The organism is Kangiella taiwanensis, assembly GCF_020005165.1.
GTDB classification, from domain to species: domain Bacteria; phylum Pseudomonadota; class Gammaproteobacteria; order Enterobacterales; family Kangiellaceae; genus Kangiella; species Kangiella taiwanensis.
The window spans coordinates 461,371-519,041 of the sequence record NZ_JAHCLT010000003.1 but is presented as its reverse complement, the minus strand read 5'-3'; the positions used below and the strand labels follow the sequence as shown (position 1 = coordinate 519,041).

Here is a 57,671-nt window from a genome sequence, read left to right as displayed (position 1 = left end):
ATAATCACGCCAACGCCCGCAGCGCCAGTCACGTCCTGAATCGCTTCAGCAATTTGTTTGGTTAAGTTTTCCTGAATTTGCAAACGGCGCGCAAACATGTCAACAATGCGAGCAATTTTCGATAAGCCGATCACTTTACCCGTCGGCAAATAACCAACGTGCGCTTTACCGATAAATGGCAACATGTGATGTTCGCACATAGAGTAAAGCTCGATATCCTTGACGATTACCATCGAGTCGTTATCGGAATCGAATATCGCACCATTGACCACGGTATTTAGGTCTTGCTCATAACCCTGAGTCAAAAACTGCATCGCTTTGGCGGCGCGTGTAGGCGTGTCTAGGATACCGTTGCGTGAAATATCTTCACCCAGCTCGACCAACACATCTTTGTATAAATTTGCTAACTTATCGGACATCTTGCCATTTCCCGTTTCAATTTCAGTCGTAATTCTAATGGATATCGCTACAATACCCAAATAATTATGCCAAATGTGTCAATACCCATGTGGAATATCGTCGCCGATGAAAATATGCCATTAGTCGAGGAGCTGTTTTCCAGCATTAACGGCAAGCCCGCTCAGATCCAGCGATTAGCAGGGCGTAGCATCACCTCAAGCGATCTCAAAAACACGGATATTTTGTTAGTGCGGTCAATTTCTCAGGTTAATGAAGAGTTGCTCGCAGACTCAAAAGTACAGTTTGTTGGCAGCGCGACTATTGGTACGGATCACGTTGATTTAGATTACCTAGAGAAACAAGGCATTGCATTTTCCAATGCTCCAGGCTGCAACGCACAAGGTGTGGCTGAATATGTGTTAACCAGTATTGCTTATTGGGCAGAACAGCGAGGTGTGGATCTAAACATCATTACAGTTGGTATTATTGGCGCTGGAAATGTCGGCAGTCGTGTCGCTAAAGTCTTTGATAGTCTTGGTATTGATTATGTACTTAATGATCCGCCATTAGCTGCAAAGGGCGACACTAGAAACTTTGTAAACCTCCAACAAATACAACAATGTGATGTAGTGACGTGCCACGTACCTTTTGAAAAAGAAGGACAGTTCGCGACTTATCACTTGGTCGATGATGCTTTTCTAGAAGGGATGTCTGAGCAAAGCTTGTTGATCAACAGTTCTAGAGGAGCTGTGGTCGATAACACTGCTGCGCTTGAGATTAAGCGCGCAGGTAAAGCGATTGATTATATTCTCGACGTCTGGGAAGGAGAGCCTGACGTAAACCTTGAGCTACTCGAGCAAACCTTAATTGCCACACCACATATTGCTGGGTATTCGCAAGAAGGCAAAATCCGCGGTACGTATCAGTTGTACCAAGCTTTTAATCAATGGAAAGGGCTAGAAAGCGACATTCTGATTAACGAGTTACTGCCTGAGGCACCGAAATGGCAATGGAGTGGCTCGCTAGAAGCCTTATATCAAAGCCTTAAACCCTATTACGATATTGAGGCCGATGACCAGCGTATGCGCCAAGTTAAGGACGAGATCCCTCAAAAATTTGATTTTTTGCGCAAAACCTACCCGCAACGCCTTGAATTTCTTGATACGCTATAACTTATGAATCCGTTAAATTATATTTTAAAAGCAAAAATCCAACGCGGTTGGAAAATTGTTATTTTCAGCTTTATTCTCGCCGCTTTTATTGGTTTACCGCTTATGTTTCTCGCTTCGTTTATTGCCGCGGGTGCTTTACAAACCACTTTAGGATTAGTTTCGATATTTGTGGTTGTAGTTGGGTTGGTGAGTATGATGGGTGGTTTTTTTATTGTTTTGTTTGATTTGTATCAGAGTTAGGCTTGTAGTTATATAATTTACCCTTTTCTTTGCTTGTCCAAAGAAAAGGGCGAAAAGAAAAGACACCCCAAACATTAGACCTAAAGGCTGCCCTCGTAATTTAAAAATTATAACGTGCCATCAAACGAAACTTCCTGTTTCGTTTTGATTAAATTAGGCTATCCCTGCCTAATTTACACTATAATTTTAAATCACATCGGCTAATGTTTATGGGTAATTGGTGTAGCCTGTTAGTCCAATATTTTGTCATCCCGCGGCTTGACCGCGGGATCCAGTGTCTTTTAGGTGTTTAAAACATTAATGGGATAGTTAGAAAAAAGGATAATATAATTAGGAGAATGACAAACCCAATCCACTGACTGGCTAAACTGTTTTGCTCAATATCTGGGAGTAATTTTTTGCAGAGCCAGTTGCCAATAAATTTGGGGCAGTCCACAAAAATGGCGTGAATGAGATCAATCATCCGTTCGCTTCATACCACCAAATTTTTTCTTTGGCTTAGTTCCTGTGCTTGATGATTTTTTGTCTTGTTTCTTGTCTTGCTTTTTAGCCAGGCGTTTTTTGTCGCGGGCGGTCATGCCTTTTTTGCCAGCGGGTTTGCGTTTTTTGGTGCCGGCTGCTTTGCCACTTTTTTTGAGTTTTTGTGGGCCTTGGTATTTGGCGACGAGGTTTTTGACGGTTTTGATGTCGAATCGTGCGCCGAGTTTGGTTTGAATGGTAACCATGAGGTTCCAGTCTTTGTGGGTTATCAAGGATATGGCGGCGCCTTCTGCGCCTGCGCGTCCGGTACGCCCGATACGGTGGATATAGTCTTCGAGGTTTTGTGCCATGTCGAAGTTGATGACGAGGTCGACGTCTTTGACATCGAGACCACGTGCAGCAACATCTGAGGCAATCAGTACGTCGAACTTTCCATCACGGAACTGCACCATGATGTGGTTTCTTGTGTCTTGCTTGATATCGCCGTGAATATGACCAACACGCAGTTTATGGTAACGGAGGAGTCCGCTGAGGCGCTCAACCTGAGTTTTGGTATTACAGAAAACCACGGCTTTACGGTATTTTTCGTTTTGCAGTAATTGGCCAGTGAGTTTTTCTTTGTGCTCTAAATTATCCGCCGTGATGATCGATTGATGGATATTGGCCTGCGCATCTTCGTAAGTGTTGAGCGTGATAGTTTCTGGGTTTTTGAGCAGAGTTTTGGTGATATGGCGAATCCCAGCGCCTTGCAAAGTTGCTGAGAACAACAAGCTTTGGCGATCTTGAGAGCAATAGTTGGCGATGGCAATAACATCGTCACTGAAACCCATATCCAGCATTTTATCTGCTTCATCCAACACTAAAAACTCTAAATCATCGAAGTCTGTCGCGCCTTGCTGGCTGTGATCCAGAATACGTCCCGGCGTACCGATAATAATTTCAGGGTTTTTGCGCATGGCCGCTCGTTGGACTTTAAATTCTTCGCCACCAGTGATTAATCCCGCTTGGATACCGGTGAACTTAGCCAAGTCCATGGTTTGTTTATGGATTTGACGTGCCAGTTCGCGCGTTGGCGCTAAAATTAAAACCCGTGTTCCTGAGTTTGGCGTTTTTTTAGCGAGTAACCGTTCCAGAATGGGCAAAACAAAGGCCGCTGTTTTACCAGAACCGGTTTCAGCGCTAGCCATCACATCCAAGCCGTCCAACACCGCAGGAATAGCCTCTTGTTGAATATCGGTAGGTTCGGTGATACTCAGCTTATCGAGAGCTTTGGTGAGTTTTGGGTTTAATTCTTGGAAGATGCTCATGTGCTTTGGGGTTCTCTACTCAATGTGAACGGCGAATCTGTGGGCAATTCTACCACTAACTCCAAGTGACTGTTACTCTTTCGGGCTATTCATACCGCTATTTCTTAAGCAAAGGCCGTAACATTCCCTCAAGCCCGTTAAGCTTCACTTCGTACATCAGCGCTAGCTGCTGGCCGAGTTTGCCTTCTGGGAAGCCGTTTTTGTGAAACCATACGAGGTAGGGCTCAGGCAGCTCAAGAAGCTTGCGGCCTTTATACTTACCAAAGGGCATGGTTTGGTTGATGGATTCGAGAAGGAGTTCTTGGTTCATGCTATTTAAGCCCCAGTCTTCTTTGCATTTACTGCTGATATCTTTATTATGCTATTAACTCAAATTATAACTGACAAGGCTTGTATCATGAAAAAGACCTTAATTGCTACTTTGATGGCGTCTTCTTTATTGGGGCTTGCTGCGTGCAGTAGCGTACCTTTCATGGATGAAGATGCTCCAGAGCCGGATTATGCGGCTCAAGCAGAAACTATTAGTAAAAAGTATATTATTGCCGACTTGCATATTGACGTGCCACATCGTTTGCATGATTCGAATGAAGACATCAGTGAAGCGACTGATGGTGGGGACTTTGACTATCCGCGTGCGGTTAAAGGTGGTTTAGACGCTCCGTTTATGTCGATTTATATTCCTGCGAACTTGGAGTTTGAGGCGGAAGGCGAGAGCTATAAGTTAGCGAACGAACTGATTGATAATGTTGAAGCCATTGTTGCGAACAACCCAGATAAGTTTGCGTTAGCAACGAGCCCTGCTGAGGTTCGTGAGAACCACAAAAAAGGACTGATTTCTCTGCCAATGGGTATGGAGAACGGTTCTCCAATCGAAGGTAAGCTGGATAATGTTCAGTACTTTTATGACCGTGGTATTCGCTATATCACTTTAGCTCATTCACGCAGTAACCATTTATCCGACTCGTCCTATGACGAAGCGCGCCCTAACGGTGGCTTAAGTGACTTTGGTAAAGACGTCGTTCGTGAAATGAATCGTCTTGGCATTATGGTGGATGTGTCGCACCTTTCAGACGAAGCGTTTTATGATGTCATGGAAGTGTCGAGTGCCCCTGTTATCGCCAGTCACTCATCTGCGCGAGACTTTACGCCAGGCTTTGAGCGTAATATGAACGATGACATGATCGAAGCAATGGCTGAGAAGGGTGGTGTTATTTTCATCAACTTTGGCTCAACCTTTATTTCACAGGACTCGATTGATAACAATAATGCCTATAAAGAAGCGGTGAAAAATTATATCGACTCGAATAACTTAGACCCTGAGGCAGATGCTGCATCAATTGAAAGTTTTAGAAAAAGCTACCGTCAGAGAAACCCTTTTGAATTTGCTGATCGTGAAGATGTGCTTGACCACATTGAGCATGTTATCGATTTAGTGGGCGTTGATTATGTTGGTCTGGGTTCGGATTATGACGGTGTGGGCGACAGCTTGCCGACGGGCTTAAAAGACGTATCAACGTATCCTAACTTGATTAAAGGTTTGCTAGAGAGAGGTTATTCGGAGCAAGATATTGCAAAAATGTTATCGGGTAACCTGATGCGAGTTTGGACCGAGGTTGAACGACGCGCAGCACAGTAAAACTACCGCGGCTCAATCATTAGCAAGAGTTTACTAACCAAAAAGAGGAAAAAAGATGAATAAGAAAATCATTGGAATTGTACTACTGGCAGTTGGTATCGCTGTATTTTTCTGGGGCTATAATATGACTCAGTCAGTAGGTGAGGAAATGAAGGAAGCTTTTACGGGTTCTTTCTCAGATAAAGCCACATGGTTAATGATTGGTGGTGGCGCAGTTGGCCTTATCGGCTTATTGCAGCTGGTCATTGGTAAGAAGTAATTTGCCAAAAAAGCCCGCATTTGCGGGCTTTTGACTTCCTAGTTACCTATTTAAATTTCGACTCTAAATTTTTTACCTGGATGTTGAGTACGCTATCCACGGCCTTGGCCATCATTTCAGACTCTTCGCCAACAAAGCCTTTGACTAAGTAGGTCATGGTTAAAGTTGTCAGCCCTGTAGTTTTTTCTTCGAAGCTCCAAGACATGTGACCATACACCCCCATGCTTTGTAATGGACCTAATCCACCAACCATCTGTACATTTTTGTTGGGCATGACCATGCTAACCGTCATGTGCAGAGCTTCTTTGTCGCCATTAACTTCACAAAAGCAGCCATTGGCTTTTGGTTCGATATACATTTTAGAGGCATCACCAAACCACGTATGACTGGATTCCCACCAGTCGCCGATATTGATAAATTGCTGATAAACTTCGTCGGCCGGTGCTTTAATCATGGTTTCGATTTTAACTGAAAAGTGCTGCTTGCTTTGAGCGCTGACAATGGCGTTGGCATTATGGCTCGCTAGTAGAGTAAGTACACCGAGCACTGTCATAATTAATCGTTTCATTCGATCTCCTTAAAAATACTTCTTTTTTGTATTGCTAACTTTCACTTTTGAGTAATTTAACCAGTTCTTGTGAGGCGTTGGAAAGGGTTTTATTAGTTCGATAGATAATACCCATATCACGATCAGATAGATACTGCTCAGAGGATAAGCTAGTAAGCGGCGGACTTAAGAGCCTTGTAGGCAGTAACGTCCAGCCCATTTTGCAGGCAACAAGTTTCGCAATCACTTCTAAATAATTAGCCGTTTTAACTTTACCCAGAGTGACGCCGGCATTTTCGAGCTGAACTTCAAAGAGTTCGCGAGGGAAGGTGTGGGCCGGAGGCAATATACAAGGGTAGTGTTCTAGTTGTTTCAAAGGTTCACTTTCTTGAGCTAACGCATAGTCTTGGTGGCAAACAATGGCTAAGTGCTCTTTCCAGATGAGCTCATGCACAAGGCGTGGGTCTTTTTGTTGTGGAAATGTTAACAGGGCTAACTCGAGATCACCGCTCAATACACGCTCGTAGGCGAGTTCAGAGTCAATAAACTCGATGTTAACGTCAACTTGGTTAAAGGTATCGACGTACTGCTCTAAGTAATTCGGGAGTAGATGAAGGCCGATGTAGTGGCTGGTGCCGATATGCAGCTGACCGCTGACTTTGCCGCTAAGATCACGGATGTTCTGCACCGCGTCTTCAATATCGCCAATAATTTGCGGGGCTTGTTGTTGCAGTAGTTGGCCAGCCTCTGTAACCACTACATGGTTGCCCACGCGGTCAAACAGTTGACTGTCGACCATAGCTTCTAAGCGCTTGATGCGTTTGCTTAGGGCAGGTTGCGTCAACTGTAACTCCTTCGCTGCAAGAGTAAAGGATTTAAGCCGAGCGACGGTCAAAAAAGTTTTGAGTAGATCGATATCCATGATGAGTCTTTTAAGCGGTCATTCCTGGTCGTTATGGGTTTTATAAAAATAATGAATTGGAGTTATTCTACAAGAAGGACTACACTTGTTCCACTTTGCTGCGAATGTGCGGCTATTTTATTACGTGAAGAGACCAAATGAGGCACAGTTAATGGCTGGAAAAACGCTTTACGACAAGCTTTGGGAAGACCATCTTGTCGCAGAAAATGATGATGGGTCAGCATTGATCTATATCGACCGTCAATTATTACATGAAGTAACATCACCGCAAGCATTCGAAGGATTGCGTATTGCTGGCCGTAAGCCGCGTCGCTTAGAAGCAAACCTAGCAACGCCGGATCATAACGTCCCAACAACTGACCGTACTAACGGTATCGCAGATCCTGTATCACGTATTCAGGTGCAAACCTTGGATGATAACTGTGATACTTATGGTGTGACAGAGTTTAAGATGGACGATATTCGTCAAGGCATCGTACACATCGTTGGCCCTGAGCAAGGCTATACGCTTCCGGGCTTGACCATGGTCTGTGGTGATTCGCACACAGCAACGCACGGCGCGTTTGGCGCGATGGCGTTTGGTGTGGGCACGTCAGAAGTTGAGCACGTTTTAGCGACTCAATGCTTACGCCAGAAGAAGATGAAGAATATGCTGGTTCGCGTTGATGGCGAGCTGGGCACAGGCGTTACAGCGAAAGACGTGGTTTTAGCGGTCATCGGTGAAATCGGTACGGCTGGTGGTAATGGTCACGCCATTGAATTTGCTGGTTCGGCTATCGAAAGCTTATCGATGGAAGGGCGCATGACGATTTGTAACATGGCAATCGAAGCGGGCGCTCGCGTTGGCTTGGTGGCTGTGGATGACAAGACTATAGAGTACGTCAAAGGCCGTCCTTTTGCGCCAAAAGGTGAGCAGTGGGACATGGCTGTTGAAGCATGGAAAGACTTGCACAGCGATGCTGATGCAGAGTTTGACCGAGTGGTTGAGTTGAAGGCTGAAGACATTATTCCTCAAGTCACTTGGGGCACCTCGCCAGAAATGGTGAAGCCTGTGAATGGCAATATTCCTAACCCTGAAAAAGAATCCAACCCTGTTAAAAAAGAGGGTATTGAGCGCGCACTTCAGTACATGGATCTAAAAGCGGACACGCCGATTACGTCAATTCCATTGGACAAAGTCTTCATTGGCTCTTGTACCAACGCTCGCATTGAAGATCTTCGTGAAGCTGCGGCGGTTGCAAAAGGTCGTAAAGTCTCACCAAGTATTAAGCAGGCGATGGTGGTTCCAGGTTCTGGCTTGGTGAAAGAGCAAGCCGAAGCTGAAGGCTTACACACCATCTTTACTGAAGCGGGTTTCGAGTGGCGCGAGCCGGGTTGTTCGATGTGTCTAGCGATGAATGCTGACCGTCTAGAATCAGGCGAGCACTGTGCATCAACCTCAAACCGGAACTTCGAAGGTCGTCAAGGTCAAGGTGGTCGTACACACCTAGTCAGCCCAGCGATGGCGGCGGCAGCAGCGGTTCATGGTCACTTTGTTGACGTGCGTGAGCTGGAATTAGATAAAGAATTAGCAAAAGTTTCGGAGGTGCACTAATGGAAGCCTTTACGCAACACACAGGTTTAGTCGTGCCTTTAGATCGTTCGAATGTCGATACGGACGCGATTATTCCTAAGCAATTTTTGAAGTCGATTAAACGTACTGGATTTGGCCCGAACTTATTCGATGAGTGGCGTTATTTGGATCACGGTGAGCCAGGTATGGACAACTCAAAGCGTCCGCTCAACCCTGACTTCGTGATGAATAAAGAACGCTATCAAGGAGCTTCGATTCTTTTAGCCCGAGAAAACTTTGGTTGTGGCTCAAGCCGTGAGCACGCTCCATGGGCGCTAGAAGACTATGGTATCAAAGCGGTTATCGCACCGAGCTTTGCTGACATTTTCTTCAACAACTGCTTTAAGAACGGTATTTTGCCGATCATTCTTGATCACACAACTATGGACACTTTGTTTGAGCAGACTGAAGCGAATGAAGGTTTTAAGTTGGATATCGACCTTGATAAGCAAACCATTACTATGCCAAACGGTGATGTGATCAGCTTTGACGTTGAACCAGACCGTAAACACAGCTTGTATAACGGCTTGGACGATATTGGCATTACGTTGCAGCAAGAAGATGCGATTGCGGAATATGAAGCTGAACGCTCTAAAAGAGCTCCCTGGTTATTTAGTAGTTAATGGTATTTGTTCCTTTTCTTGCATGGCCAAGAAAAGGAACCAAAAGAAGGCCACCCCAATATTGAGGTCATTCAAAGAATGACTCCCAAAAGACTCTAAAGTCACTTAACGCACCGTGACATACGTTCCGTCCATGGCCCGTATGTCACTATTCAAAACGTCCTGTTTTGAATTGCTATGACTTGCGAGTCTTTTAGCTCAATATTACGGGGAGAATAGTTTCTTGAGACCCTGTGCTACAGGATTTGAAACAGAACAATTTATTAGGATTAAATATGACTAAAAAAGTATTGGTATTACCGGGTGACGGTATTGGCCCAGAGATTGTAGGCCAGGCGACACGTGTGTTGGATGCGTTAATTGAGAATCATGGCTTAGACGTGACGTATGAGTCGGCGTTGGTGGGTGGTTCGTCTTTTGATGCGCATGAAACACCGTTAACGGATGAAGTATTAGCTCAAGCGAAAGAGGCTGACGCGATTCTTTTGGGCGCTGTTGGCGGTCCTAAGTGGGAACAGTACGATATTTCAGTGCGTCCTGAGAAGGCGTTGTTGAAATTACGTTCTGAGTTGGAGTTGTTTGGTAACTTACGTCCAGCAATTCTGTATAAGCAACTTGCAGATGCTTCGAGCTTAAAGCCTGAGCTTGTGGCTGATCTTGATGTGTTAATAGTACGCGAACTAACTGGGGGTATTTACTTCGGTCAGCCGCGTGGTATTCGTACGCTTGAGAATGGTGAGCGCCAAGGTTTTAACACTTACGTTTACTCGGAAAGCGAAGTTGAGCGTATTGCTCACGTGGCGTTTAAAGCAGCGATGTTACGCGATAAGCGCGTATGCTCAGTGGATAAGGCGAACGTGCTTGAAGCGACTGAGTTGTGGCGTGAAGTGATGGATCGTGTGAGCAAAGAGTACCCAGAAGTTGAGTTGACCCACATGTACGTCGATAACGCAGCGATGCAGCTAGTGCGTGCGCCTAAGCAGTTCGACGTCATGGTCACGGGCAATATGTTCGGTGATATTTTGTCGGATTGTGCGGCGATGCTAACGGGCTCAATTGGTATGTTGCCGTCTGCTAGCTTGGACGCGAATGGTAAAGGTATGTACGAGCCGATTCACGGTTCAGCGCCTGATATCGCGGGTCAGAACAAAGCCAACCCATTGGCGACGATTTTGTCGGTATCAATGATGTTACGTCATAGCTTTGGCGAAGGTGCGATGGCTGACAAAATTGATCAAGCGGTTTCTACGGTGCTGGATCAAGGCTACCGCACTGGGGATATTCATACAGAAGGCGACAAGCTGGTCTCGACGGTTGAGATGGGCGACGCTGTACTGAAAGCATTAGCATAAGCTGAGCTTAGGTAAATATACGTAAAATCATTGGCATAAGGCGCTAAGCCCACTATAATTCAGGGCAAAGCAACTTATGCCAAGCCGTAGCTCAAATGTCTCAATCCAAAGACATACAATTCGATGGACTTTATGCCCATGAGCTAACGGTTTCTCGATCGGAGCAGATACTTCTTGAAGATGCTGATCTGCATCTAGCTCCATCAACAATTACTTATCTTTATGGCGAAAACGGCGCAGGCAAAACCAGCTTGATGCGCTGCCTCGCGGGCTTGTTGCCTTCAGACCAGGGTTCTATCTATTGGAATAAACAGCCAATTAATCATCCTGATTCAAGCTACTTTCAAGATCTCATCTTCTTAGCACATAGTTTGTCGATGAAGAACGAGCTAACCATTGCCGAAAACCTATCTTTTTATGCTAACTTGCGCTTAAAAGGGGGTATCTCGCAGCAAAGTCTATCAAAACAGATTTCTGACGTGCTGTTGGAGTTAGGTATCGGAGGCCTTGAAAACCGTATGTTTGCGGAGTTGTCAGCAGGGCAGCAGCATAAAGTTGCGCTAGCTCGTTTAATACTAGAACCTGCGAAAATTTGGATACTGGACGAGCCTTTCGTTAACTTGGATCAAAAGACCCGCGGTTGGTTGGCAGCAAAAACCTTAGAGTTTAAGAATAATGGCGGGGTGGTGCTATTTACTTCGCATCACCACATTGATGAGTTACCTGTGGATCAAAAAGTTGGGGTAGAGCACGAATGATTCTGACTCTGCTCAAGCGTGAATTGAAAGTCGCTCGCCGCAATTGGATTGGGCTCGCGATACCGTTATTATTTTTTATTATTGTGGTTAGCCTGTTTCCTTTTGCAGTAAGTCCCGAGGCCCCGGTACTACAAAAGCTTGCCCCAGGCGTGATTTGGGTCGCTGCATTGTTAGCCATGTTATTGTCCCTAGAGCAGTTTTACCGCAGTGACTACCAAGATGGATCGTTGGAGCAGTTGCTTCTAATGAGCTCGCCAACCTCGGTTGCGTTGAGTAAGATTTTGGCTCACTGGCTGCTGACAGGGCTGCCTTTGGTCGTTTTGTCGCCATTGTTGGGTGTTTTGATGCAGATAAACCATGGCTTTGCACACGCCGATCACACATGGGTGCTGATGCTGACCTTGGTGCTGGGCACTCCGACCTTGTGCCTGCTGGGTGCCGTGGGTATGAGTCTAACTCTAGCAGCGAGTCGAAACGGTTTATTGGTCTCGATTTTAATTATTCCTTTGTACGTGCCGGTTTTGATTTTTGGGGCATCGACAGTTACAGCATCCTTAGAAAATATGCGTTATAATGGCGAACTCGCCATCTTGGGCGCTTTTTTATTGATAGCAATTGTTTTTGCGCCCTTCGCATCAGGCCGCGCACTTAAGATTTCAGTAGGTTAAACATTAATGGCAAAAGCTTGGCGCTGGTTTCACCAGCTGGGTTCTCCAAAATATTTATTCCAAAAAACAGGTCAATGGCTTCCATGGGTATGGGCGGCGACCTTGATTCTATTGGCCGTGGGTTTGTACTACTCACTGTGGGCATCGCCGATTGAAGTTCGTCAGGGGCAGGGGCATACAGTCCGCATCATGTACGTGCATGTACCAGCCGCCGCTTTATCTATGATCGCCTACATTGCAATGGCGATAGCGGCTACGGTAGGTTTAGTTTGGAAAATGAAGATGGCATTTGCCGTGGTGCGCTCTATTGCACCTGTTGGCGCTGCCATGACCTTTTTAGCGCTATTTACAGGCTCTGTATGGGGCAAGCCGACTTGGGGTACTTGGTGGGAGTGGGATGCTCGTATGACGTCTGAGCTTTTATTACTGTTCCTTTATCTTGGCTACATTGCTCTGCATGCTTCGTTCTCAGATCGCTCGAAAGCGGACAAAGCGGGAGCTATCCTGGCGATTGTTGGTGTGATTAATATTCCGATTATTTACTTCTCAGTGAAGTGGTGGAATACCTTGCACCAGGGCTACTCAGTGACAGAAAAAGGTGCGCTTGATCCTGCGTTCCAAACGCCGTTGTTTTTGATGTTAGGTGCCATCTATTTACTGTTCGCGGCTTTGGTCCTCATGCGCTTGCGCGCTGAAATTATTCTACGCAATCAAAAGTCACGTTGGGTCAAAGAGTGGGCGAGCGGTAGCGAGGTTAAGTCATGAGTAGTTGGCACGAATTTATTTTTATGGGTAAGCATGGTGCTTACGTTTGGTCGAGCTACATGATGAGCTTGATTGTATTAGTGGGCTTGTTTATTGGTTTTAGAATGATGCTGAAATCATTAAAAAAGCAGGTTCAAGCAGAGGCCGCTGCGCCTGAGTCGCAAAAGCCGAAAGCACGAAAGTTGAAAGTGTCTCAGCCTGATTAGGCCGTTGTTTGTATTTATTCAAAAAATTGTAGGTTTCATGAAAACACATCGTCGCAATAAATTACTCGCTATTATTGGTGGTTTATTATTACTGTCTGGCGCAGTTGCATTGATTTTGTATGCCTTGAGTTCAAACATTAATCATTTTTATCCACCAACAGAAGTTAGCCAAGGCAAAGCGCCGTTAGACAAAACCATCAGAGTAGGTGGGTTAGTCGCTTATAATTCGGTAAAGCGTGCTGCCGATGGACTTGATGTCGAGTTCACTGTAACAGACAACCAAAACTCGTTAACCGTGCAGTACCATGGTATTTTGCCTGATCTGTTTAAAGAGGGCCAAGGCGTGATCGCTGAAGGTCAGCTGGTTTCTAAGACAGAGTTTGTCGCATCGAAGGTCTTAGCCAAGCACGATGAAAAGTATATGCCACCAGAGGTTGAGCAGTCGCTGGAGAAATATGGCCACCCTGGTAAAAAGCAATCAACTGACTATTAGGTACGACTCTTGATTCCTGAACTCGGTAATTTTTTCTTAATCATGGCGTTTATTAACGCCATATTTTTAGGTGTTTTATCCTTCGTTGGCGCGCAAAAAGAACACAAAGGCTTGATGCGCTTTTCAAAGCGCGCATCCATCAGTAGTTTTGTTCTCATACTATTAAGCTACATTTGCTTGACGGTTTCGTTTATCACTAACGACTTTTCCGTCCAGTATGTGGCTAACCACTCCAATACTCAGTTACCAATTTATTACCGCATATCAGCAGTGTGGGGTGCGCATGAAGGTTCTTTGTTGCTGTGGGTGCTGATATTAACCGGCTGGATGGCTGCGGTTGCTCTATTTAGCAAGTCTCTGCCTAAGGTTCTTGTGACACGCGTCTTGGGTGTGATGGGTTTTATTGCCGTTGGTTTTATTGCTTTCACATTATTTACGTCAAACCCTTTTGAGCGGGTCTTTCCGTTTATCCCCATTGACGGCGCTGATCTAAATCCGTTATTGCAGGACTTTGGTCTAATCGTTCATCCGCCCATGCTCTATATGGGCTATGTAGGCTTTTCAGTGGTGTTCGCTTTTGCGATAGCGGGTTTATTGCAGGGTGATTTGGATCACCACTGGGCTCGCTGGAGTCGCCCTTGGACCACTGTAGCCTGGATCTTCATGTCGTTAGGCATCGCCCTAGGTAGTTGGTGGGCGTATTACGAACTCGGCTGGGGCGGCTGGTGGTTCTGGGATCCCGTTGAAAATGCATCCTTTATGCCTTGGCTCGCAGGTACTGCACTAATCCACTCCTTGGCGGCTACGGAAAAACGTGGCGTCTTTAAGTCTTGGACTGTCTTACTCGCTATTTTAACTTTCTCGTTGAGCTTGTTAGGAACCTTCTTAGTCCGCTCAGGTGTCCTGACCTCGGTGCATTCGTTTGCCAGTGACCCTGTTCGTGGACGTTTTATTTTAGTGTTCCTAGGCATTGTAGTAGGCGTTTCTTTACTGATTTACGCGATCCAATCCAGCAAAATACGATCTAAAGCCAACTTTGGATTATTCTCTCGTGAAACGGCTTTGTTGTTTAATAATGCGTTACTAGCGGTTGTCACTTTTATGGTCTTGTTGGGAACGCTTCACCCACTGATTCAGGAAGCTTTTACTGGCGGTAAGTCCTCCGTCGGCCCTCCGTATTTCAACTTGATGTTCTCTATCTTCATGATTCCGATCTTAATTTTGATGCCGATTGGGCAGCAAATTAATTGGAAACAGGAGCCAATTAAGCCTCTTCTAACCAAGTATTGGTTGTGGGCTATTAGCAGCATTATCGTCGGTCTAGCCATTGTCATTATCATGGGCGATTTACAACCTATGGCAATTGTCGGTACAACTTTAGGCCTTTGGGTGCTGGCTGGCTGCGCCAAATACGTATTGGCTCAGGCGTCAAAGAGTGACTCTTTTTCTGCTGGCTTGAAAAAAATCAGCCGCAGTTACTGGGGCATGTTAGTGGCGCACTTGGGTGTGGCTGTGACCGTATTAGGCGTTGTACTTACTTCATACTTCAGTATCGAAGAAAACATTAAAATTCGGCTGGGAGAAACGGTTGAGGTTGAAGATTTAAGTGTTGAGTTTTATGACTTTAAAAATACCGAAGGCCCTAACTACATCTCGTCGGGTGGTAGCTTTAAAGTGTCGTCAGACGGAGAGTTGATTACCAAGCTTCATCCTGAGAAACGTAAGTACAACGCGTCCAGAATGGTCATGACTGAAGCGGATATTGACGCCGGTTTATTTAGGGATATCTATATTGTAATGGGTGAGCCGCTAGATGATGGTGCTTGGGCCATCAGTGTGCATTATAAGCCTTTTGTACGATGGATTTGGTTAGGCACGATCTTTATGGCTTTAGGTGGCTTACTAGCGATTTCAGATAAACGTTATCGCCAAAGACGTCGCGAAAAGAAACAGGCAAAGAAAGATCAGGTGCAAAGCGCGGAGGTTTCTGGTGAATAAGAAGCTTGTTTTGGCCATTGCGCCTATTATCACTTTTATTATTTTAGTGTTCTTTTTTTGGTTTGCACTGGACAAGGATCCAACAAAGCTAAACTCTAACTTGATCGATAAACCAGTCCCTGAGTTTAAGTTGCCAGCCCTAGAGAACCCGGAAATTGTTTACACATCTGATTCGTTGCCGGATGAGCTGTTTCTGCTAAACGTCTGGGGGTCGTGGTGTGGTCCTTGCCATATCGAGCATCCATACTTAATGAAGTTTGCACAGCAGTATGAAGTACCCATCGTTGGCGTTAACTACAAAGATAAGACGTTGGATGGATTAGAGTTTATTGAATCAAAAGGTAATCCTTACTCGATGATCATCGCGGATCAAGAGGGGCAGTTTGGCATCGATCTCGGTGTTTATGGTGCTCCTGAGACGTTTATCGTTGATGCTGTAGGTAATATACGATTCCGGTACGTGGGAGTGATTGATGACCGAGTGTGGGAAACGAAAATTCAGCCGGCGGTTGAGGCTATTCAGGGCAAGCCATTAACGCAATTAGTCCAAGAGCAAACGCCTTAAATCAAATTAGGACATATGATGATGAAAACACTATTCACAGCTTTGATCGTAATGATGAGCTTTCAGTTACAAGCCGTCATAGAAACCTACGAGTTTGAAACGCCAGAACAAGAGCAACTTTACACTGAAATCATTAATGAGCTCCGCTGTCCAAAATGTCAGAATCAGACAATCGCTGAATCAAATGCGGGTTTGTCGGAAGACTTGCGCTATATCGTGTATCAAAAAGTTAGTCAGAACCAAACAAAGCGTGAAATTTTAGCTTATATGCAAGAGCGTTACGGCGACTTTGTTTTATATGATCCGCCTGTTAAACCGTCTAACTACTTTCTATGGTTTGCCCCTATTATTGTGTTCTTGATCATTCTAGCTGCTGTATTGACAAAAGTAGGGCGTCGCAGAGTTAAGGGCGAGCAATCTGAGTCTGGAGAAGAGTAACGCATGTTAGTCTGGGGCGTATTAATCTTAATTGCTTTAGTTTGGGCTGCTTGGTTGTTTGGGCAGGTATTTACAGGGAAAAATAGAATCGTTATTTACCTGTCGATGTTGCTAATCACTTGTTTCGGCTCGCTAGCGATTTACTATTTTGAAGGTGCTCATCAAGAACTGGAAAACACCGCAGCGTTACACCAGCGATTGAATGGACTTGATTTAAAAGAATTAGCGAATAAGGCGGATCAAAAAGAAATTACCATTCAAGAATTATTGGCGGAGCTTCGATTAAGAACGGAAAGTGATCCTGATAATTTCGACAAATGGAAAGAACTGGGTAATATCTTTTTGCGGTTTGGAGAAATCGCGCAAGCAGAGCAAGCCTTTAATCGGGCTGTTGCTGCAAAGCCTAGTGCTGAAACCCGAATTGAATTTGCACGTTCCTTTATGGAGCAGGGAAGTCCTGAAGCCTTTGAGAATGCGGAGCGTTATTTAAACCTTGTGTTGATGAATGAACCAAGCCATGAAGGCGCCTTACTGATGCAGGGTATAAATTACTTTAAGCAGCAAGACTATCAAGCCGCTATCGACTACTGGCAAGAGTTACTACAATACAGAGAAAAAGGCACGGATTCTTATCAGCTAATCAATGAGCAAATTGCACAAGCAAGGCGTTTGCTAAAACTCGCTGAACTGAATCACATCCGTATTGTAGTCGATAACGTCGACTCACTCCTTTTAACACGATACAAGAAAGCATTTATTCTTGTGCGCAATAAAAATGGCGGTCCTCCTTTGGCGGTTAAATCTGTTGATGTCTCAACATTGAGTCAGCCACAAAAGCTTACTCCGAGTCATGTTATGTTACCTGGCGTCGATTTATGGGAAGCGAAGGACGTGTATGTCGAGGTGCGATTATCGCAAAGTGGTCTAGCTCAGCCTGAGCTAGGAGATCGTTTTGGTAAGACCAGTTTACAGAAATCATTAACGCCAAGCGAAACCTTTCACATAGAAATCACGGAAGTGGTGGAATAGTGTTGCTTAAGTGCTTTTTTGCGTGACTTTTGTCTCAAAAAGCGCGAAATTTAGACTAAATAAAAAAAATCTGTAACAAATTCAGATATGGTAAGTCTAAGTTTCTGAATAACTTAACTAAAGTAAGCAACCTAGGAGTAAGTTCTATGTTAAATAAAGACAAGAAAAAGTTAGCCGTCATCGTTGGTGCATCAATCGCAGCTTCTGCTGCTATGGGCACAGCTGCTGCAAGCGACAATCCATTCGCATTAAACGATCTTCAAGCTGGCTACGATCTTGCTAAATTCGACGCAGGTGAAGGTAAATGTGGCGAAGGCAAGTGTGGTGAAGAGCACGCCAAAGAAAACGAAGGTAAGTGCGGCGAAGGCAAAGCCGAGAAAGAAGGTAAGTGCGGCGAAGGCAAATGCGGTGAAGGAAAAGCCGAGAAAGAAGGTAAGTGTGGCGAAGGTAAATGCGGTGAAGGAAAAGCCGAGAAAGAAGGTAAGTGCGGCGAAGGTAAATGCGGCGTAGCTTAATTTTCTGAGCTTTGACACCTAAGGGTGGTGGTTTCACCATCACCCTTAATTCCAACTTACATACTCTTCAAAGGTGATTTTTTGTACCCAGTAAGCGGAGCAGGACTAGGTTTAAGACGTGACTTCATGCGTGAGTTCGAAGCGCTAGACGCTTCAAACGTTGACTTCATGGAGGTAGCGCCTGAAAACTGGCTGCCATTTGGTGGTCACCTAGAACAGGTGTTTGCCCAGTACGCAGAACGATTTCCCTTTGTCATCCATGGACTATCATTATCAATTGGTGGGCCAACGCCTCTTGATACAACTTTTGTTAAAGAAGTCGCTGAGTTTATCAAGAAATATAGCATCCGCTGTTACAGCGAGCATTTAAGCTATTGCAGTGATGATGGTCATATGTACGACCTAATGCCAATACCTTTTACAGAAGAAGCGGTGCACTACGTGGCCGATCGCATCAAGCAAGTCCAAGATATTATAGGTCAGCGTTTGGCTATGGAGAATGTGTCATATTACGCTGCACCTGGACAAGAAATGTCCGAGCTTGAATTTTTTAAAGCTGTGGTTAAAGAGGCGGATTGCGATATCTTGCTAGATATCAACAATATCTACGTTAACAGCATTAACCATCGCTATGATCCAAAAGAGTTTTTATTAGAGCTACCGAAAGAACGAGTTGCCTATTCTCATATCGCGGGTCACTATGATGAGGCTGATGATTTAAAAGTAGATACCCATGGCGCTGATGTCAAAGATGATGTTTGGTCATTACTCGAAACGGCTTATCAGCACTTTGGTGTGTTCCCCACGTTACTTGAGCGTGATTTCAATATTCCTGAAATGCCTCAGTTACTATCGGAAGTCGATAGAATTAAAGCGTTACAAGATAAATACAGCGTGAAGCATGACAATCAGCCTGCAATCGCTTAGAGATGTCACCACATAGAGTCAGAGCCTATGGCTGAATCATTACCAAAATTTCAACAACTTCAGTATGAGTTTGCGAAGAACCTGAGAAACCCTGCCAAGTATCAATCCCCAACAGGTATTGAGTCACGCCGGATGAAGGTGTATCAGGATTTGTTTTATAACAATATCGAGAACTTCTGTAAAAACAGCTATCCAGTACTTCGTTCAATCACTTCTGATGATAAGTGGCACCGAATGGTGCGTGACTTTTTCACCGAATACCGCGCCGAATCACCTTATTTCATTGAGATTTCGAAAGAATTTTTTAACTACCTTTCGGAGCACCGTAAATCCGAGGCTGATGATTTCCCTTTTATGCTCGAGTTGGCACACTGGGAGTGGATGGAGGTCAAAACGGTTTCTGCGAAGGAAAATATTCTAACGATTCCGCATGAGCGAAACGGTGATTTGTTTAACGAACCTGTGGTTGTATCCCCATTGGCACACAGTCTAGTCTATGAATACCCTGTTCATCGAATTGGGAACAGTTTTATTCCCAATGAGCCACCTGAGACACCAACATTCTTGCTTATCAGCCGCAATCGTAAGCATGAGGTGGACTTCATGGAAGGTAATTCAATGACTTATCGTCTGCTGGATATATTCATTGAGCACTTGCACGAGGGGCGTCAAATTACTGGCAAACAAGCTTTAGAGCAGTTGATTAAAGAGACTGGCTTCCCAAACCCTGAACAATTACTGAATGGTGGTCAACAGATTTTAACGGGTTTACTAGAACGTGACATCATTCTAGGAACCGCCTAATTAAACCCCGCCAATCCGTGGTTTTGCACTGGTCATAACTGTTCCGGTGCTTTATGATTAGCGCATATTAAGAAGATCAAGGTTATTGAGGAATGAAAAGTAACCACATCATGATATTTTTGTCAGCGTTGCTGCTGACCGCTTGTGCCACAACAGGCGACAATCCCAAAGACCCCTATGAAGAACGCAATAGAGCGGTCTGGGACTTTAACCGTTCGATTGATAAAGCTGTTCTTAAACCTGTAGCAGAAGGTTATCAGTATATTACGCCCGATCCTGTTGAAGCTGGTGTCTCTAACTTTTTTGATAACTTAGGTGAAATTTCAAATATCGTAAACTCCCTGTTGCAAGCTAAATTTGGTGATGCAGGGAAAAGCACCGGACGCTTCCTTATTAACAGTACCATCGGCTTAGCAGGTTTGCTTGACCCTGCTACTGAGATGGGTATTAAAGAACAAGACGAAGACTTTGGTCAAACCCTTGCCGTATGGGGCTTTGAGTCTGGGCCATTTCTGATGTTGCCATTAATCGGGCCATCGAACCCAAGAGATGGTATTGGGTTTGCGGTCGATTCGTTTGGTGTCTACAGTCCTTACGATGCGTTAAATGATTCTCAAACGGAATGGACATTACGTTCTTTATGGTTGATTGATACTCGCGCTGAGTTGTTACCATTAGAAGAGCAACTGGAAGAGGCGTTAGATGAGTACTTGATGGTCCGCGATGCCTATCTTCAACGTAGAGAGTTTTTGATTTATGATGGTCGCCCACCGATTGAAGATGAGTGTGAGTTTGAGGAAGATTGCGAAGAGTGGTAAAACTAAACCATTATGCCCATCGAGTTTAACGACACCTTAGTTATCGCCATATCGTCAACGGCCCTGTTTGATCTGGCTGAAAGCCACCGTATTTATATGGAAAGCGGTGTTGATAGTTACGCCCAATATCAAATCGAGCATGAAGATGAGCTTTTAAAGCCAGGCGCAGCTTTTGGCTTGGTTAAGAAGCTTTTATCGCTTAACGATACTAAGAAAGATACGCCAAAAGTCGAAGTGATTCTATTATCGCGCAACAGTGCTGATACAGGCTTGCGCGTGTTTAACTCGATCGAGAATCACCGCCTCCAAATTACACGTGCAGCTTTTACATCGGGCAATAGTCCTTATCTGTATGCTGAAGCGTTTGGCGCGCACTTATTCTTATCGACCAACCCAAAAGATGTCCTGCAGGCAATAAATGCGGGTATCGCAGCTGCAACCATTGTTTCGCCGACACAGTCGAATAATGAAACCGATATTATCAAGTTTGCTTTCGATGGCGACGCGGTTCTTTTCTCTGATGAAGCTGAGCAAATTTTCCAGCAAGATGGCCTTGAAGAGTTCACTCGCTCCGAAAAGCAGTCAGCACAAAAACCTTTAGAGGGTGGGCCATTTAAAAACTTCCTGCAGGCTCTCCACAAACTGCAAAAAGAATACACCCAAGACAACTGTCCGATCCGTACAGCGCTTGTCACCGCGCGTTCGGCCCCCGCACATGAACGCGTGATTCGCACATTACGCTACTGGGATATTCGTATTGATGAAGCTCTGTTCCTTGGTGGTATGGACAAAACTAAATTCCTCAAAGCTTTCGGTGCCGACGTCTTCTTTGATGACCAAGAAGGGCATATCGACCGTGCAAAAAGCCACATCCCCAGCGGGCATGTTCCGAGTGGTGTGATTAATTCTTAAGTATTCTTTAGTCTAGCGAGTATCTATAGCAATCATCACTTGCAGATTCGCGATGCATATATGCATTGCCTGAAAGTCGTTTTTGCATTAAATGTAAAATATCACTTCTAAAAGTATGTTTTAAGCTTTAAATGTTCATTCTCAATTGACTTAAACTTACCTATCAATAAAATTTATTCGCTTAGTATTCCTATAAATAAAATATTAGGAAAAAATAAAAAATTGAGGGAGATTTTAAGGTGGGTAGACTATCTTTATTGTTCAAGATAATTTCATTTGCGCTTTTTACTTTAATACTGTCAGGAGAGGCTGCAGCTGTATGTTGGGAGCCATACAGTGTGGACGAGCCAACTGCTGATGACTCAAAAGGAAATAAAAAAAATAAAGAAAGGCGTGGTAATCGAGGAGGAAGCTCTTCTTCGGACTATACGACTAATTCAGGTGAGTGTGATACGGATGAGCCCACGCCAACCCCCGGTACTGTAGGTTCGCCTACAGTCTCAGTAACCAATAGTACGAGTGGCACATATACAGTTTCTTGGTCTGCAGCTTCTAATATGGATACTTCGGGTCCAGGACAGCAAGGATATGAGCTTCTAGAATACAAAAACGGTAGCTTTGTAAAAACATACCACACGTCTCCAACGACTCGTACTCAGTCGATTTCGAATAACCCCGATGGTAATTATAAGTACAAAGTTAGAGGTTGTAATACTAATTACAGAATGGGTGTCCCAGTATGTGGTAATTATAGCTCGTTAAGTTCAGTAAACTATGTAAGACATAAACCCTCTAAAGCACAGGCTCCGACGGTAGCAGATACATCAATAACTAATGGCAATATTTCTATTAGCTGGCAAAAGCCAACTGGAACTGTAACTGAGTATGATGTGATTGAATATAAATCTGGAGTTAGTGGCTATGATGTGGTTGCCAATAATACTACCGCAAAAAGTTTATCACTTTCTAACCGCAGCAATGGAGATTATAGTTACAGAGTTCGAGCTTGTAATGAGTTCAGTTGGGCTTGCGCTGCATACAGCTCTCATAGTGATACAGCTAAAGTACGTTATGTTCCTTCGAAACCATTAAATTTATTACCTACATCCGATATAAGTACAGGAAGCGTGGTATTAAACTGGGGCAGACCCTCTGGAACTATAAATCATTATAGAATTCAAAAAAGGAAAAATGGTGGAAGTTGGAGCAAGGTTAATTACAGCCATGCAAATACTAGTATAACTGTTTCAGGTTTATCTGATGGTAGTTGGGATTTTAGAGTCAAGTCATGTAACGACTATTATTGGGCTTGCTCAGGTTATAGCTATTCCTCTGATGTTACTGTCAGGTTAAAGCCTTCTACCCCATCAGCCCCTGATACCTCACCCTCAGAAAGTCTAGATGGTAGTATTGACGTAACTTGGAGTAAGCCTTCAGGGACGGTTACAAAATACGACGTTATTGAGTATTTATCTGGCTCACGAGTTGATGATGAAGCTGTTGGGGATACAGAATATACTTCAGCATCGTTAGTTGGCAGATTAGACGGTGACTATACATATCGAGTTCGCGCATGTAACGAATATGATTGGGCATGCTCAAGTTATAGTGGCCATAGTGCTGCTGTGACAGTTAACCATCCAATACCAGATACCCCGCCAAGCATTTCAGTTCCATCTTTAGTGACAAAAGATAATTATAGTATTAGCTGGGGAGCGAGCACTTCAAACTTTACGGACCAATATCAGGTATCTCAAAAGCATGAAGCAGGAAGTTGGTCTGGCTGGACATCGGTTTCAGGTACGAACACAATGGTGACAGTCGATGAGGGTGGCCTGTGGACTCATAAAGTTAGAGCTTGTAATGTGCTACCCGATGATAGTCGTAAGTGTAGTAACGCTAAAATTTCTAGTGAGGTTGATGTGAAGCTTCCTCCTGATTGGGGGCGCGTTGGCGGTGTTGTACCTGATGCAACCTATATTCCTAGTACGAGTCTCAATTCAGACCAGACAGTAGGGGCTTTGGAAGGTAGTGGCGGTGTTTCTGGCGGTGCAGCAACTTACTCTATCCCAATTGTTATTCCTCCTGGCCGTAAAGGAATGCAGCCTAGTGTTAGTTTAAATTACTCTTCACGCTCAGGAAATGGTATTGCTGGTGTAGGTTGGTCAGTATCGGCAGGCTCTAGTATTCACCGTTGCGGTGCAACGGCTGCCCAGGATGGCCGTACTAAAGCTGTCACATACGGAACAGAAGATAAGCTATGTCTTGATGGGCAGAGGTTAATAGCAGTTAATGGTAGTACTTATGGAGTGTCAGGCGCAGAGTACCGAACTGAGCTTGATAGCTTCGCTCGAATTACTCAGTCTGGAGATATTGATAGTGGTTATGGTTCGTTTACTGTTGAGTTTAAAAATGGACGTGTGAGTCGTTATGGCACACAAAACCAATCACGACATAAGGCAGGCGGTCGAGCAGAAGTATTAACTTGGGCTATTGAAAGCACGCAAGATCCTTCTGGTAATACAATCACTTACGATTATTACCACTATCCAAATGGTGAAAACTTGCTACAGGCAATTCACTATACTGGAGTTGATGGTTCTGACGGGAATCGACACGTTCGATTTATATATGAATCCCGTCCAGATCAGGCCCGCTCTTATCTGGCTGGAGGGTTAACAGTTAGCACTAAGCGCTTGCAAAAGATTCAGACGCAGTACCAGTCGCAAACAATTCGTGAATATAAACTGTTTTACACTAACAGCCAGCATACCAAGCGTTCATTATTATCGAGTGTTCAGGAGTGTGCATCTGGGGTTTGTTTAAAGCCGACAGTATTTGATGTTTACAACAATCTTCCTGACTGGGATAGCAACGACTCAAGTAATAGTGCTAATCAAGCTATATCCGAAGTAGGTGATATCAGTGGCGCAAACTGGGTTAAACCCATGGACTTGAATGGTGATGGGTTACCAGAAGTCTTATTCCAAACTCCTGCTTATGATGAGCAAAACAATTTTGTGGGTTACACCTCTAATATTTTCACTCGTGATAATCAAAGTGGTGATTTTGTTTCGGTGGGAGAGCCAGATAATGGTGCTTATCTTTTTGCACGAAATATTGGTGATTTAAACGGCGATGGTATCAAAGACCAGTTTGTAACTGACAGTTATAATCGCGCTTATTTACTGCAGTTTGACTCTTCTTTCAAATTGCAGACAGTGGGCACTACTAATATTACTATGCCAGAGAGCTTCGAGCCTCATAAAAACTGGGGTAAGAGTACACTTCAAATTCTGGATCTCAATGGTGACGGTTATCAGGATTTTTTATTTGTTGATGATAGTTATAAAGTCCAGGGATACTTTAACCGAGCCAATGGAGAACTTGAATTCGACGGTCCTTATAACTTAACCACATTGCAACAATACCACTATGATGGGTCTACAAAGCAGGAAACTCCTAGCTACCGTGATATTGATGGGGATGGTGTTATTGATGTTGTCAGAATAGGTCAGAATAATACAACCAGTAATATAATTACAGTCGACTTTGGAAAGGTTAGTAGCTATGGTCGCTGGGTAGTAGATGAAACAAGATCAGCAAATGGTTTAGGGTTGCCATCGAACCTTTATCATAACCAACATATCTTTGCTGACTTGAATGGCGATGGATTAAGTGACTTTGTGCGACCAGTGAAAACAACGAATGGTTTTGATTGGCGGATAAGAGAAAACAAAGGTAACAGAACCTTTGATACCGAACGTTCTTTGGGTACGGGGGCAGGGATCCATGAAGATAACTTCCTTAATGAAAATCTCCGCATTTCCAAGCGGGTACAGTCATTATGGGGGAATGGTTTACGTATAGCCGATATTGATAATGATGGAGCTGATGAACTGCTTGTTGCTACCGGCAGCGATGATCATGTGTGTGTTAATTTTACAGGTAACCCCAATGCAACGGGAGATTTTGAGCCTTATTCTATAAGAGCTTGCGGCGATGATCTACACGGGACACATGCATATGAGAACCACTTACCTGAGCAAGAAAACCCTAGAAAAATACAGATTGACTGGGCCCGTTATGATACTCGCCGTTTTAAGTGGAGTATTCTAGACTTTAAACAGTCTACGAATGGGCCTGCATTAGATCGAGAGATCCCTAATGTGGTGCAGGCACCTATATCTACAGGTAAAGTGCTGCCTGATGGACGATTAGTTACAGGTTCTGGTTTGGAGCTAGAAGATGTAGATAATAATGGTGTGCTCGACTTTAGTTATAGTATGTTGACTGCTTACCATATAGGAGCTAAGGCACCTAACTCAATAACTGTTGGTGGAAAGCCCTATTACAACGCGATTTTGTCAATGAACTATCAATCTGATAGCCCAGCGTATGCAGAAGGTTACTATCAACAAAAGAACCTCATGGGCCTTGAAACTGATCAAGGTAAGCTAGCCGACTCAGTATATCAAGTGACTGACGGTTTGGGGCGAGTCCAGGAGTGGGAATATACACCATTGTCGCGCTGGCTGACTGGTCGAGCTAGTACTCCTTTTTATGAGGTGCCAGAAAACCGTTACATTAACTGGGATGGTAACAAAGAACACTTTTATTTTACTTCGTCAATGTATGTCGTCTCGGAAAGTAAAAAGTCAACAGGTCTAAAGGACTCAAGCGGCGAAGATATTTTTAATACTAACCAATACAGCTATAAGGAAGCTATTTACAACCGTGCTGGTCGTGGTTTTCAAGGATTTAGAACCATCATAGTTGATAACTTAGCGTCTGGTATACGCTCGGTGAGCGACTTCCACCAGAAGTTCCCTTTAGCGGGTAAGCTGGACACCGTTCGTACCTGTCTGTCGGACACAACTGATCCAGAGTGTGAGTACAACCCAATTTCAATGCAGGATTATGATTGGAGGATTTGGCGCAACGGCTATATTTCCAACCAAGAACTTGCAACAGAACCGAATAGCAGTTGGACGGTATCGCCGGGGGCGCGTTATGGTGTGGCACCTTTCCAAAGCTTAAGTAAGACTTACGATTTAAATAATGGAGCTTATCTATATAGTAACTTGAGTGAAACCAGTGTTAATGGCTACGGTAATGTCACGTTCCAGAGAAAAACCTATTTCGAAGATGAGATCGCACAGAGCAATAAGGTTATTAAAGAGATTGATAATAGCTACTATGTAGCTGATGAAACCAACTGGTCGATCAATCTGCTCAAAACAAAGACAGTTACCGCTAGGGCCGTACAAAATATTGATGGGGAGCACGCTCCAGTAGCATCTGGTACCAATACTACAAAGTCAGTAAAAACAACATACGTCTACAATGATGAGCGGCTTCCTGAAACGATCACGACGACTCCGGTTCAAGGTGGAGGACAAAGCAGCAGTGTGGGAATAACCTATACTGCATACGGGTTACCGAAAACGGTGACTACTTTGGGTAAGCATGCTAGTGGCACATTGATGCAAGCGCGCACGGTCTCAACCACTTATTCCAGCGATGGTTATTTCCCTAAAGAGGTGACAAACGCTAAGGGCCACAAGACCACCACCGTCATTGACGCCGCCCACGGACAGCCGCTTTCGGTTACTGATGCCAATGGGGTGTTAACCACTAATGGCTACGATGCTTTTGGTCGATTAATATCCACCACAACGGATGGTGCTCCTACCATTTACAAAGGGTACAAGTGGTGCAGTGGAGTGAATAACGGTAGCGCTTGGTGTCCATCTAATGATCATGCTGTGTACCGAGTGACCCAGGTGCAGGCCGGTAACCCTACGGTACATCGATACTTTGATCGTTTGAACAGAGAAGTAACGTCATTAACGCGCAACTTCCAAAATACCAACTGGCTGCGTGAACATCGTCGTTATGATGAGCGTGGGTTGTTAGCCTGGGAAAGCAAGCAACGGGATGTAGCTGATGATAGTGCATACACTTATACCTATTATGACTCATATGATGCTCTCGGACGTTTATTAGAAAAGCGTACGCCACAAGCTAATGGAGGGCACTTAAGCACGAGTTATTACTATGATGGCCTAGTAACGGAAATTTCAGCTGGCTCACTGTCTATGAAAAGGAAGTACAATGGTTTAAGCCAGCTCGTATGGACTGAAGATGCGATGCAGGGCATGACTCGATATGCTTACGATGGCGCGGGAAATCCAATATCTCTACAAGATGCGAATAGCCATACTATCCATGCTTGGCATAATGCGTTAGGGCACAAAACGAAAGTCAACGATCCAAACATGGGCATCAAAACATTTGGTTATAATACTTTTGGTGAGGTGGAGTTGGAGACGGATGCCAATGGTGATACTTTGACTATGGATTATGATGTTTTAGGGCGTCTAACAAATCGCGAGATTAATAGTACGTTACAAGCCAGCTTTAGTTATGATAGCAGGCCTAACGGTAAAGGATTGTTAGCGAGTGAGAGCGCAGCGGGGATAAACAAGCTGTACTCTTATGATGAGAGTTCTCGACCGAAGACAGTCAAAACCACCATCGATGGTGTGCTTTATACGACGACCACAGAGTATGATGCTAATTATGGCCGTTTGAAGGCTTTGACCTATCCGAGTGGTATTAAAGTCGCTTACGATTACACCGATACGGGTTATTTATTGGAGTTGAGCAACGCGCGAACAGGCTATAGTTATCAGAAAAAATCTGATGAGGATGCCTACGGTAACGTGACAGAAGCGACTTTAGCGAATGAGACTTTGTCACACAGTGCGGATTTTCACCCTGCAACAGGGCAGATGACTGGAATATTAGTTAGGCGTGTTCAAGGGGCTTCACCGTTACACCAGATAAGGTATCAATACAATGACGAGTTTAGTAATCTGACTCAACAGGTTATGACGACGGAGTCGGGTGCCCAAAGTACCGAAACCTATGACTATGATCCGCTACACCGCTTAACTCTCAGCGTCAGAAACTTATACAGTGGCAATGTAGTGCCAGCTGTGAGTTATAGCTATGACGCTGTAGGTAACCTCATTAGTAAGGGGGATTATGCGGGTACGATTAATTACGGTAACTTAGGGAAAGGTAATGCTGCTAACGCAGGTCCGAATGCTGTCCAGTCGATTCTAAAAAATGGTACCTTGATTGATGATTACGAATACGACAATAACGGTAATATGCTGTCGGGTGATGGCAAAACCATTCAATATAACGCATTTAACAAGCCGATAAGCGTGAGTAAAAACGGCGTTACCAGTACGTTTGAATATGGTGCCGACCTGTCTCGTTTTAAGCAAACGAAAGGTACAGAAACAACTTTATATATTGATAAATTGGTGGAGATAAACAAAAAGGGTAATACCACAACGACTAAAACTTACATTGGTGACGTTGCGATTGTTGAGAAAGAAGAGGTAGCAGGAGCGGCCATTCCTAGCCACAACATACGATTCGTCCATCGAGACCGTCTTGGCTCTGTAGTGACTTTGACGGATCATAACAACCAGATATTGGAGCATAGAAGTTATGATCCTTTTGGCAAGCCACGAACAGGAGACTTTGACGATGTAGCAATTCCAACGCTTAAGGAAGCGGTACTAAGCGATCCACACAGCACAGAGCTTTCGAGTGATGTACCATTCACCAACAGGGGCTTTACTGATCACGAGCACTTGGATGACGCTGAGCTCATTCATATGAATGGACGCGCGTATGATTACAATCTGGGACGTTTCCTATCGGTTGACCCGTTCATTCAAGCCCCTGGAAACAGTCAGAGTATGAACCCGTATTCATATATCATGAATAACCCTATGGCGGGGACAGATCCGAGTGGGTATAAAGCAGAATGTGAACAATCCCTAGGTAAAGGCTGTGGGGATGATGAGCCTAACAAAGAGCGTAGAGAAAAGCGAGGGCAAGGCTTCTCTCAAGACTGGAGGACAGTTTACCAAGCTGATAACGGTGCGGACATTGTTCATACGTTTGCAGTAAAAGGAGATGCTACGAAAGTAGAAGAAATTGGAAACCAGGCCGAATCGGAAGGGTATGAATTAGTTACAGGTAGGAGTAACACAGATGGTACGTCAGTAGCTGTTTATACTAAAACTTACTCGGGAGGGACTGATGGGTTGGAGAGGATGGCTAGTTATGTGAATAAAGCGAGCATTGGAGCTGAGGCCGTTGGATTAGCTGCTGCTGCTGCTTCAAACGTGACAATTGTTCCTCATTTCAGTCCAGCTGGAGGAGTTTCAAGTTGGCAAGCAGTAGTTGGGAATACTGCAAAGGCTGGCATGCGGATAAACTTGTCAGGATTGTCTGCGACAGCTAATACTATAGGTAGGTGGTTAGGTGCAGCAGCCCCTCTAATAAATTTGGGTGCTAACTTAAATAGTGACTCCTATACTACGTCAGAGGCTTTTTTCAAGTTGTCGATGGATTCGAGTGTTGCTGCTTATGCTATGTATCTTGGTGGTTGGGCTGGGTTAGCCGTTGGTGGAACTTATATGTTTATGGATTATCATATGCAACAAATGGGAGGCTGGAAAAATGGTATAGCTGTTAATATGCAGCTTCAAGGACAAATGTATGGTGTAATGAGACAACTTCCTAGTATGGTAATACAACATATGAGCGGAGCTATGAGAAGAGGTTTTAATAATATGTATAACGATACGCGTAACGGTTTCAATTCTTTGGGAAGGGAAGCTATGTATTACTACAGAAGGCCTGAGGCTTTCAAAAGAGACGCGTTCCAGTTGCCTTTATTTAATAGCGATACAATGAGGTAGCTGCATGATAACTTTTTATAGACGAATGTATTACGGGTATTTCTTATCATTGAAAGATAAAGGAAGGAGCGTTAATGAGGCCGACATTAGTATCTTTGTTGGTATGTCGAGATTTGTTTTTTATACAATAATATTGTTTTTCTTGCGATATTACGGTGTTTTCAGTTTGACGAGAGAAAATGTTTGGTATGCTGTGATTTTCTTCGTGCTCTTTGAGGTACTGCTATCAAACTTCCTTTATGGGAAGAGTAAGTTGGAAAGAATAAAAAAAGACTTTGACTCTTTAAGTGAAAATAAACAAAACCTTTATAAGAAAGTAGCAACTGTCATTACTCCTATATCCGTTATTCTTTCAATAGGAGTTTTGTATTTCACATACGGGGTTGGTTGAAGTTTAAGTAGGCGTAGATACCATCTCTCCTGACCGACTTCAATAGGCTAATTCAAGCCGTTTGGGGTCGGTATTTACTTTGATGTTTAAGCAAGCATAGCCTTGACGAGCGTATGCGAACTTGCGGTTTGCTTCTTATTAGTTTTGGCTTCAATGTTATAGAGGTTTCCTCACGACTGATATGTTGTGAGGCGCCATAAAATTTTCTTTAGTGTATGGACAGGGCTAGTTTTCATCTTCGATCCCTAGATCTATTCTTGTTTCAAGAGCAATAGCCCACATTGCTTGGATGAAGTCTAACCCATTACAAAGGTGGGTATGTACCATCAAGTTGTCAGTTTCGTGGAACTCTCCATTGCCCATCAACTTATAAACCGTGTTTCTGGTTTGGACGATATTTTGCTCCATATCGGTATAAATGATCGGAGTACTGCAGACCCAGAAGCCCGGCTCGAAAGGCCTGTTATAGTCTTCAACGATGATTCCTCTGACGACTTTGTATAAGACTTCTTCATTGTTAAAAGTCACCAGCTCCCAATCTTTAATCACACAATCAACTTTACTCATAGTCAGCCTCACTCAAAAAAATGTGTTTCATTCGAGCTAAAATCGTAGCAACTATCGACGTCGGCTGTTTCCGTAAGAGCGGCGGCTAAAGCATAATTTCGGTGGCTAGAGGATGTTGGAATTGGTGGCGAAGGCTAATTATTTTGCAGTTAAAAGGCGTAATGCCATACATCGAATATCCGTATATAACAAAAAATAGTAGCATAATGCGTTGAAATCTGTACTATTTATGGTTGCGCATATAAAAAATCTAACATGGGGAATAAAATGTCAATTTTAAATAAGTTCTTAACTGAGCTGGGCACTAATGCCAAGTTACTGGAAGACTACAAAGCTGAGCCTGTTGCGACAATGAAAGCGGCGGGTTTAAATGAAGACGAAATCGATGCTGTCCAAAGTGCAAATATCGCTAAAGTCAAAGAGTTAGCTGGTGATGGGGGAGAGTATCCTGTCGTTGTTCATAATGTAAAAGAGCATAACTTGTAATCTTTAAGTGAAAAAGCTTGTATTCATTCTGGTCCTGTTATCGGTATTCGGCACAGTAAATGCGGATATAGAGCGGGACTTAAAGCTATTAAGGGAAAGCAACACAAGAGACTCAGGTCAAGCATTTCGTTTGATTCAGGACTTACAAAGTCGTTGGGATGAGTTTGAAAGCGATGAGCAGAAAGCACGGTTTTATGTTCAAGAATCGTATTTCTATATACTGAAGTCAGAGAGTCAAAAAGCAAAAAAGCCCTTGAGATTACTATTACAGCTAGCCGATGTGTCTGAGGACTCAAGGTTAGCTGCATACTCTTTGCTGTCTCAAATCTACATGGGGCTGAATGAATATCAAAAGGCTTTTAATTACCTGTTTGACGGCCTGTCAATAGCGCCAAGGATTAAAGACGAATCCTTACAGTTTAACTCCTACTATGCTGCGGCTAATGTTTTTGTGGAGCTAGAGGCTTTTGATGAGGCTCTAGAGTATGTTCACAAAGCTAACGAAATCGCAGTAGCCATGAATGATAACCGAAATCAGTGCTACGCCAAGGCATTAGTAGCTAGTATCTTTTTAAACCAAGACGATGCTACCGACCACGAAGGACGACTTAAAGACGTTATTGATTACTGTAAAGGATTAAACCTTTTGGTTATTGATGCCCATCTTTATAAGAATTTAGCGCAAAACTACCTTAATCACGACCAGTTGGAAAAGTCTGAATTGGCCTACAGCACAGCGTTAAAGATATCTGCTGATAATGGCTATTTGCCTGATGTTTTGCAGATAAAGCTTGGTTTGGCTCGAGTTTTTTTAGAGACTGGTGAGTTGGAGAAGGCTAAAGTCTATATTGATGAGGTTTTACAGGTAACTGCAGTACAGGAAGCTGGCGTAAACCGAAAAGACGCGACAGAGTTACTCGCGAAGTATTACGACAAAAGTAATAACCATACTGAGGCTTATAGAGTCTTATCTGAGCTAACAGTCATTCAGGACGAAATGCTGGCTGAACAAGCCAGTAAAAACCTCGCTTATCAAAAAGTCAAATATGCTCACTTAGACCAAAATGCACAAATCAAGATCTTGGATCAAAAAAATAAACTACTGGCTTTGACTAGCCAAGTGGAAGAGCAGTCAAAAAGAAACTTTCAGTTGCTCCTAGTCATAGTATTAATCTTATTAACAGGGATTTGCTTGTGGTTATGGCGCGTAAAAAAACAAAAAGAACGTTATCGAAAGCTTTCGCAAATAGATGCTTTAACCAACACCCTAAACCGCCGATATGCATTAAAGTTGGCTCACGAAGTTCATCACAATAGTCTTATCAATAATAGCCGTTACTGCGTCATTATTTTTGATTTAGATTATTTTAAAACCGTCAATGACCGTTTTGGTCATGCCATGGGCGACTGGGTCCTAAAAAAGGTCAGTGACTGCGTAAAGGAGAGAATACGCCCTGTTGATGTGTTTGGTCGGCTCGGAGGTGAAGAGTTTATCGTCATCTTACCTCAGTGCACCAGTGATGATGCTAAAAAATTCATTGAACGTTGCGCTGAGGCCTTTAAAGAGATAGAGCATGCCAAGCTGCCTAGTGATTTCACCGTTACGGCAAGTTTTGGCGTTGCTGCAAAGAGTAATGGTGAGTCTTTAGAGGAACTGATTATTGAGGCTGATAACGCCATGTACCAAGCTAAACGTAATGGTAGAAACCAAACTCAGGTTTATTAAAAAATACTAGTATGACAAATAATAACAAGGCGGGCTCTTTAACCTGCATCGGTACCGGAATTACTCTTGCAGGCCAAATAACAACCCTGTCGAAAAACTACCTAGAACAAGCTGAAAGCGTTTTTGGCATTTTGCCAGACAAGCTGTCAGAGGACTGGGTTAAATCACTTAACCCTTCATATCAAAGTTTGCAATATTTATACGCTGAAGGAAAGTCCCGCCGTCAAACCTACCAAGATATGACAGAAGTTGTTTGTCAGGCTGTGCGTGATGGCAAGAAGGTTGTACTGGCGCTTTACGGTCATCCAGGGATATTTGCTTGCGTGGGTCACTTTGCAATTGAACGATTAAAGGGGGAAGGGTATGAAGCTCAGATGCTACCCGGTGTTTCTGCCGATGCCTGTCTTTACGCAGACCTTGGGTTCGATCCCGGCACTACAGGATGCCAAGCTTATGAAGCGACCCAATTCTTGTTTAGCGGGGTGCCGTTAAATACATCAGCCTATACGATTTTATGGCAGATAGGTCTAGCAGGGGAGCATACGCTTAAAACCTTTAAAACAACTCAGGACAACCTTGAGGCGACCGTCAGGATTCTGAATAAATGGTTCCCACTTGATCATGAAATGATTTTATACGAGGCGCCCTTTATACCAGTACAGAGCCCGCGTATAGATAGGTTTAAATTGAAAGATCTTCCGCAGATGGACTTAACGTCTATTTCAACGTTAGTTATTCCTCCATTGACAGGACTGAAGCTAGATAAAAGCTCTCTAGATGAGTTTGGCTTGGATATAACCGATTTTGGTTAAGAAAAGTCATACCTTGATTATTTGTCATACATAGTGCATCTTGTCCCTACTTGATTTTGGGGATATTGAAATGATTCGTAATATAGTATTTGCGGCTTTTTGCCTATTAAGCTTCTCGTTATCTGCAGCGACTTTGGATGCACCAGAGCGTGCGGAGGGCGAAGGTCCTTTTGAGCGATTGATTTTACGTGGTGGTATTGTTATTGACGGAAAGGGTGCGCCACCGTTCGGACCTGTCGATATCATTATTGAAGACAATACCATTGTTTCAGTGCGATCGGTCGGTGCTCCCGGTGTTGCGATTGATGAATCCAAGCGGCCTAAAGCGGGCCCTGCTGACAAGGTCATCGATATTTCTGGACACTATGTATTGCCGGGTTTTGTTGATATGCACGGTCATATTGCTGGTAGTGTTGATGGGTTGCCAGCTGAGTATCCGTTTAAGTTATGGCTTGGTCATGGCATCACCACAGTTCGTGAGCCCGGCAGTTTTAATGGTTTAGATTGGACCTTAAAGCATCAAGAGTTAAGTGACGATAATGATATTACTGCGCCGCGTATCGTGCCGTATGTTGGCTTTAATATGGATTGGGATAAAGAGATCACCACGGCTAAAGAAACCCGCCGTTGGGTGCGCCATGTGGCCGACAAGGGTGCTAAAGGCATTAAGTTCTTTGGCTTGCCACGCCCAATGATGGAAGCTGCGCTTGATGAGGCCAATAAGCAAGGTTTAGGCACCATGATGCACCACGCACAGTTAAACGTGGTGGGTACCAACGCTTTAGACTCGGCTCGCTTAGGACTGACGTCTATGGAGCATTGGTATGGCTTACCTGAAGCTTTATTTGAAGATAAAGTGATCCAAGACTATCCACTTGAGTACAACTATAACAATGAGTCACACCGCTTTACTGAAGCCGGCCGCTTGTGGCAACAGGCTGCTAAAAAGGGCTCTGACAAGTGGAATAGTGTGCGCGACGAACTGATTGAATTGGACTTTACGCTAAATCCAACGCTTACTATCTATGAAGCGAGCCGTGATGTGATGCGTGCTCGTAATGCGCCATGGCATAAAGACTTTACTCATCCAAAACTAAAAGCTTTTTTTGAGCCTAACCGAGAATCACACGGTTCTTACTTTTTCGATTGGACAACGCAGAACGAAATCGATTGGAAAAATAACTATAGAATCTGGATGAGCTTTCTCAATGATTTTAAAAATCATGGGGGGCGAGTAACCACAGGTTCTGATACTGGTTATATATACAAAATATTCGGATTTGGCTTTATTCGTGAGTTGGAGTTGTTGCAAGAAGCAGGCTTCCATCCATTGGAAGTTATCCAGTCAGCAACCATCAATGGTGCTGAAGCGTTAGGCCTTGATGATAAAATCGGCACCATTCAAGCCGGTAAGCTAGCTGACCTTGTGATTGTTGAAGAAAACCCGATTGCGAATTTTAAAGTCTTATACGGCACAGGCCACTATCGATTAGGCCTTGATAATCAGGCTGAATATGTAGGCGGCGTAAAGTACACCATCAAAGACGGTATTGTCTTTGATGCGAAGCAGCTTCGTGACGATGTGAAACAACTGGTAGAGCAAGCAAAGCAGTCAGATTAGTAAAAGCCCGAATTCGTTCAGGGTGACAAACGGGGGAGGCCGGGTAGGCCTTCCTTTGTTTAATTGCTATCCGAGTAAATCTTCCAAGGCTTCTTCGACAGTCGGGTACTCAAAGGTAAAACCTTTTTCTTCAAGCTTCTTAGGGAACACTCTTTGTCCCGTTAAAAGCATCTTCGCCATTTCACCAACGATTATTTTTAGCGCAAAGGGTGGCATGGTTGCGAAGGTCGGCCGATTGAGTTGTTTGCCTAATGCTTTTGTTAAACGCTCATTGGTAACAGGGTGAGGTGCTGTTAAGTTAAACGAACCCGATAAATCGTGGTTGTTAATTAAGTACATCAAAGCCCGAACATGATCTTTAATATGAATCCATGAAAAGTATTGATTACCACTACCGAGTTTGCCGCCAAGCCCAAACTTAAAAGGCGTGACCATTTGTTGCAGGGCTCCTTCATCGCCTAATACCACGCCCGTTCTGATACAGCATACACGGATACCAAGAGACTCTGCTTTATAAGCCGCGTCTTCCCACTGCGAACATAACCTGACTTGAAACTCTGATGCGCTACCTGAGGTCGAGCTTTCGTCTAACTCTTCATTGCCTCTTGCGCCGTAATACCCAATAGCTGAGCCGCTGATGAGTGTGTGCGGTTTTTTAGACTGACCTTTAATCCACTCTAATAAGTTCTCTGTTAGATTTAAGCGGCTCTCAACAATTTCTTGTTTGTAGCTATCAGTCCAACGCTTAGCTGATAAGTTGGCTCCGGCTAAATTGACGACGAAATCAACTGGAGCGACTTCGGATAAGCTACTGGTTAGTGTGACATTATTAAAGGTAGGGTAGGCACGGTATTTCTCTGGCGAGCGCGTTAGAACCGTAATATTAAAATTTTGTTCCTTGAGCACCGGAACGAGATTGCGACCGATAAAGCCTGTTCCACCTGTAATCAGAATATGTGACATGACAACACCCCAACGTTTCTTATGTTATAAAACTACTATAACAAATGCCGTGTCATGATTAAGTGAAGAGGGTATAGGAATAGCAAAAACACAAAAGGCGCCGAAGCGCCTTTATGTAGTGATATTTAAGGTGCAACTAGCACTCAATAATATGAACAGCTAAACCGCCACGAGCTGTTTCTTTGTACTTATCACGCATGTCTTTACCGGTCGCCCACATGGTTTTGATTACTTTATCTAGCGATACTTTATGCTGCCCATCGCCACGCATAGCAAGTCGAGAAGCATTAATCGCTTTAATCGCGCCCATGGCGTTACGCTCGATGCAAGGAACCTGTACTAAGCCGCCCACCGGATCGCAGGTTAAGCCTAAATTATGCTCCATACCGATTTCAGCAGCATTTTCCACTTGCAGAGGAGAGCCGCCCATGACTTCAGTTAACGCACCAGCCGCCATCGAGCAAGCTGTACCGACTTCGCCCTGACAACCTACTTCTGCGCCAGAAATTGAAGCGTTCAATTTATATAAAACACCGATGGCACCAGCGGTTAACAAGAAGCGAACCACGGCTTTTTCATCAGCATTAGGATTAAAGCGCATAAAGTAGTACAACACTGCTGGGATAATTCCAGCAGCACCGTTTGTTGGCGCTGTGACAACACGCCCGCCAGCAGCGTTCTCTTCATTAACCGCTAATGCATACAAATCCACCCAGTCCATCGTCGACAGAGTGTCTGATGTATTACTTTCAGATTTTAGTTTGCGGTAAATACCCGGCGCACGACGCTTAACTTTTAAACCACCCGGTAGAATACCTTCACGGTTACAACCACGTTTGATGCATTCTTCCATTGTGTGCCAGATTTCGAGTAGTTTGCTACGAACTTCTTCTTCAGAACGCCATGACTTTTCGTTTTCCATCATCAAGGTGGAAATGCAAATACCTTCTTCTTCGCAAATATCGATTAATTCTTTTGCAGTACTGAAAGGGTACTTAACTTTTGTATCATCTTCGATGATTGGTGAGTCGGCATCTACGTCGTCATTAACCACAAAGCCACCGCCTACAGAGTAGAAGGTTCGTTGCGCGACTTCGTTGCCGTCTTTGTCGTAGGCGTAAAAAATCATACCGTTGGCGTGTTTCGGTAAGGACTTTTTCTTGTAAAGCACTAAGTCGGTTTCTTCGTTAAAGTCGATGACTTTCTGTTCATTCAAATGAATCTTGCCATCGCCACGAATCACTTCTAAGCGCTCGGGAATAATGTCTGGGTCAATCTCTTCAGGTAAGTGTCCTTCCAAACCTAGTAGCACGGCTGTATCTGAGCCGTGACCTTTACCTGTTGCTCCTAATGAGCCATACAGTTCACTGACAACACGCTGCGTCGAGTCTAATAAGCCTTTCTCAGTAATAAACTCGATAAAACGATGTGCTGCACGCATTGGGCCAACCGTGTGAGAGCTGGATGGGCCAATTCCGATGCTGAACATGTCGAATACGCTAATTGCCAAAGTGTTTTCCTCGTTTCAAATTGATAACTCTATTGTAATAGTAATGTGTGCCACTGGCTATGAAAGCAAGGGGCATGGCTGGTGTCATCTGACCAGTTGGTTATAACTTATCGATATATGCTGAATGGTTAATCAGCTGAGAGAATTTCACGATAATATTGGCGGTGGCTCCCCAAATGTTCCAGCCGTCGTAAGGTATTGAATAGATGGAATAATTCTTGCCGCCGTACTCGCGGTAAGAATGTATTTGATTGTCTGGATCAAACAAAAAATCAAGCGGTGCTTCGAAAGCCGAAGACACTTCATCTTGGCATAACGTCAGCTCAAAATTATCGGGTAAGATACCGACGACCGGCTGAATCAAAAAGCCAGAACCGGTTGGCTGAAGAGGGAGTTTACCCAGTACCTCGATATCGGTTTGGGCAATGCCGACTTCTTCTTCCGTTTCACGAAGTGCAGTGTGAACTAAATCGTCGTCAGTATCGTCCATGCTGCCGCCAGGAAAACTGATTTGCCCTGCATGATGTCGCAAGTGCTCAGAGCGTTGTGTTAACAGTAGGTGTAACCCGTCTGACTTTTGTATCAGCGGCACTAAAACCGCGCTTGGCCTGAGTTTCGCTGTGCGCGGGGTGATCTCATCAGCTGCATCTAATGCTTGTTGTATTTGCTCAAGAGTTATCATAGTGCTCATTAGCAATCACTCATCACTGAGAACGGGTAATATTTTACTGAGTTTATGAAGCGTTTCTTCATATTCGTTTTCAGCTTCAGAGTCAGCCACTAAGCCACCGCCACCCCAAGCATGAATTTTTCCACCGTCAGTAACTAAAGTACGAATCGCAATGTTGGAGTCTAAGAAGCCTCGGAAGTCTAAGTACATCATTGAACCACAATAAATACTGCGGCGATGCGGCTCTAGCTCTTCAATAATTTCCATAGCGCGAACTTTGGGTGCGCCAGTGATAGAACCACCAGGGAAGCAGTGTTTTAACAAGGTAAAGACATCGCTATCTTGAGCCAAATCAGCTTCAATCGTACTAACTAAATGATGAACGGATATAAAAGATTGCAGTTCGAATAGCTTGGTCACATTGACCGATCCGATTTCGGCATTACGACCAATGTCATTGCGCAAGAGGTCAACGATCATCAAATTTTCAGCACGATCTTTTTCGCTGTTTTGCAACTCGTCGGATAGACGCTTGTCCTCTGCTTCGTCTTTACTGCGCGGACGCGTACCTTTGATCGGTTGCGTGACTACATGCAGTTTTTTTCGTTTGCCTGTTCCCTGGGGGAATACCTGTATAAATCGCTCAGGCGACAAGGATAGAATTTGTTGATGTTCCAAATTCATATAAGACGAGAAGGGCGCTTGATTATGATCAGTGAGCTTTAAGTAAGCATTCCACGGATGACCCTGATAATCAGCAGAAAAGCGTTGCGCTAAATTGACTTGATAGCAGTCGCCAGCGTGGATGTAGTCATGAACTTTTTTAAAGCGTTCGATGTAACCATCTTTGTTCATATTGCTTTGCCAAGCATCTTTTAAACTAAAGCTGTCTCTTTTAGCACTGGTGCCTTTTTCATACAGCTTCTCAAATTCTGTAATGATATCTTTCCAGTAAGCATCACAATATTGGCAAAACTTAACTAAATAACTTTTATGATTTCGATGATCGCTGATGTAAGCCCATTCGTACAAACCAAATGCTAACTCTGGTAGCCCAATGTCGTCTTTGGCAAGGGAGGGCAGCTTCTCAACGTAACGCCCGGCGTCGTAACTGCAATAGCCAGCGATACCACCATGAAAAGGCAGTTGGGATAACTCAGCAGGCAAGGTTTGGGCGTCTTTTAAGCCAAACTCGTAAAAGCGCTTTAAGGTTTCAAACGGATCGGCACTAATTTGTATTTCAGCCCCCGTGATATTTGACTCGCCATCTGAGAACGCATAAGTGGCTCTTGGTCGCGTTAGAATGATATCGAACTGGGCAGCTTGGTGGAGCGTCTTTCCGCTGTCTAATAATAAGGCCCAAGGTTCATCCGCAAAGTGTCCAAATAGCTCACGAACACCAGCGGGCTCACGATAGGGGAGTTCAACGAATGCTGCTTCTGTTTGCTCTTTTTTCATGCAGATTGACTAAAAAGTAAGCTAAATGTGAGGCTGATGACGCTTATTCACCCTCAAAATTTGGGAAACGCCTGATCCAGCCTGTATAATGATGCACCGATTTTAGAGGTTTATGTGTGGCTTGTATAGCAAAGCTCACATAAGCTCAGCAAACCAAGATTCGGAGAGACCTTGCATGGGCACAATTAAAGCCGAAGATTTTATCGAAAGCGTTGCCGACGCTTTTCAGTACATTTCCTATTACCATCCTAAAGATTTTATCCAAGCTATGTCAGCGGCTTATGAAAAAGAAGAAAGTCCAGCCGCGAAAGATGCCATGAAGCAAATTCTAGTGAATTCGCGTATGTCTGCTACAGGCCATAGACCTGTTTGTCAGGATACGGGAATTGCCTGTGCTTTCGTCAAAGTGGGTATGGATGCAACCTTCGAGGGCGACATGACGATTCAAGAAATGGTGGATGAAGGCGTTCGTCGGGCTTACACCAATGAAGAGAACCCGCTTCGCGCTTCAGTTTTGATGGATCCTGCGGGTAAACGCCTTAACTCGAAAGACAATACGCCAGCGGTGGTGCACGTCGAAATGGTCAAAGGCGACAAAGTCGAAGTCACTTGTGCCGCGAAAGGTGGTGGTTCTGAAAACAAATCAAAATTTGTGATGCTGAATCCGAGCGACTCAATTGTGGACTGGGTTGTGGAGACCGTGCCTAAGATGGGTGCTGGCTGGTGTCCGCCAGGCATGCTGGGTATTGGTGTCGGTGGTACCGCTGAAAAAGCCATGGTTCTGGCGAAAGAGTCCCTAATGGACCCAATCGATATGCAGGAGCTACTCAAACGTGGCCCTAGCAACAAAGTCGAAGAACTGCGTATCGAAATTTACGAGGCCGTGAATAAGTTAGGTATCGGTGCTCAAGGTCTTGGCGGTGTAACTACAGTTCTTGATGTCAAAATCAAAGACTGGCCGACTCACGCAGCATCAAAGCCCGTAGCGATGATTCCAAACTGTGCAGCAACACGTCACATACACTTCACATTAGACGGTACTGGGCCTGCTATGCTAACCCCACCGTCTATCGAAGATTGGCCTGATATGGAATACGAAGCTTCTGCTGACGCTAAGCGAGTCGATATGGACAATGTCACGCCTGAAGAAGTCGCGAGCTGGAAACCGGGCGATGTCTTATTGCTAAACGGCAAAATCCTGACAGGCCGTGATGCCGCACATAAAAAGATTAAAGACTTACTGGATTCAGGCGAAGGCTTGCCAGAAGGTCTCGATTTCAATAACCGCTTTATCTATTACGTCGGCCCAGTAGACGCGGTTCGCGACGAAGCGGTAGGCCCAGCAGGCCCAACAACCGCAACGCGTATGGATAAGTTTACCGAAATGATGCTCGATAAGACGGGCTTACTCGGCATGATCGGTAAAGCGGAACGTGGCGATGAAGCGATTGAAGCGATTAAAAAGCATGAATCAGTGTACTTAATGGCAACTGGCGGTGCTGCTTACCTTGTTTCTAAAGCGATTAAAAACTCACGAGTGGTCGCATTCCCTGAGCTGGGTATGGAAGCGGTATATGAGTTTGAAGTCGAAGATATGCCAGTGACCGTTGCGGTGGATTCGTCGGGCGAAAGTGTCCATAAGACGGGGCCACAAGTTTGGAAAGTGAAGTTAGCAAGTTAATTTAGCTGTTACGTTTGGAATTGCTTTGTTAAAAGTTAACTCAAAATGCTCATTTACTATAGTAAACTCCGCGTTTTTCGTTAACTTTTGCCTCGCACTTCCGGCGCTCGTGACGCTAAAGGTTAATGGGCTAGTGGATAGAGTTTTTAGGGATGAATAGAGAAGAGCGAAAATTTAAAGAGAAGTTACCAAGTGACAAAGTTAAAAGCTTGGGGTTTTCTGTAGCGAGAATGCTACTAATTCCTCCCATCTTTCTTTTAGTCATGAATGTGTTGCATTTCTACGGACATATTGAGTATGCCCCAGAGATGTGGAGTATATTCGCTGTTGGCTATGTTATGGGACATGCAGTTGAGTTCTACAGAAAGCTAATAGTGCTCCAAGAAGAGTTACAAATTAAAGAAGGCAAAGAATTATGAGTGCAGGTTTAAAATTAAGAAAAGCAGTTGAAGAGAATAATCCGTTGCAGGTGATGGGGACCATCACGGCGTACGCGGCGCGTATGGCTGAGCAGGTAGGTCACAAGGCGGTTTACCTTTCAGGTGGCGGTGTGGCTGCGAACTCGTTGGGCATGCCTGACTTGGGTATTTCTACTGCAGAAGACCTATTAGTTGACATACGTCGTATTACTGACGTTTGTAGTCTGCCATTATTAGTGGACATCGATACTGGTTTTGGTGGTGCTTTTAATATTGCGCGCACTACGCGTTCTTTAATCAAAGCTGGCGCGGCGGGTTTCCACATGGAAGATCAGGTAGCTGCAAAGCGTTGTGGTCACCGTCCGAACAAAGAAATCGTTAGCCAGCAGGAAATGGTTGACCGTATTAAAGCAGCAGTGGATGCACGTACCGACGAAAACTTCGTGATTATGGCACGAACTGACGCACTTGGTGTCGAAGGTATGCAGTCGGCAATCGACCGTTCGAACGCGTGTCTTGAAGCCGGTGCTGATATGATTTTCCCAGAAGCGATGAGCAAACTGGAAGATTATAAATATTTCCGTGAGCACGTGAACGCACCAATTTTGGCGAACATTACTGAGTTTGGGCAAACGCCACTATTCTCGTGTGAAGAGTTGGGCGAGCAGGGCGTTGATATCGTTCTGTATTGCTGCGGTGCTTACCGTGCTATGAATAAAGCTGCTGAGACTTTCTATCGTGATGTTTTAGAGAAAGGTCACCAGCGTGACGTGGTAGAAATTATGCAAACACGTGAAGAACTGTATGATTTCCTTGGCTACCACGACTATGAGCAGAAGCTGGATAAGCTTTTTGCTGAAGGTAAAGAAAAATAGTTTTTAAGAGTCGTTTATAGGCGGTTCGGTATTAAAAGAGAATTTAAATTTTAAAACAGGAGTAGATAGTATGAGTGAGTCAGTTTTACCAAAACCAAAAAAGTCGGTTGCCTTATCAGGCGTACCAGCAGGTAATACTGCGCTATGTACTGTAGGTCGTAGCGGAAACGATTTGCACTACCGTGGTTATGATATTTTAGACCTGGCAGAAACTTGTGAGTTTGAAGAGGTTGCACATCTGTTAATCCACGGCAAGTTGCCAACAGTAGCTGAGCTTAAAAACTACAAGCGTAAATTAAAAGCACTTCGTGGCTTGCCAGCGTTAGTACAAGATGCTCTAGAATTAATTCCTGCAAATGCGCACCCAATGGACGTGCTACGTACGGGTTGTTCGATTTTAGGTACTGTACTTCCTGAGCGTGAAAGCCAACCGTTGAACGAAGCGAAAGATATTGCGGATCGCCTGATGGCATCGTTCCCATCAATGCTTCTGTATTGGTACCACTTCTCGCACAACGGCGTAGCGATCGACCTTGAAACAGACGAAGACTCAATCGCAGGTCACTTCCTACACTTACTACATGGTGAGCCATGCCCAGACTCATGGGTGCGCGCGATGCAGATTTCATTGAACCTTTATGCTGAGCATGAGTTCAATGCATCAACCTTCACAAGCCGCGTGATCACAGGTACAGGTTCGGACATGTATTCAGCGATCTGTGGAGGTATCGGTGCGCTACGTGGTCCTAAGCACGGCGGTGCAAACGAAGTGGCGTTAGACATTCAAATGCGTTACGACAACCCAGACCAAGCTGAAGCTGACATTAAAGAGCGTATCGCTCGCAAAGAAATCGTCATTGGCTTTGGTCACCCGGTTTATACTACGGGCGATCCACGTAACAAAGTGATCAAAGAAGTAGCGAAAGAGTTGTCAGTTGAGCAGGGCGACACTAACTTGTTCAACATCGCCGAGCGCCTTGAAACAGTCATGTGGGACGAAAAGAAAATGTTCCCTAACTTAGACTGGTTCTCAGCGGTGTCTTACAACAAGATGGGTATTCCAACGTCAATGTTCACGCCAATTTTCGTGATGTCACGAATCTCAGGCTGGGCTGCGCACGTTATGGAGCAGCGTCAAGACGGTAAGATCATTCGTCCGAGCGCTAATTATACGGGGCCGGAGCCGCGTGAGTTTGTCGAGATCGACAAACGATAGTCAAAATGCTTTTTAGCGTCAATAGCGGCGTTACGCAGTGAATTTATTAGCGGTCATTTACTAAATGTAAACTCCCTCAATAAATTCACTGCAAGCCTTGCTCTTTACGCTATAAATTCATTTTTAGAGCATAGATTTCGTCATTCCCGCGAAGGCGGGAATCTCTAAATCAGCTACTATGAAAGATTCCCGGTTTAGTGGAAGTGACAAGAAAAAATTTAGTGCTATGCGTTAAGGCACTACAAATGCAAAAGAGACCAAAGATTAAATAATGAATACAAACTACAGAAAGAAACTAGAAGGTTCTGACTTAGATTATTTCGATACGCGTCAAGCGGTTGAGGACATCCAAGAAGGTGCTTACGATAAACTTCCATACACGTCTAAAGTTCTTGCTGAGAACTTGGTTCGTCGCTGTGATCCTGAGTCATTGACGGCGAGTTTGAAGCAGCTTATCGAGCGAAAGCGTGATTTGGATTTCCCATGGTTTCCAGCGCGTGTAGTTTGTCACGATATTCTTGGTCAAACGGCGTTTGTTGATTTAGCGGGTTTGCGTGATGCTATCGCTGAAGGTGGTGGTGATCCGGCGCAAGTGAACCCTGTGGTTCCGACACAATTGATCGTGGATCACTCGTTAGCCGTTGAGCATGGCGGTTTTGAGAAAGATGCTTTCGAAAAGAACCGAGCGATTGAAGAACGTCGTAACGAAGACCGCTTCCACTTTATTAACTGGTGTAAAACAGCGTTTAAGAACGTCAACGTGGTTCCACCAGGCAACGGTATTATGCACCAGATCAACTTGGAGCGTATGTCGCCAGTGATTCAGGCACGTGATGGCGTGGCTTTTCCTGATACGCTTGTAGGCACCGATAGTCACACGCCAATGGTTGATGCTCTAGGTGTTATTGCTGTAGGTGTTGGTGGCCTAGAAGCTGAAAGCGTCATGCTGGGCCGTGCGTCTTACATGCGTCTTCCTGACATCGTGGGCGTAGAGCTAACGGGCAAGCCGCAACCAGGCATTACCGGTACTGATATTGTATTGGCGATTACCGAGTTCTTACGTAACGAGCGTGTAGTTTCAGCCTACTTAGAGTTCTTTGGCGAAGGCGCATCGCACTTAACACTGGGCGACCGCGCGACGATTTCGAACATGACGCCAGAATATGGTGCGACTGCGGGTATGTTCTACATCGACGAGCAGACCATTGATTATTTAAAGCTAACTGGTCGTGATGACGAGCAAGTTAAATTAGTTGAGCAATATGCCAAAGAAACAGGTCTTTGGGCAGATGGCTTGAAAGATGCTGAGTACGAGCGTGTATTAACGTTTGATTTATCATCAGTAGGTCGAAATTTGGCGGGGCCATCGAATCCTCACGCGCGTGTTTCAACAACAGATTTAGCCGAGAAGGGCATCGTAAAAGATTACGAGATCGAAGAAGGCAAAATGCCGGACGGCGCTTGTATTATTGCAGCTATTACGAGTTGTACTAATACCAGTAACCCTCGCAACATGATTGCCGCAGGTATTATTGCGCGTAATGCTAATAAACTTGGCTTAACGCGTAAGCCGTGGGTGAAAACATCGTTGGCACCTGGCTCAAAAGCTGTCACGGCTTATCTCGAAGAGTCAAACTTACTGCCTGAAATGGAAAAGTTAGGCTTTGGTGTCGTCGGTTATGCGTGTACGTCGTGCAACGGCATGAGCGGCGCGTTAGATCCTAAAATTAAGCAAGAAATCGAAGAAAGAAACTTATATTCAACAGCGGTACTATCAGGTAACCGTAACTTTGACGGTCGTATCCACCCGCACGCGGATCAAGCGTTCCTCGCATCGCCGCCATTAGTTGTGGCTTATGCTATCGCCGGTACGATTCGTTTTGATATTGAGAAAGGTGTACTCGGTACTGACCAAGACGGTAATCCCGTAACTTTGAAAGACATCTGGCCGACGGATGAAGAAATTGATTCAATCATTTCGGAAAGCGTCAAGCCACAGCAATTCCGTGACGTTTATGAACCAATGTTTAACGTTGAAGTGGACATGGGTGATAAGACCGACCCATTGTATGACTGGCGCCCAATGAGTACTTATATCCGCCGTCCTCCTTATTGGGAAGGTGCGTTGGCTGGCGAACGCAGCATGAAAGACATGCGCCCGCTGGCAGTTTTGGGTGATAACATCACGACGGATCACTTATCGCCATCGAATGCCATTCAAAAATCGAGTGCTGCTGGTGCCTACCTTGATTCGATGGGCGTTCCAGAAGAGGACTACAACTCTTATGCAACGCACCGTGGTGATCACTTAACAGCACAGCGCGCGACATTCGCTAATCCAAAGTTGTTAAACGAAATGGTTCGTGATGAAAACGGTGAAGTGAAGCAAGGGTCATTGGCGCGCCTTGAGCCGGAAGGCAAAGAAATGCGCATGTGGGAAACGATTGAAACCTACATGGAGCGCAAGCAACCGCTAATCATTGTGGCTGGTGCTGATTATGGTCAAGGATCTTCTCGTGACTGGGCGGCGAAAGGTGTTCGTCTAGCGGGTGTGCAAGTTATTGCAGCAGAAGGTTTCGAGCGTATTCACCGTACTAACTTAATTGGCATGGGCGTGTTACCGCTTCAGTTCGAAGAAGGCACAACCCGTAAAACGCTAAATATCGACGGCACTGAAACTTATGACGTCGAAGGCGAAATTGCACCAGGCGCGACCATGACGTTGGTTATTAAGCGCAAAGACGGCGAGCGTGTAGAAGTGCCAATGATTTGTCGCTTAGATACCGCTGAAGAAGTTTCTATCTATTCCGCTGGCGGTGTGTTGCAACGCTTTGCGCAAGACTTCTTAAATGCAAATTCATAAGCGTTTATTTTAATCGCTAGGTGTGTTCGGAGTGCTCATGTATGTTTATACATTGCGCGCTCCTGCCTTCCTAGCAAATAAAATTTACTGCTTCTGAATTAACATTTGAGTTATAAGCGAATTTTCCAATTAGCAGTAATCTGCAATTAAACCGCAGCATGACAAGAACAAAAGGCAAAACCATGTCAAAAACATTTCCTCCACAGATCAAGATCCCAGCCACTTACATGCGTGGCGGAACCAGTAAAGGTGCTTTCTTTAACCTAACCGACTTGCCAGAAGAGGCGCAGGTTCCGGGGCCAGCGCGGGATGCCTTGTTATTACGTGTGGTGGGAAGTCCTGATCCTTACGGTAAACATACTGACGGCATGGGTGGCGCAACGTCGAGTACCAGCAAAACAGTGATCTTGTCGAAAAGCGATATCGCGGATCATGATGTGGATTATTTATTCGGTCAGGTTTCAATCGACAAGCCTTTCATTGATTGGAGTGGTAACTGCGGCAACTTAACCGCAGCGGTGGGTTCGTTCGCCATTAATAGTGGTCTTGTCGATCCTGAGCGTATTCCTGAAAATGGTCATGCCGAAGTTCGTATTTGGCAGGCTAATATTGAGAAAACTATTATTGCACACGTGCCGATCACCAATGGTCAGGTACAAGAAACTGGTGACTTTATTCTTGATGGCGTGACGTTTCCAGCAGCAGAAGTACAGGTCGACTTTCTCGACCCAGCTGGTGAAGGTTCAATGTTTCCAACGGGTAACCTAATTGATGACTTAGAAGTGCCAAACATTGGTACCTTCAAAGCAACTATGATTACCGCGGGTATTCCAACGATTTTCTTAAACGCTGACGAAATTAACTTTAATGGCAAAACCTATAACGGCACCGAGTTACAGGAAGCCATTAACAACGACGACGCAGCTTTAGAAATGTTTGAAACGATTCGAGCGCATGGGGCAGTGAAGATGGGCCTTATCGAAAACATCGAAGAGGCCGCTAACCGTCAGCACACGCCCAAAGTTGCGTTTGTCGCACCGCCAACAGACTACGTGTCCTCTAGCGGTAAAAACATCAGCGCCAGCGATATCGATCTCAATGTACGCGCCTTGTCCATGGGTAAGCTCCACCACGCCATGATGGGTACAGCTGCCGTCGCGATAGCAACAGCTTCCACGATTCCGGGCACAGTGGTGAACTTAGCCGCTGGTGGCGGCGATCGTCAAAGTGTCGTCTTTGGACATCCATCAGGTACCTTAAAAGTCGGTGCTGAAACTGAACTACAAAACGGCCAATGGATAGCTAAAAAAGTCTTTATGAGTCGTAGCGCTAGAATCCTGATGGAAGGCTGGGTACGAGTGCCAGGAGATAACTAAAAACTGTAATTAATAAAGTATAACTCTAAGCGAGTTTCTAACCAAAAGTTGCTGCGAGTTGTTTTGTCTATTGTAATAAGGAAATGTAATGATAAAGAAAATCGCAGCCTTAATTGTTGGCTCATGGTTGTTAACTGCTTGTGTCGAAGAACCTCCATATTCCGAAAAGATATCAGAGTGTATAACGGAGGTTCATGAAGCCTCTAAAAAGACCTTTAAAATTAACTATACTTCTAACCCGGTACAGGAGTGTTTCGACAAAAGAGTTATAGGGGATACTTTTTCTCCTCTTGTCATAGCGTCTGGCAGTAAAAAAATTGATCTGAGTACAATTAAGAAGCCAATATATTTACATACTTTTTCAGATTCTTTGGGGCAGTCTCTTAGGGAAAAAGAATACATCAATGATATGGCTGAGAAGTACTCCGATGAAATTAAGTTTATTGTTTTACATAAACAAGCACCGTACGCATCAAGCATGATGGAACAAAAATTTCCAAAGCTATATGGCCCGTTTAATGACAATATTACTGTAATTAGCGTAACCGATGATAATACAACTGATTTAGATGGTGGGTATGGGGAACTTATTTCAGGTGTTAGGAATATCAGTTATCCAACAACTTATTACCTCTCCACTGATAAGAAAATTGTAAAGGTAACTAGCCTGGAGGAAGTGATGGTCCAAACGAATATTATCTATATGGATGATAATCGGCATTTATCGGATCAAGAGCTTAGTAAGCTCAGTTTTTATGCTCGCGTACCTAAGCTAATTGATGAATTATTATCTGCAGGAAAAGGTAGTCAGAAAGCTATACAACCAGCGGAATAGGTTATTGAGTCTATAGGGAGTTGTTAAACCTATCCAGCAAACTTCTTTCTTTCATAGCTTTTATCGCGTTATCAATGGCGTCGAAGATATCGACGCCGATGTCTTTTGAAATGCTGTCGACGAGCTTTTCCGATAGCATTAAGTACTCTTTAATCTTTTTACTTTGGACTAAGCCTTCGGGCGTTAGCGAGTAGAGGGTGCGTCTTTTGTCTTCTTTGTCTGGAGATTGTTGTATAACCTCGAGCTTTAGAAGTTTTGGTAGCTTTTGTTTGACCAATTGGTGTGATTGGTCGAGTTGACGCGCGAGATCGGTGACGGAGGCTTGTTGTAGCTCGAATAGGCTGAGTAGGGTGGAGCAGGACTTAATTGGAACGATAATGCCTAAGCTGTCGAATATGGGCTGGCTTTGTTCTTCGATGAGGTTACTGAGATCTTCCGCTCGTTTGCCTAATAGCGCCTTACCGTTTATGCCGTCTTTTGAATACATACTCTAGCTCAAATTCTATAAAGTTGACTTAATTGCAAAAACAAATGTAACATGTTGCGCAATATGTTGCAATGTTGTTGCTTGTAGCAGTAGATTGTAGCAATAGACAGTTAACCTCCATTAAGGACGAAACCATGAATAGACGCACTTTTATGACGAATACGGCGCTAGCCGCTGCGGCAGTTGGCGTAAATCTTAGCTCTGGTGGGGCGTTTGCATCTACATCAAGTGCTACGCGCATCAGTCGCGAGCAATACAACGATTGGTTTGTGTTTGATGGCTTAGGTGTGTTGTATGACATCAACGACCCAACAGGCGGTATTCAAGACAACTGGCGCATGACGGAGCGCTTGCGAAGGGATGTATTGGCGAGTGGATTAAGCTGTTATCGACAGACCACAGGCGCGCCTTTTCCTGCGTATCCAGGGGATGATGCTTTCGAGCAGGCGGTAACGATTTTAAGTCAGCACCAAAAACTGATAGATGCCAATTCAGACGTGCTGACGCTTGTTAGAACCTTTAACGACATTGAGCAGGCGCAAAAAGACAATAAAGTCGCGGTGACCTTAGGATTTCAAAACAGCCACGTCATTGGCGATAACCTCGATCATATTGATACCTTTAAGCACCTTGGCGTCTTAACCATGCAGTTAACCTATAACGGCCAGAATCAGATCGGTGGCGGGGCGAATACCAATCCACGCTTGCCACTGACTGAGTTTGGCCACAAGGTCGTTGAAAAGATGAACGAGTCGAATGTACTTATCGATTTAAGTCACAGCGGAGAACGAACTTGCCTAGAAGCATTAGCCGCGAGTAAAGCGCCTGTAACCATTAGCCATAGTGGTTGTCGTGCGTTAGCAGACTTCCCGCGAAACAAAACTGACAAAGAATTACGACTGCTCGCGGACAGAGGTGGTTTGTTCGGCGTCTACTTTATGCCGTTCTTAGCGCCCAACAGCAAAGCCAACTCGGATCACCTTGTCGCACATATCGAACACGCGATAAACGTCTGTGGCGAAGACCATGTTTCGATTGGCACCGATGGTGGTTACACAGGAATCGACGACATGGAAAAAGTCCAACAAAGCACTGACAAAATGACGCAACACCGTTTAGACAACGGCGCTGCAGCTGCAGGCGAAAAGATCGGCAACCTAAACTTTATGCCAGATATTGTAGGCCCCGACCAATTCTACAAACTCGCCAATAAGTTAGCGGATAGAGGCCACAGCAGTACTCGTATTGAAAAAGTCTTGGGTTTAAACGCATACAACTTGATGAAGGAAGTGTGGAAATAACTTCCCTAAAAAGCTGATATGTAAGTCATATTTGCATTGAGGCCACATTTGTCTTGTGGCTTTTTTTGTGCGATAGTTCACAAAATAAAATTTCAAGGACAGACAATGAAAATATACTTTTCTGATTATTTTAACGTCAATAGTGAAGTATTAGATGAATATGGTGCTTTTAATATTTCTTTGATTAATGATGTCCCGTTATTCATAGACCCCTTCCTCTTATTTAGCAGCGATAAACAAAGCTATCAAGAGATACACAAAAATATGATCGACTATTTGTCTTTTTTAAGGGAAATTTCTCAGGGGAGAGAGATAGATAAGGGATTGCTTAAAAGTTGGTATATGTTTCCTGAAGTAAAGCAAAACTGGCTTGGATACAGTTTAGTTGGCAATGGAGGATCTGGTTTAGGTTTGAAGTTCGCTAGATCATTACATGAAAGCTTAAATACGATTTTCACAAGCTTTGGAAATGAAAGTATTACTAAGTCGAGTCATCTTGAAAAGCTATGTCTCATTCGAGCTGGGATAGGTAAAGATAGTATAAGTGATTTTACGACTAACTTAATGAAGGATTTTTTATGTAGTTATACGGAAAAGTTTGCAAAAAAACATATCGATTCAAAGCTCTTAAAACGTAAAAAAGTTGCTCATTGTATCTTTGACTATAAGTTGAGAAGGTGGAAACATAAAGAGTTCTTATTGCCTTATATAGATGGAGATTACGTACTTTTAACACCTAAGGATATTCTTACAAAAGATGATTCATGGATTAGTAAGAACGATATCGTGGGTGACTTTGATGAAATTATTGAAACTGTTCCTAACGAGCAGTTACGTTCGAATATGAACGAGTATCTACTGCGACAATTGCCCCTTGCCGAAGCTACTAATAAAGAAATCAAAGATGGTGTTATAAGAACTTTAAGAAAATTTCCAGAGCTCATCGATTATTATATTCTTTATAAAGAAGTTAATGCAGATAAGGCGAAAAACATAAGTGATCAAAAAGTATCGCAGGCTGAGCAAAGATTTATTAGAGAAGTAAAAAGCTTTTCTGAACTCTTAAATAAGAATACCGCGTTTTATGAAAAAGGAACAAATACTTTTGAAGAAGCTTACAGTAGAGTAATGTACCTTAAGCAGGTTATAGAAAATAATGATGGATATCGAATGTTTTATGTTAGTGGGGAGCCAATTCATAGAGAATCAGACCTACAAATTATGTTCAGACTAACTTGGTATGCTTCTAAAGATGATGTTAATAGTGAAGTCAATAATGGTAGGGGGCCTGTAGACTATAAAATCTCAAGGGGCTCTAATGATGCCACCCTAGTAGAGTTTAAATTAGCAAAAAATACTAAGTTAAAGCAGAATTTGGAAAACCAAGTGGCGATTTACGAAGATGCAAATAATACAAAGCAGTCTATAAAAGTGATTATTTATTTTAACGATAAAGAGTTTACCAGAGTTCGTAAAATTCTTAAGGATCTTGGCTTAAAGGAGAGTAAGAGATTAGTATTAATAGATGCATCAGATAATAAGGCCTCAGCTTCTAATGCAAAGTCTAAATAAATGAAAAAAACAAATGGAGGGCAGAGTACATTTATAATGCTTAAAAGGATATTGCTTTGATAAAAAAAAAGTGGACTAAGCGTTGGTTGGTAATTCTTGCAGGGATGATTGCTCCTTACTTTTACCTTGTGGGTTGGCAGTATTCACATACGTTTTATAGTGAGTTTGGCGTAGACCAAGCAATTTCTAGTGCTTCTTTTCATGAATATATTGCTCTTGGAGTGCAAAAGGCTGGTGAGTTTATTCTACTGAGCTTTTTATGGCTGATTGATAGGAGCTGGCAGTTTTATGTGATTACACTTGTTTTATTGGTTGTTTTTATCACTGTCTATATTTTCTTTGATAATGCTGTTAGATCTCCTAAAGAAAAAGACCACAAAAATAAAATTAGGCTGTGGTTTCGGAGAAATCTAAAGAATAAAAAATTTGAATATACTGTTCTGCCTATGCTTACAGCAGGTATTTTGACTACTACTTTTGCTATTATTGTTTATATCGCACTAGTCGCTTCTACTATTAGCTTAGTTGGATATCGGTTTGCTAAATACTCTGTAGATACTAAAAAGGCGAGTTATACAGCCTGTAAACCTGAAATTCCAAATACCAAACACGATTGTACTTTTGTTTATGACGGTTCTGAGTTAGTGTTATCTGGGATGATAGTGGGCAGAAGTTCTTCAAGGATTAGTATCTACAATGGTCAGACTGAGACTATTGAGTTAAATGGTCATCGTATTGTTCATCAGTTTAAGGAAAACTTAAAAGAGTAGGGTGCGTCGTGACGCGCCATTTGTCTATAAGCTCGCTGGATCCTGAATCTAGTTCAGGATGACAGCGCTTTAGAGGGCGTAGCCTCGAAGAGACTTCGAGGTTTTAAGTAGAAGGGAACCTCGATTACGCTGAAGTTAATCGAGGCTACGTGGAGTTGTCATTTCTAACTATTGGTAAACTTCAAGTTTGTTAAGTGGCGCTTTGCTACTTAATAGCTAAATCCCTATACTGGCTCTAAGCTTTTTAACCATGGAGTCAGTATGTTTCGTCGTTATTTAGTTTTTCCTGCGGTGGTTTCTTCGCTGCTGTTTGTATCAAGTTTGGCTTTGAGTTCGGTGGCTGGTGCTTCCGAAACTGAAATGCCTTCAGCTGAAGACAGTTCGTCTTTACCGTCACTATTAGAATTCGAGCCTTTTGAAGTCGAGTGGGGCGGTCGTCCGCGTGATCCTGCGGTGGCGCCTGATGGTATGGTGTGGTTTTGTGGGCAGGCGGGGAATTATATTGCTCGTTTGAATCCAGAGACTGGGGAAATGAAGCAGTTTTCGGTTCCAGACGGTTCTCATCCGCATAATTTAATCGTGGCCAGCGATGGTGGCGTTTGGTATGCGGGTAATCAAAATGCTCATATCGGTAGAATCGATCCTGAGACTGGTGATATTGAGCAGTTCTCAATGCCGCAAGCGATTAAAGATCCTCATACCTTGATTTTCGATAAGGATGAAAACATTTGGTTTACTGCACAACATTCGAACGTGATTGGGTACTTAGATGTTGAGTCGGGCGAAGTGCGTTTTGTAAAAGGCACGGAAAAAGGTTCGCGTCCTTATGGCATTAAGCTGAATTCAAAAGGCGAGCCTTGGGTGGTGATGGTCGGCACCAATAAACTGGCGACGGTTGATCCGAAAACGATGGTGTTGAAAGAGGTCGATATTCCTCGCGAAAAGGCGCGCCCGCGTCGCTTGGAAGTCACCTCTGATGACTCGGTGTGGTATGTAGACTTTAACCGCGGCTATTTAGGGCAGTATAACCCTGAAACTGAAAAATTTACGGAGTGGTTATCGCCAAACGGTCATGACAGTCAGCCTTACGGCACGGTCTTGGATAGCGAAGGGCATATTTGGTTTGCGGAAACTGGGCCTTACCCTAACGTGATGCTGGGTTTTGACACGGACTCAAAAGCGTTTGTCAGTAAAACGATTGTTGAGAGCGGTGGCTCAGTGCGTCACATGTATTATGACGAAGCCAAAAACGAATTTTGGTTTGGTGTCGATACTGGGTTTATTGTTAAGGGTAAGCCCAACTCTAAACCTAAGCAATAGCGATCTCCTGTCAATAAAGTTTACATAACCTTTTGTTTTTAAAGCATATATGCATTAACAATTTGCTTGACTCATTCTCCCTTTCGTAGAAGATAAAGCAAGGATCTGGGGATCCTTGCTTTGTGGCAATTAAGCTACAGAGTGGTTAGGAACTATTATTATAGCGGAGGGGACTATGTTGAGATTCAGCATGATGGTCGCGTGTTTTGTTTTAATCGCATGCGAGCAAGGAAATAAAGAAGAGACTAACACCACCATCTCGGAAGAGAGCATTTCTGAACAAACGACTACTGAAACCATAACGACAAAAAATGGTGATACGGAGACGTTGACAACTCAAAAGGTCAAAGTCGAGATTGAAGAAGAGACGGTTTCAGGCAGTCACTATATACCGTTTCCAGATGGTTACGGTTACATGGAGGATTTAAAGGCGCTACAGGAAGCTACGGATCAGGGCAATCGTGCAGTCATTCGTCAACATGCTTGGAGTTTGTGGGCAGGTATTATGCAGCCTTCAGAAGAGCTAGGTTGGCCACTGTGGTATAGCTGGCCGAACACTAAGGCAGCGTTTAAAGATACTACGCCAAAGCCCGTTGGCGATAAAAAGGTTGCCAAAAAGAATCAAATCAAATCCAAGAAAAGTCACTCATCGGTTATTCAAAAAAACCTAGAGAATGCACCAGACGTGGATACGCCTGCGCCAGTCTATGACTTGCCGCAACAGGTCATTCAAAACTTTCCACAAGGGATCTGTAAGGACAGTAAGGGAAATTCGATTTCCTGTGATGGCACTCATTTTTTGAATAATGGTGATATTTTGATTCCGACAGAGTCATTGAGCCGTATGGCGATGGACGAGATTCGCGATGATAAGTTGTACTTACAATCGACTTTGAACAAAAAACACCAAGACGGTGTGGCGATGTTGGACTTAAGTCCTGAGTGGATTGTGACTAAGCATATGTATTGGCCAGTTAAAGCCGAAGGCTTAACCGGTATTCCTGTTTGGAAGGATAATTTCCCTGTGACTTTTACGGGATACGCGGGTTATGAAAAGTGGGATACTTTGGTTGCGGTTGATCCGAGTGGCGAGAAAGTTGGGCAGCAGGCCGAGGTATCGTTTTTGTATTGGGTCAAAGATAATTCTGGCAAAACAGAATTACCAACCGTTACAGCGAATGCACCAGTTTATGGCTTAGAGAGTTTTTACTACCACAAAATTACTCAAGCGGATTGGGATTCTTTCGATGAGGCAGATAAAGCCGTGCTGACTTCTGCAAGCTACTGGGCAAACAATCAGCCGATTGGTGTGGGTGATTATTTGGTGACGATTGCCATGCACGTGAATACCAAAGAGTTGCCGAGCTGGACGTTACAGAGCGTTTGGTGGTCAGATACTCCAGACGAAGGTATTTATGCTGAAAATCGTCCAGAACTACCGCAAGCGCAAGGGCCGTGGGACCATTATTTATTGACGGATTCGTATGCTGTGCCAGCGAATGCTGATGGTAAGGTGGATATCGCGGTGAATCCTTATATCGAAGGGGTGATTCATCCTATCGCTACCAGTTGTCGTAACTGTCATGTACGAGCGGGCTGGCCTACGGGTAAGACTGCTGGAACGGCGAGTTATCAAAATCCTGATTGCCCAGGGTTGTTGGATGATTTAACACCTGAGAGCGAATGCTTGAAAGGGTTAACGCTAACGGATTATTTGTGGATTATTCCTGATCGCGCGGTTGATGATTCAGAGTAAATAAAACTGTCATTCCTGCAAGTTAGCAAAATAAGATTCCCGCTTTCGCGGGAATGACAAAACTTATGTTGACCATTTATCAGTCAAGCCATTTGAGTAGCGTGTAGATTTACTCCAGCTTTTCTTTCCACCAGTCTTTAAGTTGATACCACCAGTAACTGAGTTGTGCTGCGCTGGGGCCAAACACGCCGCCATTCCATGGTAAGCCCCAAGGTTGAAAGCGTTTGTAGTGATCATTTTCGCCAGTAATCGCGGCGGCAACGATTTCACCCGCCGCGGTAGTCGGCGCTACGCCGTGTCCACCAAATCCTGTGTTGTACCAAACGTTTGGTGCGACTTCACCAATTTGTGCCATCTGATGTCTAGCGTAAGCCATCCAGCCATGCCAGTCGTAATCAACTTTGACGCCTTCAAGCTGCGGAAACACTTTGAGCATGTCACGCTTGAGCATGTGGTTTAAATCTTTAGGCTTGGCTTTACGCGCATGAATTCGACCGCCCCACAGTATTCGGGAATCTCTAAGCGGTCTGTAGTAGTCGAAAGCGAACCGTGTATCGTACACGGCTGATGGTGTTTGAATGGCGTCTAAAAGCCGCTCGCCGAGTGGTTCTGTGGTCATAACGTAAGTGGCGATAGGTAAAATCGAACTGGACACCGGTTTAAACAAATCACCAATATAGCCGCCGCCAGCAACGACGATATTTTTAGCTTTAATGGTGCCTTGCGAAGTTTTGATTTGCTTGGTGGCGCTTTGGT

Annotated in this window: 50 protein-coding genes (2 of these 50 only partly in view); 38 read left to right on the top strand and 12 right to left on the bottom strand. The window is 44.1% G+C overall.

Features of this window, described 5'->3' with window-relative positions; translation table 11 throughout:
• Positions 1 to 419: the 5' portion of a GTP cyclohydrolase I FolE gene (gene folE, locus KFK88_RS11530; RefSeq protein WP_223579854.1), read on the bottom strand. 139 nt of this gene lie to the left of the window's left edge; the window shows 419 of its 558 coding nt (coding positions 1-419); it begins with the start codon at positions 417 to 419; the stop codon falls past the left edge of the window.
• Between the two features lie 87 nt (positions 420 to 506).
• Here folE and KFK88_RS11525 point away from each other — a divergent pair, with 87 nt between their 5' ends.
• Positions 507 to 1,571: a 4-phosphoerythronate dehydrogenase gene (locus KFK88_RS11525; RefSeq protein ID WP_223579851.1), complete on the top strand. Its 1,065-nt coding sequence runs from the start codon at positions 507 to 509 to the stop codon at positions 1,569 to 1,571.
• Between the two features lie 3 nt (positions 1,572 to 1,574).
• Positions 1,575 to 1,811 carry a hypothetical protein gene (locus KFK88_RS11520; protein ID WP_223579849.1) on the top strand — a complete coding sequence of 79 codons (237 nt, stop codon included), beginning with the start codon at positions 1,575 to 1,577 and terminating at the stop codon, positions 1,809 to 1,811.
• 455 nt (positions 1,812 to 2,266) lie between these two features.
• Here KFK88_RS11520 and KFK88_RS11515 read toward each other — a convergent pair whose 3' ends face one another.
• Positions 2,267 to 3,598, bottom strand: coding sequence for a DEAD/DEAH box helicase (locus KFK88_RS11515; RefSeq protein ID WP_223579847.1), 1,332 nt, complete (start codon positions 3,596 to 3,598; stop codon positions 2,267 to 2,269).
• Positions 3,599 to 3,695: 97 nt separating this feature from the next.
• Positions 3,696 to 3,908, bottom strand: coding sequence for a DUF3820 family protein (locus KFK88_RS11510; RefSeq protein WP_223579845.1), 213 nt, complete (start codon positions 3,906 to 3,908; stop codon positions 3,696 to 3,698).
• Positions 3,909 to 3,995: 87 nt separating this feature from the next.
• Between KFK88_RS11510 and KFK88_RS11505 the strand changes: the two genes are divergently transcribed.
• Together KFK88_RS11505 and KFK88_RS11500 are read left to right on the top strand one after the other, a co-directional pair.
• A complete protein-coding gene (locus tag KFK88_RS11505; RefSeq protein WP_223579843.1) occupies positions 3,996 to 5,234 on the top strand; it encodes a dipeptidase in 1,239 nt (412 codons plus the stop codon).
• A gap of 55 nt (positions 5,235 to 5,289) precedes the next feature.
• Complete coding sequence (locus KFK88_RS11500; protein WP_223579841.1) at positions 5,290 to 5,493, top strand: DUF3185 family protein; 204 nt, start codon at positions 5,290 to 5,292, stop codon at positions 5,491 to 5,493.
• A 46-nt stretch (positions 5,494 to 5,539) separates the two neighbouring features.
• On the opposite strand, the gene KFK88_RS11495 is transcribed toward KFK88_RS11500, so the two are convergent.
• Both KFK88_RS11495 and KFK88_RS11490 read right to left on the bottom strand, forming a co-directional pair.
• Complete coding sequence (locus KFK88_RS11495) at positions 5,540 to 6,061, bottom strand: SRPBCC family protein (protein ID WP_223579840.1); 522 nt, start codon at positions 6,059 to 6,061, stop codon at positions 5,540 to 5,542.
• 34 nt (positions 6,062 to 6,095) lie between these two features.
• On the bottom strand, positions 6,096 to 6,962 hold the full coding sequence (locus KFK88_RS11490) for a LysR family transcriptional regulator (RefSeq protein WP_223579837.1): 867 nt from the start codon (positions 6,960 to 6,962) through the stop codon (positions 6,096 to 6,098).
• Between the two features lie 151 nt (positions 6,963 to 7,113).
• Between KFK88_RS11490 and leuC the strand changes: the two genes are divergently transcribed.
• The 18 genes from leuC to KFK88_RS11400 all read left to right on the top strand — a co-directional run bounded on the left by leuC (position 7,114) and on the right by KFK88_RS11400 (position 30,240).
• Positions 7,114 to 8,556 (top strand): 3-isopropylmalate dehydratase large subunit, encoded by a 1,443-nt coding sequence (gene leuC, locus KFK88_RS11485; protein ID WP_223579834.1) that lies wholly within the window; start codon positions 7,114 to 7,116, stop codon positions 8,554 to 8,556.
• Positions 8,556 to 9,197, top strand: coding sequence for a 3-isopropylmalate dehydratase small subunit (gene leuD / locus KFK88_RS11480; RefSeq protein ID WP_223579831.1), 642 nt, complete (start codon positions 8,556 to 8,558; stop codon positions 9,195 to 9,197). Before leuC ends, leuD begins: the two co-directional genes overlap by 1 nt.
• Positions 9,198 to 9,472: 275 nt before the next feature.
• Positions 9,473 to 10,549, top strand: a complete 1,077-nt coding sequence (gene leuB, locus KFK88_RS11475; protein ID WP_223579828.1) for a 3-isopropylmalate dehydrogenase — start codon at positions 9,473 to 9,475, stop codon at positions 10,547 to 10,549.
• Positions 10,550 to 10,644: 95 nt separating this feature from the next.
• Positions 10,645 to 11,307 (top strand): heme ABC exporter ATP-binding protein CcmA, encoded by a 663-nt coding sequence (gene ccmA, locus KFK88_RS11470; protein ID WP_223579825.1) that lies wholly within the window; start codon positions 10,645 to 10,647, stop codon positions 11,305 to 11,307.
• Positions 11,304 to 11,975, top strand: a complete 672-nt coding sequence (gene ccmB / locus KFK88_RS11465; protein ID WP_223579822.1) for a heme exporter protein CcmB — start codon at positions 11,304 to 11,306, stop codon at positions 11,973 to 11,975. The genes ccmA and ccmB overlap by 4 nt, the downstream gene beginning before the upstream one ends.
• Positions 11,976 to 11,981: 6 nt before the next feature.
• A complete protein-coding gene (ccmC, locus tag KFK88_RS11460) occupies positions 11,982 to 12,740 on the top strand; it encodes a heme ABC transporter permease CcmC (RefSeq protein ID WP_223579819.1) in 759 nt (252 codons plus the stop codon).
• Positions 12,737 to 12,946, top strand: a complete 210-nt coding sequence (ccmD, locus tag KFK88_RS11455) for a heme exporter protein CcmD (protein WP_223579816.1) — start codon at positions 12,737 to 12,739, stop codon at positions 12,944 to 12,946. Before ccmC ends, ccmD begins: the two co-directional genes overlap by 4 nt.
• A gap of 37 nt (positions 12,947 to 12,983) precedes the next feature.
• Entirely contained in the window at positions 12,984 to 13,439 is a 456-nt protein-coding gene (gene ccmE, locus KFK88_RS11450; RefSeq protein ID WP_223579813.1) for a cytochrome c maturation protein CcmE, read from the top strand.
• A gap of 9 nt (positions 13,440 to 13,448) precedes the next feature.
• Entirely contained in the window at positions 13,449 to 15,437 is a 1,989-nt protein-coding gene (locus tag KFK88_RS11445; protein WP_223579810.1) for a heme lyase CcmF/NrfE family subunit, read from the top strand.
• Positions 15,430 to 16,002 carry a DsbE family thiol:disulfide interchange protein gene (locus KFK88_RS11440; RefSeq protein ID WP_223579807.1) on the top strand — a complete coding sequence of 191 codons (573 nt, stop codon included), beginning with the start codon at positions 15,430 to 15,432 and terminating at the stop codon, positions 16,000 to 16,002. The genes KFK88_RS11445 and KFK88_RS11440 overlap by 8 nt, the downstream gene beginning before the upstream one ends.
• An 18-nt stretch (positions 16,003 to 16,020) precedes the next feature.
• On the top strand, positions 16,021 to 16,440 hold the full coding sequence (locus KFK88_RS11435) for a cytochrome c-type biogenesis protein (RefSeq protein WP_223579804.1): 420 nt from the start codon (positions 16,021 to 16,023) through the stop codon (positions 16,438 to 16,440).
• A 3-nt stretch (positions 16,441 to 16,443) separates the two neighbouring features.
• The gene (locus KFK88_RS11430; RefSeq protein WP_223579801.1) at positions 16,444 to 17,469 is read left to right on the top strand and encodes a tetratricopeptide repeat protein; all 1,026 of its coding nucleotides are present in this window, start codon (positions 16,444 to 16,446) and stop codon (positions 17,467 to 17,469) included.
• 146 nt (positions 17,470 to 17,615) lie between these two features.
• Positions 17,616 to 17,984: an HvfA family oxazolone/thioamide-modified RiPP metallophore gene (locus KFK88_RS11425; RefSeq protein WP_223579798.1), complete on the top strand. Its 369-nt coding sequence runs from the start codon at positions 17,616 to 17,618 to the stop codon at positions 17,982 to 17,984.
• A gap of 81 nt (positions 17,985 to 18,065) precedes the next feature.
• Positions 18,066 to 18,911: an HvfB family MNIO-type RiPP peptide maturase gene (locus tag KFK88_RS11420; protein ID WP_223579795.1), complete on the top strand. Its 846-nt coding sequence runs from the start codon at positions 18,066 to 18,068 to the stop codon at positions 18,909 to 18,911.
• A 27-nt stretch (positions 18,912 to 18,938) separates the two neighbouring features.
• Entirely contained in the window at positions 18,939 to 19,715 is a 777-nt protein-coding gene (locus tag KFK88_RS11415) for an HvfC family RiPP maturation protein (protein WP_223579792.1), read from the top strand.
• Positions 19,716 to 19,807: 92 nt separating this feature from the next.
• A complete protein-coding gene (locus KFK88_RS11410) occupies positions 19,808 to 20,533 on the top strand; it encodes an MlaA family lipoprotein (RefSeq protein ID WP_223579789.1) in 726 nt (241 codons plus the stop codon).
• Positions 20,534 to 20,545: 12 nt separating this feature from the next.
• A complete protein-coding gene (locus KFK88_RS11405) occupies positions 20,546 to 21,445 on the top strand; it encodes a 5'-nucleotidase (protein WP_223579786.1) in 900 nt (299 codons plus the stop codon).
• Positions 21,446 to 21,783: 338 nt separating this feature from the next.
• A complete protein-coding gene (locus tag KFK88_RS11400; RefSeq protein WP_223579783.1) occupies positions 21,784 to 30,240 on the top strand; it encodes a SpvB/TcaC N-terminal domain-containing protein in 8,457 nt (2,818 codons plus the stop codon).
• A 616-nt stretch (positions 30,241 to 30,856) separates the two neighbouring features.
• Here KFK88_RS11400 and KFK88_RS11395 read toward each other — a convergent pair.
• Positions 30,857 to 31,198 carry a DUF6957 family protein gene (locus tag KFK88_RS11395; RefSeq protein ID WP_223579780.1) on the bottom strand — a complete coding sequence of 114 codons (342 nt, stop codon included), beginning with the start codon at positions 31,196 to 31,198 and terminating at the stop codon, positions 30,857 to 30,859.
• A 267-nt stretch (positions 31,199 to 31,465) separates the two neighbouring features.
• On the opposite strand from KFK88_RS11395, the gene KFK88_RS11390 reads away from it, so the two are divergent.
• The 4 genes from KFK88_RS11390 (at position 31,466) to KFK88_RS11375 (ending at position 35,843) form a co-directional block, all read left to right on the top strand.
• A complete protein-coding gene (locus KFK88_RS11390; protein WP_223579778.1) occupies positions 31,466 to 31,684 on the top strand; it encodes a hypothetical protein in 219 nt (72 codons plus the stop codon).
• A 7-nt stretch (positions 31,685 to 31,691) separates the two neighbouring features.
• Complete coding sequence (locus KFK88_RS12050; RefSeq protein ID WP_223579775.1) at positions 31,692 to 33,410, top strand: tetratricopeptide repeat-containing diguanylate cyclase; 1,719 nt, start codon at positions 31,692 to 31,694, stop codon at positions 33,408 to 33,410.
• An 11-nt stretch (positions 33,411 to 33,421) separates the two neighbouring features.
• Complete coding sequence (locus KFK88_RS11380; protein WP_223579773.1) at positions 33,422 to 34,222, top strand: SAM-dependent methyltransferase; 801 nt, start codon at positions 33,422 to 33,424, stop codon at positions 34,220 to 34,222.
• Between the two features lie 70 nt (positions 34,223 to 34,292).
• Positions 34,293 to 35,843: an amidohydrolase family protein gene (locus tag KFK88_RS11375; RefSeq protein ID WP_223579770.1), complete on the top strand. Its 1,551-nt coding sequence runs from the start codon at positions 34,293 to 34,295 to the stop codon at positions 35,841 to 35,843.
• A gap of 66 nt (positions 35,844 to 35,909) precedes the next feature.
• On the opposite strand, the gene KFK88_RS11370 is transcribed toward KFK88_RS11375, so the two are convergent.
• The 4 genes from KFK88_RS11370 to pabB form a co-directional block, all read right to left on the bottom strand.
• On the bottom strand, positions 35,910 to 36,806 hold the full coding sequence (locus KFK88_RS11370) for a TIGR01777 family oxidoreductase (protein ID WP_223579767.1): 897 nt from the start codon (positions 36,804 to 36,806) through the stop codon (positions 35,910 to 35,912).
• A gap of 136 nt (positions 36,807 to 36,942) precedes the next feature.
• A complete protein-coding gene (locus KFK88_RS11365) occupies positions 36,943 to 38,316 on the bottom strand; it encodes an L-serine ammonia-lyase (RefSeq protein WP_263296429.1) in 1,374 nt (457 codons plus the stop codon).
• 100 nt (positions 38,317 to 38,416) lie between these two features.
• Positions 38,417 to 39,007 carry a CoA pyrophosphatase gene (locus KFK88_RS11360; protein ID WP_223579765.1) on the bottom strand — a complete coding sequence of 197 codons (591 nt, stop codon included), beginning with the start codon at positions 39,005 to 39,007 and terminating at the stop codon, positions 38,417 to 38,419.
• Between the two features lie 6 nt (positions 39,008 to 39,013).
• Positions 39,014 to 40,444: an aminodeoxychorismate synthase component I gene (pabB, locus tag KFK88_RS11355; protein WP_223579763.1), complete on the bottom strand. Its 1,431-nt coding sequence runs from the start codon at positions 40,442 to 40,444 to the stop codon at positions 39,014 to 39,016.
• A 175-nt stretch (positions 40,445 to 40,619) separates the two neighbouring features.
• Here pabB and KFK88_RS11350 point away from each other — a divergent pair, with 175 nt between their 5' ends.
• The 7 genes from KFK88_RS11350 to KFK88_RS11320 all read left to right on the top strand — a co-directional run bounded on the left by KFK88_RS11350 (position 40,620) and on the right by KFK88_RS11320 (position 49,709).
• Positions 40,620 to 42,125, top strand: a complete 1,506-nt coding sequence (locus KFK88_RS11350) for a fumarate hydratase (protein ID WP_223579761.1) — start codon at positions 40,620 to 40,622, stop codon at positions 42,123 to 42,125.
• A 230-nt stretch (positions 42,126 to 42,355) separates the two neighbouring features.
• On the top strand, positions 42,356 to 42,544 hold the full coding sequence (locus KFK88_RS11345) for a hypothetical protein (RefSeq protein ID WP_223579759.1): 189 nt from the start codon (positions 42,356 to 42,358) through the stop codon (positions 42,542 to 42,544).
• Complete coding sequence (prpB, locus tag KFK88_RS11340; protein WP_223579757.1) at positions 42,541 to 43,419, top strand: methylisocitrate lyase; 879 nt, start codon at positions 42,541 to 42,543, stop codon at positions 43,417 to 43,419. The genes KFK88_RS11345 and prpB overlap by 4 nt, the downstream gene beginning before the upstream one ends.
• A gap of 70 nt (positions 43,420 to 43,489) precedes the next feature.
• Positions 43,490 to 44,635 (top strand): bifunctional 2-methylcitrate synthase/citrate synthase, encoded by a 1,146-nt coding sequence (gene prpC, locus KFK88_RS11335; protein WP_223579755.1) that lies wholly within the window; start codon positions 43,490 to 43,492, stop codon positions 44,633 to 44,635.
• A gap of 271 nt (positions 44,636 to 44,906) precedes the next feature.
• The gene (gene acnD, locus KFK88_RS11330; protein WP_223579751.1) at positions 44,907 to 47,498 is read left to right on the top strand and encodes a Fe/S-dependent 2-methylisocitrate dehydratase AcnD; all 2,592 of its coding nucleotides are present in this window, start codon (positions 44,907 to 44,909) and stop codon (positions 47,496 to 47,498) included.
• Between the two features lie 182 nt (positions 47,499 to 47,680).
• Positions 47,681 to 48,874 (top strand): 2-methylaconitate cis-trans isomerase PrpF, encoded by a 1,194-nt coding sequence (prpF, locus tag KFK88_RS11325; protein ID WP_223579749.1) that lies wholly within the window; start codon positions 47,681 to 47,683, stop codon positions 48,872 to 48,874.
• A gap of 88 nt (positions 48,875 to 48,962) precedes the next feature.
• Positions 48,963 to 49,709, top strand: coding sequence for a hypothetical protein (locus KFK88_RS11320; protein ID WP_223579747.1), 747 nt, complete (start codon positions 48,963 to 48,965; stop codon positions 49,707 to 49,709).
• Positions 49,710 to 49,719: 10 nt separating this feature from the next.
• Here the strand turns inward: KFK88_RS11320 and KFK88_RS11315 are convergent, their stop codons facing one another.
• On the bottom strand, positions 49,720 to 50,196 hold the full coding sequence (locus KFK88_RS11315) for a winged helix DNA-binding protein (RefSeq protein WP_223579745.1): 477 nt from the start codon (positions 50,194 to 50,196) through the stop codon (positions 49,720 to 49,722).
• A gap of 134 nt (positions 50,197 to 50,330) precedes the next feature.
• Between KFK88_RS11315 and KFK88_RS11310 the strand changes: the two genes are divergently transcribed.
• The 5 genes from KFK88_RS11310 (at position 50,331) to KFK88_RS11290 (ending at position 56,915) form a co-directional block, all read left to right on the top strand.
• The gene (locus KFK88_RS11310) at positions 50,331 to 51,497 is read left to right on the top strand and encodes a dipeptidase (RefSeq protein ID WP_223579743.1); all 1,167 of its coding nucleotides are present in this window, start codon (positions 50,331 to 50,333) and stop codon (positions 51,495 to 51,497) included.
• Between the two features lie 105 nt (positions 51,498 to 51,602).
• Positions 51,603 to 53,069, top strand: coding sequence for a hypothetical protein (locus tag KFK88_RS11305; RefSeq protein WP_223579741.1), 1,467 nt, complete (start codon positions 51,603 to 51,605; stop codon positions 53,067 to 53,069).
• Between the two features lie 56 nt (positions 53,070 to 53,125).
• Positions 53,126 to 53,839 carry a hypothetical protein gene (locus KFK88_RS11300; protein WP_223579738.1) on the top strand — a complete coding sequence of 238 codons (714 nt, stop codon included), beginning with the start codon at positions 53,126 to 53,128 and terminating at the stop codon, positions 53,837 to 53,839.
• 261 nt (positions 53,840 to 54,100) lie between these two features.
• Entirely contained in the window at positions 54,101 to 55,159 is a 1,059-nt protein-coding gene (locus tag KFK88_RS11295; protein WP_223579736.1) for a Vgb family protein, read from the top strand.
• Positions 55,160 to 55,334: 175 nt separating this feature from the next.
• Positions 55,335 to 56,915 carry a hypothetical protein gene (locus KFK88_RS11290; RefSeq protein ID WP_223579734.1) on the top strand — a complete coding sequence of 527 codons (1,581 nt, stop codon included), beginning with the start codon at positions 55,335 to 55,337 and terminating at the stop codon, positions 56,913 to 56,915.
• Between the two features lie 109 nt (positions 56,916 to 57,024).
• Here the strand turns inward: KFK88_RS11290 and KFK88_RS11285 are convergent, their stop codons facing one another.
• Positions 57,025 to 57,671: the 3' portion of an NAD(P)/FAD-dependent oxidoreductase gene (locus tag KFK88_RS11285; protein ID WP_223579732.1), read on the bottom strand. The gene runs 640 nt beyond the window's last position; 647 of the gene's 1,287 nt are visible here — the last part of the coding sequence; its start codon lies off the right edge, out of view; the stop codon is at positions 57,025 to 57,027.

Coding starts and splice junctions, on each gene's coding strand:
- KFK88_RS11395 (WP_223579780.1), bottom strand. CDS start 31,198: ATGAGTAAAGTTGATTGTGTGATTAAAGATTGGGAGCTGGTGACTTTT.
- KFK88_RS11380 (WP_223579773.1), top strand. CDS start 33,422: ATGACAAATAATAACAAGGCGGGCTCTTTAACCTGCATCGGTACCGGA.
- ccmA (WP_223579825.1), top strand. CDS start 10,645: ATGTCTCAATCCAAAGACATACAATTCGATGGACTTTATGCCCATGAG.
- KFK88_RS11315 (WP_223579745.1), bottom strand. CDS start 50,196: ATGTATTCAAAAGACGGCATAAACGGTAAGGCGCTATTAGGCAAACGA.
- KFK88_RS11345 (WP_223579759.1), top strand. CDS start 42,356: ATGCTACTAATTCCTCCCATCTTTCTTTTAGTCATGAATGTGTTGCAT.
- KFK88_RS11415 (WP_223579792.1), top strand. CDS start 18,939: ATGGCTGAATCATTACCAAAATTTCAACAACTTCAGTATGAGTTTGCG.
- KFK88_RS11425 (WP_223579798.1), top strand. CDS start 17,616: ATGTTAAATAAAGACAAGAAAAAGTTAGCCGTCATCGTTGGTGCATCA.
- KFK88_RS11505 (WP_223579843.1), top strand. CDS start 3,996: ATGAAAAAGACCTTAATTGCTACTTTGATGGCGTCTTCTTTATTGGGG.
- prpB (WP_223579757.1), top strand. CDS start 42,541: ATGAGTGCAGGTTTAAAATTAAGAAAAGCAGTTGAAGAGAATAATCCG.
- KFK88_RS11370 (WP_223579767.1), bottom strand. CDS start 36,806: ATGTCACATATTCTGATTACAGGTGGAACAGGCTTTATCGGTCGCAAT.
- KFK88_RS11375 (WP_223579770.1), top strand. CDS start 34,293: ATGATTCGTAATATAGTATTTGCGGCTTTTTGCCTATTAAGCTTCTCG.
- KFK88_RS11310 (WP_223579743.1), top strand. CDS start 50,331: ATGAATAGACGCACTTTTATGACGAATACGGCGCTAGCCGCTGCGGCA.
- leuC (WP_223579834.1), top strand. CDS start 7,114: ATGGCTGGAAAAACGCTTTACGACAAGCTTTGGGAAGACCATCTTGTC.
- KFK88_RS11390 (WP_223579778.1), top strand. CDS start 31,466: ATGTCAATTTTAAATAAGTTCTTAACTGAGCTGGGCACTAATGCCAAG.
- ccmD (WP_223579816.1), top strand. CDS start 12,737: ATGAGTAGTTGGCACGAATTTATTTTTATGGGTAAGCATGGTGCTTAC.
- ccmC (WP_223579819.1), top strand. CDS start 11,982: ATGGCAAAAGCTTGGCGCTGGTTTCACCAGCTGGGTTCTCCAAAATAT.
- KFK88_RS11495 (WP_223579840.1), bottom strand. CDS start 6,061: ATGAAACGATTAATTATGACAGTGCTCGGTGTACTTACTCTACTAGCG.
- KFK88_RS11515 (WP_223579847.1), bottom strand. CDS start 3,598: ATGAGCATCTTCCAAGAATTAAACCCAAAACTCACCAAAGCTCTCGAT.
- KFK88_RS11510 (WP_223579845.1), bottom strand. CDS start 3,908: ATGAACCAAGAACTCCTTCTCGAATCCATCAACCAAACCATGCCCTTT.
- KFK88_RS11295 (WP_223579736.1), top strand. CDS start 54,101: ATGTTTCGTCGTTATTTAGTTTTTCCTGCGGTGGTTTCTTCGCTGCTG.
- KFK88_RS11290 (WP_223579734.1), top strand. CDS start 55,335: ATGTTGAGATTCAGCATGATGGTCGCGTGTTTTGTTTTAATCGCATGC.
- KFK88_RS11405 (WP_223579786.1), top strand. CDS start 20,546: ATGCCCATCGAGTTTAACGACACCTTAGTTATCGCCATATCGTCAACG.
- KFK88_RS11500 (WP_223579841.1), top strand. CDS start 5,290: ATGAATAAGAAAATCATTGGAATTGTACTACTGGCAGTTGGTATCGCT.
- KFK88_RS11320 (WP_223579747.1), top strand. CDS start 48,963: ATGATAAAGAAAATCGCAGCCTTAATTGTTGGCTCATGGTTGTTAACT.
- KFK88_RS11525 (WP_223579851.1), top strand. CDS start 507: ATGTGGAATATCGTCGCCGATGAAAATATGCCATTAGTCGAGGAGCTG.
- KFK88_RS11430 (WP_223579801.1), top strand. CDS start 16,444: ATGTTAGTCTGGGGCGTATTAATCTTAATTGCTTTAGTTTGGGCTGCT.
- KFK88_RS11305 (WP_223579741.1), top strand. CDS start 51,603: ATGAAAATATACTTTTCTGATTATTTTAACGTCAATAGTGAAGTATTA.
- KFK88_RS11410 (WP_223579789.1), top strand. CDS start 19,808: ATGAAAAGTAACCACATCATGATATTTTTGTCAGCGTTGCTGCTGACC.
- KFK88_RS11350 (WP_223579761.1), top strand. CDS start 40,620: ATGGGCACAATTAAAGCCGAAGATTTTATCGAAAGCGTTGCCGACGCT.
- KFK88_RS11360 (WP_223579765.1), bottom strand. CDS start 39,007: ATGAGCACTATGATAACTCTTGAGCAAATACAACAAGCATTAGATGCA.
- KFK88_RS11490 (WP_223579837.1), bottom strand. CDS start 6,962: ATGGATATCGATCTACTCAAAACTTTTTTGACCGTCGCTCGGCTTAAA.
- ccmB (WP_223579822.1), top strand. CDS start 11,304: ATGATTCTGACTCTGCTCAAGCGTGAATTGAAAGTCGCTCGCCGCAAT.
- leuD (WP_223579831.1), top strand. CDS start 8,556: ATGGAAGCCTTTACGCAACACACAGGTTTAGTCGTGCCTTTAGATCGT.
- prpF (WP_223579749.1), top strand. CDS start 47,681: ATGTCAAAAACATTTCCTCCACAGATCAAGATCCCAGCCACTTACATG.
- leuB (WP_223579828.1), top strand. CDS start 9,473: ATGACTAAAAAAGTATTGGTATTACCGGGTGACGGTATTGGCCCAGAG.
- KFK88_RS11435 (WP_223579804.1), top strand. CDS start 16,021: ATGATGAAAACACTATTCACAGCTTTGATCGTAATGATGAGCTTTCAG.
- pabB (WP_223579763.1), bottom strand. CDS start 40,444: ATGAAAAAAGAGCAAACAGAAGCAGCATTCGTTGAACTCCCCTATCGT.
- ccmE (WP_223579813.1), top strand. CDS start 12,984: ATGAAAACACATCGTCGCAATAAATTACTCGCTATTATTGGTGGTTTA.
- acnD (WP_223579751.1), top strand. CDS start 44,907: ATGAATACAAACTACAGAAAGAAACTAGAAGGTTCTGACTTAGATTAT.
- KFK88_RS11520 (WP_223579849.1), top strand. CDS start 1,575: ATGAATCCGTTAAATTATATTTTAAAAGCAAAAATCCAACGCGGTTGG.
- prpC (WP_223579755.1), top strand. CDS start 43,490: ATGAGTGAGTCAGTTTTACCAAAACCAAAAAAGTCGGTTGCCTTATCA.